We start from the raw sequence: 57,671 nt of genomic DNA, 5'->3' as shown, positions 1-57,671 counted from the left end.
GCGGGCTCCGAGGGCGCCACCGCCTTCGCCGTCGGCGACCTCGACGGCGACGGCGACGACGACCTCGCGCTCGGCTTCTCGACCTGCTCGATCGGGCAGGCGTGCGTCCGCGTCTGGCACAACCAGGGCGACGCGGTCTTCGTCGAGGGCGAGCCCGTGGCGATCGCCGAGGCGCCCGCGCGTCTGTTCATCGCCGACTGGGACCACGACGACGTCCCCGACCTGCTCGCCACCCACGCCGGCGGCTTCGTCAGCCTCGCGCTCCTCGGTGCCGTCGATCCGCCGCTCGAGCTCCCCCAGCTCGGCGACCTGGCCGCCGCGATCGTCGCCCACATCGACGGCGACGAGCTACCCGACCTCGTCATCCCCGACGAGGCCAACCAGCGGATCTACTACGTCCTCGCCAACGGCTTCGGCTTCACCCAGCCCAACACGGTCACCCCCGGGTTCCCGCCGCGCCACGTCGCCGTCGGCGACGTCGACGCGGACGGCGAGGTCGACCTCGCCTACTCGATCAACCTCGGTCCGACCACCGGCTTCTCCGTCAAGCTCGGCTTCGAGGGCGCGGACCTCGGCCCCTTCACCAGCAACGCCAGCAACGCCGGCGCCATCGCTCTCGGCGAGTTCGGGCTCCCCGTGGCCCAACATCGTCTACAGCGATCCGGTCGGCAACACCCTGCAGGTGTTCAACAACAAGGGCGGCGGCCAGTTCGAGAAGTCGAGCGACACCGTCGACGCCGAGCCCGGCATGCTGCGACTGCTGGGCGCGCGCATCAACACCGACGACGTCGACAACATCGTCGCCCTCGCCCCCGCGGCCCTGCAGATCTTCACTTACGCTGACGGCAAGATCGTCTCCGGCCCCTCGCGCAACTTCGCCGGCACCGGCATCGACGTGCAGGTCGGCCGGCTCGGCGGCGACGACCGCGTCGACCTCGCCGTCCTGACCAGCACCGGCGTCTACACCCTCGTCAATCAAGCCGGCGAATGAATCGACGGCGACGAACGAGCGACATCCGCCGCCCCCGCCGCGGAGCCACGACCCGTCCGCCGCCCGCGCCGTGATCCCCCCGCGCGCCCCTGGACATCGCCGACGCCGCGTTGCCGACCCCGCGAGCCGCGTCGATCACCGCGCCGCGACCGCGATCCAGAGCGACCGCCATGCCCGCGTCCCTGTTCGCGCTCCGCCGCCGCCTGTTCGTCGCGCTCGGCCTCGGCGCCTCTACCGGTTGCAGCAGTTCCTCGACCTCCGGCGCTTCGCCGGCCAGCCACGAGGCGTGCGTCTGCGACCACGCCTTCGCCGACGACCACGCGCGCTGCGTCCCCGCCCTCCGCCGCACCGACGACGACTGTCCCGACGGCAGCCGCGGCGCCTCGTCATGGTTCGACGTCCGCGAGCTCGAGTCGTACCTCGCCGGCCGCGGCCTCTCCGACACCTGCCTGCGCGACGGCGACCGCGAGACCGACGAGGACTGCGCCCACGACCCCGACGCGGGCCACCGGCGCTGCCGTTACGAGGCCTGCGCGATCGGCCGCCCGTTCGTCGTCGCCGGCGCCGCGCGCACGGCCCCCGCGGTCACGCGCGCCGACTGGCTGACGGAGATCGACCTGCCGAGCGACCTACCCTCCGAAGTGCAGGCCGCGATCGCCAGTCACTGGGCAGCGGTCGCCGCACTCGAGCACGCCTCGGTCGCCAGCTTCGCCGCGGTCACCCTCGACCTCATGGCGCTCGGTGCCCCGCCCGATCTGCTCGCCGAGGCCCAGCGCGCGGCGCTCGACGAGATCGAGCACGCCCGCTTCGCCTGGTCGCTCGCCAGCCTGTGGTCCGGCCGTCCGCTCGGCCCCGGCCCGCTCGCGCTCGACGGCTTCCCCTTGCGACATGTCCTCGAGGACATCGTAGAGGCCCTCGTGCGCGACGGCTGCGTCGGCGAGACCCTCGGCGCCGCCGAGGCCCAGCTGTGCGCCGAGCTGGCCGCCCACCCGGTCCTCGCCGCCCGCCTCGCCGGCATCGCCGACGACGAGACCCGCCACGCCGCGCTCGCCTGGCGCACCCTCCGTTGGCTGCTCGCCAGCCACGGCCCCGCGGTCCGCCTCGTCGCTCTCGGCGCCGTCGCCGAGCTGCGCGCCGAGCTGGCCACCGACCTCCCGCCCGACGACCCGCGCCCTGCCGCCCCGGGCTGGGGCCTCCTGCGCCCCAGGGCGCGCCGCGCCCACCAACGCGAGACCTTCGCCGCAGTGATCGAACCCGTCCTCCGCACCCTCCTCGGCCCGACCGCCGTCGCCTGAGTAGAGGACATGTCCCCGAGGACATCTCGTCACACTGCGTTCGCGACGGCTTCGCCACGAAGCCCGCAGGCCGAACCTCCCTCGCATCCCGCGCGCCTCCGGATCCGCCGACGCGCCGCCCGGGGATCTTGCAACCGTTCGTCTGCCCCCGACACGTGTCCTGCACGGACGACCTCGTGCGCTGCCTTTCACGCCTCGACCCCGCTCGGATTGCGGCAGAGCCTGGCAGCCGCCCGATGCCTCCGTTCAACAAGCGAACGCGCATCCCGGCGAAGCGTCGCCGTCGGCCCGACATGGATGACGGGAGCACCGGTCGCCTGACAGCGCGTCCGGCAGACCGGCGAGCAAACGTCCACCGCCGTGCTGCCACGCGCGCTCGCGCCCTCACATGTCCCAAAAGACAGCCGGTGTGCAGCCGCCTGCACCGATCGGCCACACCGGTCCGCGCTCGCGAGCGGAGGCGGCGGGTCCGCGACGTGTGAGATTCGCCAGGGGGTCCGTGGACCCGCCCCGCTTGCGGCCGCGCTCCGCGATTTGCCACCATGCGCGCGGAGCTCGGCCAGTCCCCCCATGACAGCATCCCACGGTCCAATCGGCCCCCACACCACCCAGGGCCGCAAGGTCCTCGTCACCGGCGCCGGCGGACAGGTCGGCCTCGATCTCCTGCAGGCGCTGCGGGCTCGCGGCGACCAGGTGTTCGCCAGCGACCTCGCCACGCCGAGCGGCGACGCCGGCCTCGGCCTGCCGTGGTCCAGCCTCGACGTCACCCAGGCCGCCCAGGTCGACGCGCTGTTCGCCGAGCGCGGCCCGACGTCGTCTACCACCTGGCCGCGATCCTCAGCGCCACCGGCGAGCGCGACCCGCTGCGCACCTACGCCGTCAACCAGGACGGCACGCTGCACGTCCTCGAGGCCGCGCGCAAGTTCGGCGTGCGCCAGGTGATCTTCACCAGCACGATCGCCGTGTTCGGGCCCGGCCTGCCGCCGCTCGTCGGCGACGACGTCTCGCTGCGCCCGACCACCATGTACGGCGTCACCAAGGTCGCCGGCGAGCTGCTCGGCGAGTACTACAGCCGCCGCCACGGCCTCGACTTCCGCGGCGTCCGCTTCCCCGGCCTGCTGTCGGCCGTGCTGCCGGGCGGCGGCACCAGCGACTACGCCCCGCTGATGTACTACGAGACGCTGCGCACCGGCGGCTACGAGGCGTTCTGCCGCCCCGACAGCCAGATCCCACTGATGTACATGCCAGACGCCCTGCGCGCCCTCGTCGAGCTGTCGCTGGCCCCGCGCGAGCGCCTCGGCCGCTGCATCTACAACATCGCCGCCTTCTCGCCGACCGCGCAGGAGATCGCGGACGAGGTCGCTCGCGTCGTCCCCGGCGCCCGCATCACTTTCAAGCCCGACCCTGCGCGCCAGGCCATCCTCGACTCGTGGCCGCGCGCGCTCGACGACACCTGCGCCCGCCGCGACTGGGACTGGCGCCCGGCCTGGGACCTGGCCAGGATGAGCGACGACCTCACCCCCAAGCTCGCCGCGCTGGCCGCCCGCGCCGGCAAGTGAACCGCTTCCCGCCTGCCCCGAAGGACCTGTCCTCATGTACAGCAAAGCCCGCGACCACTACGCCGCCATCCTCGCCGAGATCGACGCCGCCGGCCTGACCAAGCACGAGCGCGTGATCGCCTCGCCGCAGGGCGCCGAGATCACGGTGAACGGGCGCACGGTCCTCAACTTCTGCGCCAACAACTACCTCGGCCTGTCGAGCCACCCGGCGGTGATCGCCGCCGCCCGCGAGGCCCTCGACGAGCGCGGCTACGGCATGTCCTCGGTCCGCTTCATCTGCGGCACCCAGGACCGCCACAAGGAGCTCGAGCAGCGCCTCTCCGAGTTCGTCGGCACCGAGGACGCGATCCTCTACTCGTCGTGCTTCGACGCCAACGGCGGCCTGTTCGAGACCCTGCTCGGTCCCGAGGACGCGATCATCTCCGACGCCCTCAACCACGCCTCGATCATCGACGGCATCCGCCTGTGCAAGGCGCAGCGCCACCGCTACGCCAACGACAACCTCGAGGAGCTGGAGACCATCCTCAAAGACACCCAGTCGGCCCGCCTGCGCCTCGTCGCCACCGACGGCGTGTTCAGCATGGACGGCAACATCGCCCGCGTGAACCAGATCTGCGACCTCGCCGAGAAGTACGACGCGATGGTCATGGTCGACGACAGCCACGCCACCGGCTTCGTCGGCCCGACCGGCCGCGGCAGCCACGAGCACGGCGGCGCCTTCGGCCGCGTCGACATCATCACCAGCACCCTCGGCAAGGCCCTCGGCGGCGCTTCGGGCGGGTTCGTCGCGTCCAGCAAGGAGATCGTGGCCCTCCTGCGCAACCGCTCGCGGCCGTACCTGTTCAGCAACTCGCTCGCGCCCTCGATCGTCGCCGCCTCGCTCGCGGTCATGGACCTCTTGACCGGCAGCTCCGAGCTGCGCGACCGCCTGGCCGCCAACACCCGCCGCTTCCGCGCCGGCATGACCGCCGCCGGCTTCGCCATCAAGCCCGGTGTCCACCCGATCGTCCCCGTCATGCTCGGCGACGCCCGCCTGGCCGGCGAGTTTGCGGCCCAGATGCTCGAAGAGGGCATCTACGTGGTCGGCTTCTCCTACCCGGTCGTGCCCAAGGACCAGGCCCGGATCCGCGTCCAGCTGTCGGCCGGCCACCAGCCGGAGCACGTCGAGCGCGCGATCGCGGCCTTCTCGGCCGTCGGCAAGAAGCTGGGCGTCCTGCCCGCTTGAACATGTCCTGAAGCACCTGTCCTCTCGGACATCTGAGGACAGGCGCCCCCGCCTGGGAGCGATCTCCCGCCAGTCGCTGCAATGCGAGCCGTCCGGCGGCGAACTCGCGCGTCCTGCGCAGTGCTCAGCGGCTCTTCACGTTGGCGATCATCATCAACACCAGGCACGCGACGACCGGGATCACATAGGGCACGACCTTGAGCCCCCCGAGCTCGAAGTTCTGCCAGCCGAGCAGGAACTCGCCGCCCGCGATCGATGCAGCCACGAGCAGCGCCCCCAGGCGCTCCGGCCAATCGGTCTCGATCTTCAGCCCGATATAGAAGACGAGCAGCCCGACCGCGCCCGTGATCGCGGGGAACGCCCACGCCGGCAGCCCGGCGATGGCGTCGATGCCCTGGGACGCCATGCGGGTTGCTCAGCGCCAGGTTGGCCAGGACCGCCACCAACACCAGGCCAGTGGCGAAGATCAGGTAGGTCCAGATGCGCCCCTTGTGGGCCCGGTGGCTGTGCTCGTGCGCGTGACCTGTTGCCATGCGTTCCTCCGCCGGCATCGTACCGCGTCCCGACCGTGACACCCGGGTCGTGATGCGACGCGGAACACAGTCAACCAACACGCGCGGTCTCGGTCACCGGCCGGCGGGCCATCCTCTCAATTCCGACGTCCCCCTTGCCGAGTCTGACAGTGTCGGGCAGCATAAAATCGTTCGGCTCGGATCCATCGACGCACTTACTGTTCTTTTTTCGTCACGGTACTCCCATGCAACGCAATGCTCTCCGCTGGCTTTGTAACCTCCCGCTCCTCTCACTGATCGCCGCGCCGCTCATGCTCCCGGCCTGTGGCCTCTCGAAGCTCGATATCGACGGCTACGAGGACGGCGACGAGAAGGGTGAAGGCGGCGAAGAAGGCGGCCAGAACGAGGAAGGCGGCCAGGGCGAGGAAGGCGGCGTCGAAGAAGGCGGCGTCGAGGAAGGCGGCCACGAAGAAGGTGGCAGCGGCCCCGGCGACCCCGGCACTGGCGGCTGGGAGGAAGGCGGCGAGGGCGGCGAGCAGGGCGAGACCGGCCTGCCCGGCGAAGAGGGCGGCGAGGAAGGCCAGGCCGAGTGGGGCGGCGAGGAAGAGGGCGGCGGCGAAGGCCCCAACCCCGGTGAAGAAGGCGGCGGCGAGGAAGGCCAGGCCGAATGGGGCGGCGAGGAAGAGGGCGGCGGCGAAGGCCCCAACCCCGGCGAGGAAGGCGGCGGCGAGGAAGGCCAGGCCGAATGGGGCGGTGAAGAAGGCGGCGGCGAAGGCCCCAACCCCGGCGAGGAAGGCGGCGGTGAGGAAGGCCAGGCCGAGTGGGGCGGTGAAGAAGGCGGCGGCGAAGGCCCCAACCCCGGCGAAGAGGGCGGCGGCGAGGAAGGCCAGTCCGAGTGGGGCGGCGAGGAAGGCGGCGGCGAGGGTCCGATGCCGGGCGAGGAAGGCGGCCAGGAGGGCAACGCCGAGTGGGGCGGTGAGGACGGCGGCAGCGGCGGTGAGACCACCGGCGGCTCCCCGGGCGAGGAAGGCGGCGAGTGGGGCGGCGAAGGCGGCGACCCCAACCAGGGCGGCAACAAGCCCGCCAGCAAGCCCGTCCAGATCATCGAGAAGCAGTTCAACCAGTGCCTCGACTCGGGCAGCGCCTACAACCACTGTGTCGGCCAGCTCGACCTCGCACTGAAGAAGCTCTGAGCTCGCACGCGTCCGCGTGAACGCAGCGCCGAGGTCCGTACGACCTCGGCGTTTCGCGTTAACGATTCATCACGCCCCCGAACTTGCGCGGGCCGCCGATGCGCCGGACACTTCGCGCGGAACGATGCAGATCACCAGCAATTTCGACGGCGGCAACATCCTCGTCCGCGACATCGCCGACCCCGGCAATGCCCACCTCGAGATCCGCCGCGACAACAACTCCGACTTCTACCAGTGGTTCTACTTCCGCGCCTCGGGCGTGCGTGACACCCCGCTCGTCCTTCACATCGACAACGCGGGCACCAGCAGCTACCCGCCGGGCTGGAAGGACTACCGCGCCGTCGCCTCCTACGATCGCGAGCAGTGGTTCCGCGTGCCGACCGACTACGACGGCGAGCGCCTCACGATCCGCCACACCCCCGATCACGACAGCGTCTTTTACGCCTACTTCGCGCCCTACTCGCACGAGCGCCACCAGGACCTCGTCGCCGCCTGCCAGACCTCGCCGCAGTGCCGCCACGAGCTGCTCGGCGCCACCGTCGACGGCCGCGACCTCGACCTCCTCGTGATCGGCGAGCCCGCGGCCGGCAAGCGCGTGTGCTGGATCGTCGCCCGCCAGCACCCCGGCGAGACCATGGCCGAGTGGTTCATGGAGGGCCTGCTCGAGCGCCTGCTCGACGACGAAGACCCGATCGCCCGTCACCTGCTGACGAAGGCTGTCTTCTACTGCGTCCCCAACATGAACCCCGACGGGTCCTTCCGCGGCAACCTGCGCACCAACGCCACCGGCGCCAACCTCAACCGCGAGTGGCTCGAGCCCACGCGCGAGCGCAGCCCCGAGATCTACTACGTCCGCAAGCGGATGGAGCAGACGGGCGTCGACTTCTGCCTCGACGTCCACGGCGACGAGGCCCTGCCCTACAACTTCATCGCCGGCCCCGACGGCGTCGCCTCCGTCACCCGGCGCGTGCTCGACCTGCAGGAGGAGTACGAGCGCCTGCTGATGCGCAGCAGCCCCGACTTCCAGCTCGAGTACGGCTACGACACGGTGCCCCCGGGCGCCGCCAACATGACGATGTGCACCACGTTCATCGCCGACCGCTTCGGCTGCCTGTCGATGACGCTCGAGCAGCCGTTCAAGGACACCGCCGACTCGCCGCACGAGTTGGTCGGCTGGTCGCCCGAGCGCTGCCGCAAGCTCGGCCGCGCCAACCTCGACGCGCTCCACGGCGTCCTCGACCGCCTGCGCTGACGCAGTGGACCTCGCGGGCGCGCCGCGTTCGCCCGCGCGGCCGCGGTCACGACGGCGGCCGCGCTCACCTGCCCCTTCGGACAGGCGTCTGCACGGCCGCCCGCGCGCCTGCCCCTTCGGACAGGCGCGCTCCGGTCAACGCTCCTGCTTGCCTGACCCTTCGGACAGGCGCATCACGAACGCGAACTCGATCTTGCGCCGCTGCACGCTGCTGTCGATCACCTCGACCACCAGGCGGTCGCCGACCGTCAGGGTGAAGCCCGTGCGCTGACCGACCAGCTTGACCCCGGAGGTGTCGAGCTGGAACTGCTCGCCGCGGTCGCGCTCGAGGTTGCCGACGCGCACCAGCCCGTCGACGAACGGCCGGTCGACCTGCACGAACACCCCGGGCGCGCCGATGCCCGACACCGTCGCCTCGAAGCGGTCGCCCACGCGGTCGCGCATGTACAGCGCCGCGAACAGCGACTTGCTGTCGCGCTCGGCGTCGGCGACCGCGCGCTCGCGCAGGCTGCTGCGGACCGACTGCTCGGCCGTCTGCTCCCGCTGCGGCATCGCCGGCACCGGCTCCGGCCCCGGCAGCCCGCCGATCTTCGCCAGGTGGGCCTTGAGCACGCGGTGCACGATCAGGTCCGGGTAGCGCCGGATCGGCGACGTGAAGTGCGCGTAGGCGTCGCTGGCGAGCGCGAAGTGGCCCACGTTGTCGACGCTGTACTGCGCCTGCGCCATCGCCCGCAGCATGAACATGTGCAGCGCGGCGCGGCGCGGGTGGTTCTGGGTGCGGTTCAGGAACTTCTGCGCCCCGCGCGGCGTGGTCAGTTTCTCCGGGTCGGCCTTGGCGCCCAGCGCCTCGGCCACCGTCGCCAGTTGCTCGAGCCGCGCCGGGTCGGGCGGCGCGTGGATCCGGAACACCAGCGGCAGCTTGGCCGCCACCGCCACCCGCCCGACCGCCTCGTTGGCGGCCAGCATCAGCTCCTCGATCAGGTTGTAGGCCCGCGCCAGCTCGGCGCTGGCCCGCGTCGGCACGATGTCGCGGATCCGCTCGGGATCGTCCTGGTCGAGCAGCACCTTGATCTCCGGCACGTTGAGCTCGATCGCCCCGAGCCGCAGCCGGCGCGCGCGCAGCCGGTCGGCCGCGGCCCGCAGCGCCGCGATCCGCGAGCGGACCTCCAGCGGCTGGGTCACCTGCTCACCTGTCTCATCGGCCAGCACCGCCGCGACCTCCTCGTAGGTCAGGCGCTTGCGGCTGTGGATGACCGCCGCGCGCAGCACCAGCTCGTCGATCTCGCCGTCGGTCGCGAGGCGGAAGCTCGCCACCATCGCCAGGCGGTCCTGCTCCGGCACCAGCGAGCACATGTGCGACGACAGGGCCCGCGGCAGCATCGGGATCGACCTGTTGGGCAGGTAGCACGAGAAGCAGCGCCAGGCCGCCTCGCGGTCGATCGCCGTGCCCTCGCGGACGTAGTGCGACACGTCGGCCACGGCCACGTGCACGCGCACCGCCCCGTGCGAGCCCTCGCCGGCGATCGCCTCGACGCACACGGCGTCGTCGAAGTCGCGGGCGTCGACCGGATCGATCGTCATGAACTCGAGCCCGCGCAGGTCGGCGCGGTTCGCCAGGTCCTCCGGCTGCACCGTCTCCGGCACCGCCTCGGCCTCGGCCAGCACGTCGGCCGCGAACTCCGGGTCGATGTTGTACTCGAGCAGGATCTTCGCCTGCTCGGTCGCCAGCGTGTTCGGCGGGCCCAGCAGCCGCTCGATGCGGACCACCCCGCCGTCGCGCGCGTCGTTCGGGTAGCGCGTGATCGCGGCGACCACCACGATGTCCTCGGGGACAGGTGTGTCGTCCTCGACGTCCGGCCGCAGCAGCACGCGCGGGTCGTCGCACTCGAGCACGCGGACGCGGCCGATCCGGCGCACCTGCCCGGTCAGGCGCGTGCGACCGCGTCGCACGATCCGCACGATCTCCCCCTCGAAGCCCTTCTCGGACGGCCAGCTGTGGACCTCCACCTCGTCGCCGTCCAGCGCGCCGCCCAGGCGGCCGCGCGGAATGAAAACAGTACCTTCACCATCGAGGCGCTCGGCGAAGCCGAAGCCTCCGGGTTGACGACCAGCCTCGCGGCCGCGGCCCCCTTGTCTCTTCTTTACTCACGCGCGTGAAGATGCCGACCCATTCCCCCCGCGCAACCCGCGACGAAGCGCGGCAAACGCACGCGCGCGCGAGCACGCCTGGCCGCTTCGGCGCTAACGGAAGGCTCGCAGGTGCCCGTCGTCGCAGCCGACGACGAGCGTGCCGTCGTCCGTGATCGCGACCGACGAGTCGATGTCGGCGCCGAGCTCGAGGGTCCACAGCACCTTGCCGCGCGGCGACACCGCGTAGAGCCGCTCGTCCTGGCTGCCGAAGAAGATGTTGCCGGCGGCGTCGACGACCGGCGTCGCGTGGATCTTGCCGCCGGTCGGCAGCACCCACTTCACGTCGCCGCCCGCGGACAGCGCGTACAGGTTGCCGTCGAACGACGTCGCGTAGACCGCCCCGGCCTCGCCGAGAGCGATCGCCGAGCGGATGTCCTTCTGCGCCACGAAGCTCCAGCGCAGGCTGCCGTCGGTGCGCAGCGCGTGGACGCGGCCGTCGTCGGCGCCGACGTAGATCGCCCCGTTGTCGCCGAGCGCCGGGCCGCCGTCGACGTCGGCGCGGATCGAGTACGTCCACTGCATCGCGCCGTCTGCGCTGAGGGACAGGAACAATCCGTCCTGTCCGCCGACGTAGATCGTGCCGTCGCCTGCCACGAGCGGGGCCGCGAACACGTGCTTGGCCTGGATCGACGCGTCGGCCGGGTAGTGCCAGCGGATCTGTCCTTCGGGACTGATGCGGTAGACCCCGTCGGCGCCGAGGATGAGGTCGCCGTCGGGCGCGATCGTCGGCCCGCCGTCGGCGTCGCAGCGGGCGCCTTCGGGGCCCGGCACGCGCGCGCCGTCGCAGTTGCCGAGCTTGAGGGTCCACGCGATCGCCTGCTTCTCGAGGTCGATCGCGTAGAGCGTGTCGTCGTCGGCGCCGACGTAGGCGCGATTGCCAGCGACCGCGGCCGTGGCCCAGACCATCCCGCCGAGCGTCACGTCGAGCACGATCTCGCCGGCGCGTGAACCGCCCAGCGCCACACCGATGAAGCGGCCCGCGTGCGTCCCGACCAGCGCGGCGCCCTCACCGCCGACCTTGCCGAGCGCGGGCGAGGCGAACACCACCGCCCCGAGATCGCGGTCCCACAGCTCTTTCGGCTCCTGCGTCGGCCCTTGCCCTTCGTCGGTCCGGCGTGGCCGGGGCCGCCGCGGGTCCACTTGCCGGTCGCCGGCGTCGGCGGCCGCGACGTTGCAGATACAGCCGCCTCGGGCGGTCTGGGGGCCACGCAGACCCCGGCCTCGCAGATTCGGTCGCCTTTGCAGTCGGTGTCCTTGGCGCAACCCGCATCCTGGGTATTCGGCGCCTCGGTCGCCTCGGTCCACTGGCACCCGGCGGCGCCCAGCACTCCGGCGACCGTCAGCGCAAGCCCTAGAACATCGTTACTTCGACTTCTGCGCGACACTCCAGGAGTCCTTTGCCGGGCGCGACCAAGTGAGCGAAAACTCTTGCCTTTGCGGCAATCTACCTTCGGCTCGGCTTTGACATCAACATTTTGGGGTGGTACCTGTATCCCGATATTCGCGGGAAAAAACGCCCCCCGGCGCGGGTTCCCGCGCAAGACCGGGCGTCGCCCGGCGCCCCGGGTACCCCCTTTTTTCTCGCGGGCGCGCCTTCAGCGCACACCCCTTCCCGCCCAGTGTTCCCCTCGATTCACCCTCTGACCAGCCCTCGAACGACGTTCTGTCGCATTCGCGGTCTGGCTCGGATTTCTGGCCCTCCGGGCCTTCTTTGCGCCTGAGGAGCACGCATGTCCAGCCAGCCAGCCGCCCAGATCTCTTCCGGGACCGACGAGCCGGTCGAAGAGATCTACTACCGCAAGGGCGACATCGACTTCTGTTTCCTGCTGAACCGCCGGCACCACAACCTCCGCGTGTTCGACTACCGCGTCGGCAACTATCAGCAGAAGCGCGACTTCTTCGACCGGATCGCCCGGGCCGAGGGTCTGCGCAAGGTCTTCACGGTGGTCGAGAAGCAAGACTCGAAGAGCTGGCGCAGCGTCGGCTTCTCGCGCGAGGGTGCGATCCCCGGTTATTTCCGCACCGCCGACGCTTACATCATGAGTCGCGTCTACACCGAGGACGGTGAGCCGATTCAGGGCGGAGCGCCGAAGATGGGCGCGCCGCTGGCGTTGCCGGGCAAGGAGGGCAAGGACAAGGACCTCAAGTCCGTGCCCAAGCCGCGCGGCCTGACCGTCGACTTCATCCGCGACCCCGTGCTGCTGCAGGACATCGTCCGCGGCGTCGGCCAGGACGCGCTCTACGCCCCGTTCCGCCGCGGCGTCTTCAACCCCGACCTGGCGATCCACGCCAAGACCGGCAAAAAAGAGTACTGGGTCGGCGCCGAGACCGACAGCTCCTTCGGCCACGCCAAGGTCGACATGCTCACGCCGCCGATGAAGGACATCGAGCTGCCGGTGCTCGAGTACTGCGTGAAGGCGCTGCTCGACGAGCTGCACAAGCAGGAGACCGCCAGCGTGTTCGCGCTGTGCGCCGCCGACTGGACGCTGAGCAATCAGGTCTACAGCGAGCTCGGCTTCAAGGTCACCGCGCGGCTCACCGACCACATCACGCGCGCCGACGAGTTCGTGGGCGCCCAGCTGTGGCACCGCCGCCTGGCCAACGTCGCCGCGCCCAAGCTGAGCAGCCTGCTCGGCTGATCGATCACCCTTGGCACTTCGCGCGTGCGCCCCTCGGCGCGCACGCGCGATGCGTCATTGGTTCGCCGCGCGCCGCGATCGTGCGCGCCCCTGTCGATGCCCGCCGCCAACCTCGCCGACGCCACTTGACGCACCTGGGGCTGGGTTTACCTTCACGCCCGACGCCGACCCGGTGGCGCCTGCGACGAGTCCGCTGGCGCGCGTGCCGGCGGCCTGCGACAACCCTCCGATTCGTTTTTGCCGAAGGTGCCCCGTGACCACTAGCCGCGAAGAGAAGCACGAGTTCAAGGCCGAAGTCAGCGCGCTGCTCCGCCTCGTCACCAACTCGCTGTACACCAACCGCGAGATCTTCCTCCGCGAACTCGTCTCGAACGCCTCCGACGCGCTCGACAAGGCGCGCTTCCAGGGCCTCACCGACACCAAGCTGCGCGACCGCCACGAGAAGCCGCAGATCAAGGTCACCGCCGATCATGGGCGCGGCGTCCTCACGATCGAGGACACCGGCGTCGGCATGACGCGCGACGAGATCGCGCTGAACCTCGGCACGATCGCCCACTCGGGCACCCTGAAGTTCATGGAACAGGCGCGCGCTCAGCAGGAGAGCGGCCAGAAGCCCGACGTCAACCTCATCGGTCAGTTCGGCGTCGGCTTCTACAGCGCCTTCATGGTCGCCGACCGCATCGACGTCACGAGCCTCAGCGCCGCCGAGGGCGCCGAGCCCGTGCACTGGAGCAGCACCGGCGACGGCACCTTCAGCGTCGGTCCCGGCGAGCGGACCACCCGCGGCACCACCATCGAGCTGCACCTCAAGGCCGAGGCCAAGGAGTTCCTCGATCGCTGGAAGATCGAGGGCATCATCAAGCGCTACAGCAACTACGTCGTCCACCCGATCCTGCTGAAGGTCGTCGACGACAAGGGCAACACCGAGGTCGACGGCAAGCAGGTCAACGACGCCACCGCCTTCTGGATGCGGCCGGCCCGCGAGCTCACCGACGCCGACTACAACGAGTTCTACAAGCACGTCATGGGCGGCTTCGTGCTGCCCGGCGACGAGCCGCTCGGCCACCTGCACCTCCACGCCGACGCGCCGATCCAGTTCGTCGCCCTGCTCTACATCCCGGGCAAGCCGCCGGCCGACCTGTTCCAGGAGGACCGCAAGGCCCTGCAGCTGTACGCCCGCCGCGTCGTGGTGATGGAGAGCTGCGACAAGCTGCTGCCCGGCTACCTCCGCTTCGTCCGCGGCCTCGTCGACTCCGAGGACCTGCCGCTCAACGTCTCGCGCGAGATGCTGCAGGAGCACAGTCGCTCACCTCGATCCGCCGCCAGCTCACCCGCAAGGTGCTCAAGCTGCTCGAGGGCATCGCCAAGGACAAGCCCGAGACCTACGAGAAGATCTGGGACAACTACGGCGCCGTCCTCAAGGAGGGCATCCACACCGACAGCACGCACCACGACGACCTCGTCGAGCTGCTGCGCTACCGCACCTCCGCGGACGACAAGGCCGTCTCGCTGGCGCAGTACGTCGAGGCGATGCCCGAGGGCCAGCCGGCCATCTACTACATCACCGGCGAGTCGCTGGCCGCGGTGGCCCGCAGCCCGCACCTCGAGGCCTGCCGCGCGCGGCTACCAGGTCCTCTACATGGCCGACCCGATCGACGAGTGGGTCGTGCAGGACCTGTCCGAGTACAAGGGCAAGAAGCTCATCAGCGTCACGCAGGGCGACCTCGACATCCCCGAGGACGACCAGCACAAGCACGACGCCGGGGCGATCGCCGCCGCCGTCGACAAGTCGAAGGAGCTGCTGACCGACAAGGTCAAGGACGTGCGCGTGTCGAAGCGCCTGCGCGAGAGCGCCGCCTGCCTGGTCGACGACAGCGGCGGCCTGTCGCGCAACATGGAGCGGATCCTCAAGATGGCCCGGCAGGACGTGCCGACGCGCCAGCGGATCCTCGAGCTCAACCCCGAGCACCCGTTCGTCCAGGCCGTCGACAAGCTGGCGCGCGAGGCCCCGGGCGACGACCGCCTCGGCACCTACGTCGAGCTGCTCTACGATCAGGCCGCCCTCGCCGAGGGTCAGGTCCCCGATCCGGCCGGCCTCCTCAAGCGCTTCAACTCGGTGCTCAGCGGCACCATCAAGATCTGACGCCCCGCCGCACCTGAAGAGCTCCGCGACCCGAGTCGCGGAGCTCTTCGCGTTCTCGGGACATGTCCCCCTGGACATGTCCCCGAGGTCACGCCGCCTGCCGCCGGCGTCGCCCCAGCAGCGCCAGCAGCCCGAGCAGCGCGGCCGAGCCTGTCCCTCCGGACATATCATTGCGACAGCCGCAGCCCTCGCCGCCCGTCTGCCCGCCGGTCTCGCCCGCGGTGTCGCCGGACTCGCCGCTGCTGCCAATGCCGCCCGTCGAGGGGCCCGTGACCTCGCCGCCGCCGGTGGTCGGCGCAGACGTGGCCGTGGTCGTCACCGCGCCGCTGTCGCTCGCGCTGTCGCCGGTGCCGGAAGACTCGGACGTCCCCACGCCGCTGTCGGTCGTCGGATCGACCCCATAGGCCGTCATCGTCGCGTTCGAGTCTGCCACCAGAGTGTTGACGCCGGCGCGGTACTGCAGGCGCGCGCTGTTCTCGTACACCCCGGGCGCGCCGAGCTCCACCGTCACGCTGACCGTCTTGCCCTCGCCCTCGCCGAGGTTGCCGAGCTGCCAGGTCACCACCCCGTCGACGTGGCTGCCGTCGTCGGTCGCCGACACGAACGTCACCCCGGCCGGCAACGTGTCGGTCAGCACCGCGTCGAGCGCGGGCATCACCCCCATGTTGACGAACGTGATGTCGAACGTGACCTCGGGGACATCCGTCGTCGCCGGTGCCGCCTTGGTGACCGAGATCTGCGGCAACCCCTCGGCCGTCGCGCACGGCGCCTCGAACAGCGAATTGAGGAACAGCCGCGTCCCCTGCGTGGTCGGGTTCTCCGAGATCGGCAGGTCGACGTCGTACTCGTGCCCGCCGAGGTAGCTGACCTTGCCCGCAGTCAGGCACGCCGCCGACACCCCCAGCCCGTTTACGAGGCCCGGACAGATGCCGTCGACGAAGCCGGTCATCCACACGTCATTGGTGCCGATCGGCGTGCCCGCCTCGGTGATCATGACGATGTCGCTGCCCTTGTAGCTGTCGCCCTCCGGCAGGCTGTACGCCGGCTCGCTGCCGCCGACCGACTGGAACGGCCCGTCGAGCTGGCCGAACGGCGTGTCGGTCTCGTAATACTCGTACATGTTCGGCTGGTCGCCGATGAGGAACCCGCTCGGCGTCAAGAAGTGCCCGTGCTCGGCCAAGTTCTCGAACGCGTTGACCGCCTGACACTCGGCGAACAGGTGCGTCGGGTGAGTCAGGATTGGCGCATCTCCGCCACCACCTGCGGGTTCTGCTGGGCGTCCTTCACCCCCCAGTGCATCGACATGAACTGGCAGTAGACCGGGTCGCCCTCGGCGTCGAACAGCGCCCCGTCGCGGTGGTTGTCTTCGGTCGGCCCGGAGAGCTCGGACGGATCGAGCATGTCGGGGCTGGTGTCGGGCCAGCCATAGTCGCCGACGGAGTCGGGGATCCCCGCCGCCATCATGTACTTGCGCGCGATCTTCTGGTTGCCGTCGGCCATCATCGCGATCGTCGGCGCCACCACCAGCGTCGTCGCTACGTCGCTGGAGAAGCCCTCGCTCGCCTCGTGGACCGCCACGTCGGGGTTGTCCTGCTGCCAGGCCTCGATGATCGGCAGCGCGCCCGCGGCGTCGACCGCGTCGATCACCCACGGCCCGCCGCGGTAGCCGTGGTCGGCGATCGCCGCGCCGCTGGCCACGTCCGTCGCCGAGGCGGTGAAGTCGGCCTCGGCGGGGCCCTTGCCGGCCTTGATCGCCCAGTGGACCGGCACGCCCTGGCGCAGCAGCTCGTACACGAGCCCGTAGGCGCGCAGCATGCCGAGGTCCTGGTAATCGGTGTCCATCGGGATCACCAGCGAGCCGGCGGCGAAGTCGGCCGCGCTGGCCGGCACCGGCGTGAGCGCGAGCGCCACGGCCACAGCAGAAACACCTGTACGGATCATGAGGTTTTGTCTCCGAACCACCTGGACAGACTCCTCAGGGTCCGCTCCAACTCGCGTGCAAAACCTGTCCCTCGGGACACTCAAGAATTTCGGTGCGCCGATGTCCCACAGCGGCGCCGCGCCCGCAAAGCTGTCTCTTCAGACAGCGAACCGTGCACCCGAGCGACGAGCGCTTGCGAGCCGGCCACCGGCCTCAGCCGAACACGTCGGGGAAGCGGACGTCCGGCGCGACGTCGCCAGCCGTCGCCACCCAGCGCAGGCCGCTCAGCATCAGGTCCTCTTGCACGACCCCGCGCCCGCCGAGGATCGGGTTGGGCGAGAACAACAACACCCGCCCCTTGCCGAACTGCGACGCGGTGATCGCCGGCGTGCCCGGCATCTCTCCGGGACCTGTCCCCTTGGACATGTTGTAAATCTCGCCGACGAACGTCGCCAGCGACACGTAGGGCGCGAGCCCCTCGACGGCGACGGGCGTGAAGATCGGTCCGTTGGCGTAGAACAGCTTGAACGGCTCGCGCCCGGGCGCCGACACGTCGAGGCCGGCGATCCCGCGCTGCCAGAAGTCACCCGTCAGGTTGCGCCCCGCCACGATCCGCAGCTTGTGGAACTGGTCCTCGCCCTGCAGCGCCATGTACGCCCCGGCGCACACGCCGACGTAGCCGCCGCCGCGGGCGACGAAGTCCTTCACCTGCTGCTTGCCGACGTCGCCGAGGTTGCGCCCCTGGGTCGAGCCGCTGCCGCCCATGAACACCACGACGTCCTCGTCGGCGAGCGAGCCGCCGCGGATGTCCTCGGGGACAGTCACGCGCAGACGAAAGCCCTCGCGCCCCTCGAGCAGCTGCTTGGCCGCCGCGAAGGCCGCGGGATGGACCCCGCCGGCCTTGTACAGCGCCACCCGCACCGTCTTTTTCCCCGCGCGCGCCCGCGCCGGCAACATCGCGCCGATCGCCGCCCCGATCGTCGCCCCCAGGATCTCGCGTCGCCGCAGCACCTCCCGAGCGTGCCACAACTCGCCGCGCCGCGCCGCTCTGCCGCCTGGAGACACGGTGTGGCCGCGCGCGCCATGCCTCGCGCGACCGCTCGCCGCGGCTCAGCGCAGGTACTTGCCTTTGAGGATCTCGTCGATCTCTTGCAGCATCCCGAGCATCTGATCGACGCGGTCCTGCAGCCCGCGCACGTCCTGCAGGTTGCCCGTGGCCGCGCGCACCAGCGGCACCAGCGTGCGCTCGACGATCGCCACCTGCTGCGCCAGCAGCTCCTGCACCCCCGGCGGCGGCTCGTTGTGCACGTCGACCTTGAGCGTGGCCTGGTTGAGGCCCTCGAGCGCGCTGGCGATCCGCGCGACGATCGGCCGCGCCCAGTCGAGCCCGCCGGTCGTCGGCGGCGCCAGGTTCGGCATCGGCAAGGTGCTCAGCTTCTTCTCCGGCTCCGGCGCCTTCTGCTGCTGCGCCTGCGCCTGCGCCTGCGCCATCAGCTCGACCAGGCGCGCCTGCTGGGCCATCTGCGCCTGCTGCAGCTCCTTGCCGTTCGCCGCCTCGCGCTCGGCCGCCAGCAGCAGCGAGTCCTTGACCTGCTCGACACGCTCGGCGAGCACCGACAGCTGTCCCGCCACGCGCACCGCAGGGTCGTCGGCCGCGCCGCCGAGGCTGCGCACGCGCTGGAACTCGCGCTTGATCAGCGCCCACCGCTCGGCCCGCTCGCCTTGCAGTCGGCCGCGCATCTCCGCCAGCTTGAGCAGGTTCTGCTCGGCCGCCACCGTGAGCGTCTGGGCCTCGCCGGCGTAGTGGTCGTCGACCAGGCGATCGACCTCGTCGCCCGTCATCGCCGCCGCGACCTTCTCGGCCAGCTTGTTCATGTTGCGGTAGCTGCCCTGCAGCTTGAACGCCGGCTCGGTGCGGAACTTGTCGTCCATCGCCGCCGACGCGATGTACTCCTTGTTCACGCGCAGCAGCACCTCCTGCACGCGGAACAGGTGCTTGATGACGCCGACGATCTCCTGCACCTCGGCGCCGGCGTAGCCGTACGAGAAGTCGGTGGTCGCGACCTCCTCGCCGCGCGCCATCTTGATGAAGCGGTACACGTCGGCCTGCTCGCGGGTGGCCAGCGGCGCCAGCGTGCGGTTGGAGGTCAGCGTGTTCTCGATGTAGCTGAGCGAGAACGCCTCGAGGTTGCCGCCGAGGATGTCGCCGAGGTTGTAGGTGTCGGCGCGGTTGGCCAGCATGTCGGGGATCTTGAACGCCGCGCCCGACTCCGTGTACGGGTTGCCCGCCATCACCACGCAGAACTTCTTGCCGCGCAGGTCGTACGTGCGCGAGCGGCCGCGCCACACGCCCTCGATGCGCCGCTGCGCGTCGCACAGCGAGATGAACTTCTGCAGGAACTCGGGGTTGGTGTGCTGGATGTCGTCGAGATAGAGCATCACGTTGTTGCCCATCTCGAGCGCCAGGTTGACCTTCTCGACCTCCTGCGCCGCGGTCGCGTTGGGCGCCTCGGCCGGGTCGATCGACACCACCTCGTGGCCGAGCGCCGGCCCGTTGATCTTCATGAACACCAGGCCGAGGCGGTTGGCGACGTACTCCATGAGCGTCGTCTTGCCGTAGCCGGGCGGTGAGATGAGCAGCAGCATGCCCATCCGGTCGGTGCGCTTCTGGTCGCCGGCGGCGCCGAGCTGCTTGGCCATGTTGGCGCCGACCAGCGGCAGGTAGACCTCGCTGACCAGCTTGTTGCGCACGAACGAGGTCAGCACCTTCGGCATGAACTCGTCGAGGCGCAGCCGCTTGCGCTCGCGGTCGATGAGCTGCTGGCGCAGGCGACGGAACTCGCGGAAGCCCGGCACGCGCACTCGAGCGAACTCGCCGAGGCGGCCGAGGAACTCGTCGAGCCGCAGCTCGAGCGTGCGCTCGCGGATCCGCGGGTGCTGCCCCAAGAGACCGGTGACCTGGGTGCTCTCGAGCGCGGACTGGACCTCGCGGTCGAGCTTGCGGTCGGTCAGCGCCAGCGCGGCAGCCTCGACCAGCGCCGTCGCGCCCTTGGCCTGCTCCGGCAGCGCCGCCGCGAACGCCTCGAGCCACGCCTTGACCAGCTCGAAGCGCTCGCGCAGCCGGCCCTCGAGCGCCCGCAGGTCGTCGTCGAGCGCCCGCCGCTTGCCGCCGGCCTCGAGCGCGTTCAGCAGCTCCTGCCACAGCGTCTGCGCCGCCGCGCTGGTGACGAAGCGCGGCCGCTCGTCGATCAGCTCCTCGGCGAGATAGGCCCCGGCGGGGTGGAAATCAGCTGTCCCAAAAGACAGCCCCGTCTGCTGCACCCACTCGCCGATCGCACGGGCCAGCTCGCCGGCCAGCGCCTCGGTCGCGGCCCCGTGGCCGAACACCGCGCGCAGCCGCCCGGCGCTCTGGGCCCGGCGGTGCCACACCGCCTTGAGCTCGTTGCGGTCGAAGTACGCCCAGAACAGGCAGGCCAGCGCGCGCGGCCCGGCGACACGCGGAGTAGCCCCGCGGTCGCGTACATCGTCAGCAGCTTGTCGAGGATCAGCGCCGCATCGGCGTCGTGCAGGCCGCGCTCGTAGCCCTCGTCGTAGCGCTCGGCCGCGAACTTGCGGACCAGGTCGACCAGCCCGCCGCCCTCGCGCCCGGCCGCGTGCAGCTTGTCGATCGTCAGCCCCTGCTCGCCGCGCTCGGCCGCGAACAGCACCGAGGCCGCCAGGTACTCGCCGCGGTAGACCTGCTCGATCTCCGACACGATCTGCTGCGCCCAGAATTCCTTCGTCTTGGCGAACTCGGGGTCCTCGACCGTCTCGTAGAAGTCGGTGCCGCCGAGGTGGATCGCCATCGTGCCCTCGCGCGCCACCAGCGTCAGGTCGAGCACCTGCGTGTTGACGGTGAAGCGGAACGTGCCGAACTTGACGACCTGCGCGCCCTCCTCGAACAGCTCGAGGCGGTCTCGCAGGGCCCGCAGCGCGTCCTGGCGGGCCGCGGTGACCTTGGTGGCGATCTCGTCGGCCTTGACCGACGCGCCCAGCCCCATGAGGCGCTCGACCAGCTCCTTGGCCTTGAGCACCATCGCGTCGGCCGCGAAGTAGGCGTTGAGCTCGTCGGCGGTCTTGAACGTCTGCGCGCGCCGGCCGACGCCCTCGAGGATCCGCTCGGCCGCGGCGACGAGGTTCTGCACCCGCGCCTGGCGCTCGTCGAGCAGCGTCTGCTTGCGGGCCTGGAACGCGTCGTGGACCTCTTCCCGCTTGCCGGCGATCTCGCCGAGGAACTCGTCGAACTCGGAGAACCGCCCGGCCAGCTCCTCGAGCTGCACCAGCAGCTTCGCCAGCTGCTCGTCGCACTTCTCCGGCGTGTCGCACAGCGCCAGGCCCGACGACACCGTCTGGGCGAACAGCTTGAACTGGGCCGCGAACTCGGCCTTGCCCTCGGACGTGAGCAGCTGCTTGCGGACGCTCTGGAAGGTCGCCCGCACCCGGCCCTGGTGGGCGAACACCGTCGAGATGTCCTCGAGGATCTTCGTCCGCGCCACCGCGTCGCCGACCTGCAGCCCGCTGACCACCTCGGCCAGCACGTTGAGGCCGTCGCCGATCGCCTGGATGTCCTGCTCGATCGGCTGCAGCTGGGCCGCGTTGTCGACCTTCTCGAGCTTCGCCAGCACCTCGTCGAGCCGCTTGCCGACCGGCAGCAGCGCCTCGCCCTTGACCAGGAACTCGACGCAGGCTCGGCTGACGCGGTCGAACTCCTCGACCAGCTGCTTCTCGAGCACGTCGAGCGCCGGCAGGTCGATCGACCGCACCTCGCGGAGGGTGATGACCGCGCCCCGCTGGTTGCGCAGGGCCGTCAGCGCCTGCATGTACTGCTCGGCGCTCTTCCAGTCGCCCGGGCGCAGCGTCTTGACCAGCGCGGTCTGCTTGGTCTGCGCGTCTTGCAGCGCCTCGCGGGCGCGCTTGCGGATCGCCACGACCTTCTCGAACTCGTCGATGATGAGCTCGCCGGTCTGGCGGATCGTCTTGACGTCGCTGGCGAGGTCACCGACCTCCGCGTTGCCGAGCCAGTAGTAATTGTCGACCAGCCGCTGCGCCTGCGCGATCAGGTCCTCGTAGGTCTCGCGCCGCGGGTCGCTGTTCTCGATCAGGCGCGCGACGCTGAAGGCCTCGCTGATCCCGCGCACCAGCTCGGCGTTGCCGACCTTGGCCAGGTACGAGCCGTCGGTCGGGGCCGCGGCCGCGAACTCCGACGTCATGAACGGCGTCTGCCACACCTGCATCGGGTGCAGCTGGGCCTGCTCCTCGCCCTGCGCGCGGAACACCACCAGCTTGCCGTCGCGGAACAGGCTGTACCCGTTGCACTGGATCGGGTTGGCCATCTCCTTGCGGATCAGGTTGTACGGGAACAGCACGTACCGGCCCTGATCGCGGCGGTAGAACACGTAGAGCACGTCTTCGCCGTTGGGCGCGTCGATGCGGCGCTCGAACTCGAAGGCGCCGGACTCGCCGCCGCCGAACTGCTTGGTGTCGCCCGTCGTCAGGTAGTAACCGCCGGGGAACACCACCCCGTGGCCCTCGGGCAGCTGCATGCAGCTCTGGCCGATCGCGTCGATGCGGGCGACCGACTTGAGCCGCGTGTTGTAGACGAAGAAGCGCGGCTTCTGCTCGCGGTACGGCAGGATCTTCAGCAGCACCAGCGGGCCGACGATCGCATAAAAGAACTTGGCGTCGTCGAGCGCCTGGTTGGTGTCCTCGACCGGCTCGCGGTAGATGCCGAGGCCGTCCTTGGTGTTGTTCTCGACCTTGATCGTCAGATCGCCGCCGACGGTCTCGACGAACACCAGGTCCTTGATCGACACGTGCGGGTGCGGGCCCGCGACCTGATCCTCGCGGGTCGTCGCCGTCCACTCGAAGTCGTGCGAGGCTGGCTTCGGCAGCTCGCGGTCGCCGCGGGTGTCGACGTACCTGACCCCGCCGCGCGGCAGCACGTTCCAGTGCAGCACCTTGACGTCGGTCGTCGCCGCGCCGATCTGGAACACCGCGAACAGCTTGGTGTCCGTCGCCTTGAGCCGCTGCAGCCGCGTGTCCTTGTAGTACTTGTAGATGTCCGTGAAGTCCTTGACGAACTGCTCGCCGTCGAGGAGCCCGGGCACCTTGTCGAGCGTGGCCGGCTGCATCGCCTGGCCCTCGGGGGCGCTGCCGTCGAAGGTCTGGATCGAGAACACGTCCTCGACCGCGACCTCCTTCTTCATGCCGAAGAACACGTTGTAGCCGAGCAGCAGGTGGCCGCCGGTCTGCACGATGTCGGCCGGGACGCAGGCGTGCTCGGTGCGCACGCGCTCGTTGGCGACCACCTGCAGCTCGCTGCCGCCGAACGCCTGCTTGCGCCGCTCGTTGAGCGCGCCGGTCTTCTCGGCCAGGGCCTTGCCCTGCGCGACCAGGCGGGCGCGAATGACCTCGTAACCGCCGCTCTCGAGCGCCTCGCCGCCGTCCTGCGGCTTGTCCTTCGCCTCTGCCATGGCGGCCCCGGCTTACTGGATCCCGAGATCCCTGGCCTTCTCCGCCAGCGCCTGGATCTTCTTCTTCGTCGGGCCGTCGGCGTTGCGCAGCAGGTCGGCCAGGAACGCCGACAGCGTCAACTTCTGCAGGTCGTCGGCCGACACGCCGGACAGCACCTGCTTGAGGTCGTCGGGCAGGCTCTTCTTGCCGTCGAGGTAGTCGCCGAGCAGCTTCTTGAGCGTGTCGCTGTGGTCGATGGTGCCGTCGATCGACTGCGCCGTGCCGACCGCGCGCACGAACTTGTCGAAGAACTGGCCGTCGCCGCCGACGATGTTGATCTTGGCGTGCTCGAGCGCCGTCGCCAGCACGCGGGCCTGGGCCTCGGCGATCGTCTTCTGGGCCGCGATCTGGGCCAGCTGGACGTCGCGGTCGCGCTCGAGCTGGAGGCGGAACTCCTCGTGCGCGCGCGGCTCGCCGGCGAAGTTCTGCATCGCCTTGCCCTTCTCGGCCAGGCCGGTGGCCTCGGCCAGCAGCTTCTCGCGGATCGCCGTCGCCTGGGCCACGCCCTGGCGCTCCTGCGCGACCGCCTGGGCCGCGCCCTGCTTCTCGACCGCCGCCGCGTCGGCCTCCTTGACCTTGACCTGCGCCAGGCCCTTCTGCTCCTCGCCGCTGGCCTCGACCGCGAAGCGCTCGCGCGCGACCGTGTTCTCGGCCATGCCGCGCTTCTCGATCGCGCCGGCCTCGGCCTCCTGCACGCGGACCTTGGCCATCCCGAGCTTCTCGGTGGCGACCGCGTCGGCCTCCTTCACGCGCACGTTGGCGAGGCCCTGCGCGGCCTCCTGGGCCTGAAGGCCCTCGGCCTCGCGGATCTTCGCCTTCGCCTGCTTGTCGGCCGACTCGAGCGCCGCCTCGGCGAGGATGAGCTGCTTCTTGGCCTCGTGCTTGGCCACTTCCTCGGAGGCCTGAGCGTTCTTCACGTCCTTGACCAGGCGCTCCTGGGCCTCGCCCTCGGCCTTGATGACGCGCGACTCCTTGACGCGGTTGGCGTCGGCCAGCACGCGCACGTCCTTGGTGCGCTCCTCCTCCTCGGCCACGCCCTTCTCGACCGACACGCGCTCGCGGACGACGTCGGCGATCGCCTTGCGCTCGATCTCCAGCGCCTTCTCCTTCTCGATGCGCAGCAGCTCGACCGCCCGCTCGCGCGCGATCGCCTCGGTCGCGCGGGCCTTCTCGACCCGCTCCGTCTCGACCTGGACCTCGCGCTCCTTGGCCTTCTCGGCGATGAGGATCGCGCGCTGCTTGTCCTGGTCGGACTTGCCGATCTCGGCCTCGTTGGCCTGCTGGACCAGCGTCGTCTTCTTGTGCTCCTCGCTGGCGACCCGCATCGCCTCGTTCTGCTCGCGGGCCTGCGACATCGCGATCTCTTTGTGCTTCTTCGCCTCGGCGTCGGCGCGCTGCTGCTCGTAGCGGAACACCGCCTCGTCGGAGGCGAGGTTCTGCGAGCCGACGTCCATGCGCTCCTTCTGCCGCAGCTCGTTGGTGCGCACGTTCTGGGCCGCCGTGATCTCGGTGATCTTGCGGATACCCTGGGCGTCGAGGATGTTGTGCGGGTCGAGCGACGACATCGGCGTCTGCTCGAGGAAGTCGATCGCCGCGTCGTCGAGGATGTAGCCGTTGAGGTCGCGGCCGATGACCTCGATCAGCTCGTCCTTGAACTGCTCGCGCTTGGTGTAGAGCTCCTCGAAGTCGAGCCGCTTGCCGACGGTCTTGAGCGCCTCCGAGAACTTGGCCGAGAACAGCTCGTCGAGGGTCGACTGGTCGGACGCGCGGGCGCAGCCGATCGACTGCGCCACCTTCAGCACGTCCTCCGGGGTCTTGTTGACGCGGACGAAGAACGTGACCTTGATGTCGGCGCGGATGTTGTCCTTACAGATCAGGCCTTCCTTGCCGCGGCGGTCGATGTCGATCGTCTTGACCGAGATGTCCATCATCTCGGCGCGGTTGATGATCGGATAGACGACCACGCCGGAGAACGCGACCTGGGCGCCCTTGCCCCACGTATTGATGATGATCGCCTTGCCCTGGTCGACCTGGCGGAGGAATCGCGTGACGACGAACGCGATGATGAGGCCGAAAAAGAGGATCGCCCCGGCGACGATTGCGATCAGGATCAGAGTCGGATTCATGCGATTAGCGTCCCTCTCTCACGCGCCTCGCCGCGTCACGGGCGGGCGATACTGTCCTTCGATTCGAACGGCTCGACCATGTAATAGTGGGCCGCGGCGTCGTAGCTCACCAGCACCACGCGCGTGTGCCTGACCAGCGCGTTGGGGGTGGCGCAGCGGACGTCGACGATCAGGTTGGCGCCGTCCTCGTGCAGGTTGGCCTGGCCGAAGCGCTCGTCGACGCGGCCGGTGGTGATCGTCGCCAGCTTGCCGACCAGCTCGCCGCGGCCGATCGGGCGGTGGCGCTTGAAGGCGTCGCCGAGCGCGCCGGCGATGAGCCCCGTCAGCATGCCGGCGACCACCACGGCGCCGAAGGCGATGCCGACGTGGACGCCCATCGCGGCGACACCGTAGTCCCTGAGCATCAGCGTGGCGAATGTCGACAGCGCCCACGCGAACAGGACGAGCATGCTGATGACGACGGTCGCCGGCGCCTTGCCGAAGCCGATCGCGGCCAGCAAACTCAGGCCCCCCGCGGCGCCCTCGACCTTGCCGCCGACGGCCTCGAGCTTGCCCGTGGCGCCGTCCACCGCCCCGTCGACCTTGCCCGCCATCGCGTCGACGGCCCCGTCGACCTTGCCGGCCATCGCATCGACCGCGCCGTCGATCTTGCCGGCCGCCGCGTCGAGCATGTCGCTGCCCACCCCGCCGAGCAGCGCGAGCAGCCAGTAACCGGCGACGACCAACAGGGCGACCGTGAACACCACGGTGGGGAAGCTGACGATCGCGGCGATGAACTCGTCCATGGGCCAGCCGGGCGGGCGTTGAATGGTGCCACACGGCGCGTCGCTCTGCCAAGCCGACCGTCCGGGTTCGGATCCGCCCGACCCCGGCGCGCTATCTGTCCATCAAGACAGGTGCCCCCGGCCGCTCGTCGGCGCGCGAGCTTTACGTCGATTCGGTCGACCGCTGTCCGCGTGCCAGCGACAGCAACGAACGGGCGATCTGGAGCGCCCCGCGCGCCTTCTTGCCGATCCCGGCGCCGTAGATCGCCCGCACCGCGCCCGTCACCAGCTCGAGCGTGGCAGGCCGTACGGGGTACAGCGCCATCCCTTGTCGCACCGGGAGGCGGTCGGTGACGATCGCCTTCTCGTTGCAGCAGGCGCGCAGGCCCTCGCGGCCGTTGATGCGCCCGAACCCCGAGATCTTGAGGCCGCCGAACGGCAGCGACTGGATCATGTAGGCGAGGCCGAAGTCGTTGACGGTGGTCATGCCGGCCGCGATCGCGCGGGCCAACCGCTCGCCGCGGGCCGGATCGCGCGTGAACACCGACGAGCCGAGGCCGTACGGGCAATCGTTGGCCAGGCGCACCGCCTCGGCCTCCGAGTTGACCTTCAAGATCACCATGACGGGGCCGAACTGCTCCTCGCGGGTGATCCGCATGGTGTGGTCGACGTCGACCAGCACGGTCGGCGGGTAGTAGTTGCCCGGCAGGTCGGTCCGCGGCTTGCCGCCGCACAGGACCCGCGCCCCCTTGGCGACGGCGTCGTCGACCAGCTCCTGGACGATCTGGAGCTGGCGCGGCATCGTCATCGCGCCGACGTCGACCTCGCCCTGCAGCGGCGGACCCTGGCGCAGCGCCTTCGCGCGCGCCACCACCTCGTGCACGAACGCGTCGTAGATGCCGGCGAACACGTACAGCCGCTCGGCGCCGACGCACATCTGCCCGCAGGCGTTGAACACCCCGAAGGTGGCGGTGCTGACGGCCTGCTCGAGATCCGCGTCGTCGCAGATGATCATCGGGTCCTTGCCGCCGAGCTCGAGGACCACCGGCGTGAGCGTCTCGGCGGCCGCGGCCATCACCTTGCGGCCGTTCTGCGGCGAGCCGGTGAAGAAGATCTTGTCGACGCCCGAGGTCACGAGCGCCGAGCCCGTCTCGCCGTAGCCGGTGACGATCTGCACGAGGTCGGGGTTGTGGCCGCGGCGCCGCAGCACCTCGGCGAAGATCTCGACGTAGCGCAGCGAGGACCAGGTCGCCAGCTCGCTGACCTTGACCACCACGGCGTTGCCGGCGAAGAGCGCCGGGATCGTCGGGCAGAAGAAGTTGTGGAACGGGAAGTTCCACGGCGCGATCACGCCGATGACCCCGAGCGGCAGGTATTCGACGCGCGCGGCCTTGTGCGGGAGCAGCCCCGACGGCCGCCGCTCGGCGCGGAGGTCGGCCTCGCCGTGCGCGATCGTGTAGCGGAGCTTCTCGCAGACGGGGAAGATCTCCCCCATCGCCGCGTCCACCATCGTCTTCCCGGAATCGCGCACCGCCAGGCGACAGATCTCCTCCTGGTGCGCGACGACGTGGCGCAAGATGTCCGAAAGGACAGCCCGGCGCTCGGCCCACGACGTCTTCGCCCACGCCGCCTGGGCCGCGCGGGCGCGCTGGACCACGGCCACGACCGCGTCCCTGTCCATCACCGTCGCCTCGCCGAAGCGTTCGCCGGTGGCCGGGTCGCTGCACGGCAAAACGGTGGGCGGCGGAGGGGGTTCGGGGGGACGGTGCGCAGCGTGGTCGCCATGGCGCGGCACCTTAGCGGCTTTGCCGGCGACCCGGCTTGAGCCGGATCACGTCGTCTGCAAACATCGGCGGGTCGTCGGGCCTCGCATGCTCCTGGCCATTTGCCGCGCAGATCGTCGCCGCCGCGTCCGACTCGCGCCGCCGGGCTTCGGGTCGACCTCGACGATCCGCGTGGCCCCGCCGGCTGCGCGCGAGCTCACGGCCGACCGAGGCGACCTGCGGGTCGCCGGCCCGCGCCGCGACCGACGACGCCCGTCTTACATGTTCTTTCGGACAGGTCGACATTAACCTTCGGACAGCCCCCATGCCGCACTCGCTCGTCGCTCTCCTGTCGTTCGCTCTCCAGCAACCGGCCGCGCCCGTGCCCGTGCCGACGCCGCCGGCGCCTGCGTCCCAGCCCGCCCCGGCGACGCCCGCTCCTGTCGCGACAGAAGCGTCCTCGCCTGCCGCGCCCGCGCCCGCGCCTGCGCCTGTCCCCGCCCCTGCGCCCGCGCAGCCGGCTCCGCCGCAGCCGGCCCAGCCCTACCCGGCCCCTCAACCGTACGGCGGCACGTCGACCCCGAGTTACCCGCCGCCCGCCGCGACGCCGACCATCGCCGCCGAGGGGCCTGCGAAGGCCCCGGAGTCGGTCACGCACCGCAAGCTCGTGTTCGCCAACCTCTACGGCCTGAGCTTCAACATCTTCTCGCCGATCCCCTCCGGCGACTTCACCTTCTTCCTCGGCACCAACCTGCGCCCGCGCAAGAACTTGGCGCGCACCTTCGACTGGAACACCGCGCTCGGCTATCAGCTCACGCTCTCGGTCGGCTACGCGGACATGCCGACCTTCGGCCTCTCGCCCCTCGACTACGACGGCATCTTCGTCCACCGCCACCACTTCACCGCCATGGGCTACGGCGGGCAGAAGCAGCGGCTGTTCTACTCGATGGGCGGCGGCGTCATGTTCGCCCGGACCGAGGTCGCCGGCGTCGAGGGCGAGGGTCGCCTCGGCTACGTGTTCACCGACCCGGCGAAGCGGGTCAAGGGCGTGATCGGCGGCCAGGCCCGCCTGACCGCCGCGTTCGGCGGCGTCCCGCTGCTGCAGCTCGGACCGTTCGTCGGCTTCATGGTCTTCTGACCGAACGGGCAGGTCCCGAGAGACATGCGCGTTCAAACCTGTCCCCGCGGGCATGCTCCTCGAGGCATGCTCCCGCGCCCCCGCTCAGCGGTGGAAGCGGACGTGGAAGTGGTCGCGGTGGCCCTTCCAGTGGCGGATGATGCCGTAACCCCGGCCCTTGCCGCGCGGGTACTGGAACAGCTCGTCGAGCTTGGCCTCGGACACGCCCTTCTTCTTGGCGTGCTCGTAGAGGACCTTCTGCAGCCCGTAGTCGAGGAAGATCGCGCGGACCTCCTTGGTGTCGACGAAGGACTTGATGAGCGCCCAGGTGCGCCCGACGTCGAGGTTGTCCGCGTTGCCCGAGAGGAACCGGACCTCGCCGGCGTCGGCCCCCTTGAGCACCAGGCCGACGTCGACGTCGACGCCCTTCTGGTGCGACTTGTGGCCCTTGAGCGGCCCCCCGCCGCGCGCGCTGATGTCGCCGACGTGGACCTGCGGCCCGCCCTTGATGCCCTTGAGCATCGCGTACTTCGAGATCGCGGCCTTGATCGCCTTGATCGTCGCGCCTGTCCCGAAGGCCAGGTGCGGGCGCTTGATGTAATAGTGCTTGCCCGGATCCAGCGGGATGCCGATGCGCAGCACGCCGCGGTCTTCGTCCTGCGTGGGCGCGAACGCGGCGATGATGCCGCGGTCGATCATGATCGTCAGCTCGTCGCCGGGCCGCAGGTCGGACTTGTTGGCGTCGAGCCGCTTGCGCAGCGAGCCCTTCTGCAGCGCGATCAGCTCCGCGACCTTCATGTGGTGCTTCTCGGCGATCTCGCTCAGCGAGTCGCCCTTCTTCACCGTGTAGCTGCCCTCCTCTTCGAGGTGCGGCGGCACCTCGGGGTCGGGGCAGACCAGCACGATCTGGCCGATCGACAGCTTGTCCGGGTTCTTCTTCAGCTTCGGATTGAGCCTGGTGATGTCGCTCATCCGCACGCCGTACTGGCCGGCGATGCGTCCGAGGTTGTCGCCGGACTTGACCTTGTGCTCCCAGATCGGCGTCTTGCCGCCGCAGCGCGGGTCGCCCTTGGGCTTCTTCACCGAAGTCGATTTCGTCGGCTTCTTGCCCGTCTTCGTCGACTTCGACTTGGCCGCGGCCGGCGGCTCCGGCGAAGGCGCCGGCTCGGGCGCGATGACCGCTGGGGAGTCTTCCTCTTCTTCCTCCTCGGGGGTTCCCGCCTCGGGCGGGTCGAGAAGGACCGGGGAGGCCGCCGCGGTGGGGACCGTCACGAGCCCCATCCACAGGGCGAGCGGTCAGCGCCCGCGGAAGGCGCCCGTGAGGAAGAAGTTGGCTGGTTCGCATTCAGCGCTCCTGTGCTCGAACAGGCCCGGGGCCCGCGCCGGCGGCCTTAGACCGCGGCGGGGGCGCCAGATTCACCACCCAGGGCCCTTCAGGGACAAAAGTCTCACGCGGGGCGCCGGAGCGCCACAAACTCGCGAGGTCCTCGCGGGGCCGGCCCGACGCCTGATATACCGGCACGCACGATGGAGAGCGTCGTCATCCAGGGCGTCGAACTGCGCCTCACCCCGCCCGACGAGATGCGCTGGCAGTGGGTCGGCCGGCAAGAGTTGAAGCGCCAGCTGCTGGCCGCGTGGGCCGTGTTGGACGAACAAGATCACGCGCTGTCGCCACGTTTAGTCGGCAAGCCCGGCGTTGGCAAGACGACTTTGGCGTCGGCCGCCGCGCGCGCCCTCGACATCCCGCTCTACGTGTTCCAGGCGACCATGGACACACGGCCCGAGGACCTGCTGGTCACGCCGGTCATCACCGACGGCCAGAAGCTGCGCTACACCGCCAGCCCGCTGGTCAGCGCGATGATCAAGGGCGGCGTGTGCGTGCTCGACGAGGGCAACCGCATGAGCGAGCGCAACGGGCCTCGCTCGCGCCGCTGCTCGATCGGCGGCGCTACGTCGAGTCCGTGGTCGCCGGCGTCAAGATCCACGCGCACCGCAACTTCCGCTTCTGCGCGACGATGAACGACGACGCCAGCACGTTCGACATCCCCGAGTACATCCAGAGCCGACTGCAGCCGCAGATCGTCATCGACTTCCCCGAGCGCGACGAGGAGACCGCGATCCTGCAGGCCAACCTGCCGTTCGCCAGCCCGCGGATCCTCCACTACCTCGCGGTGTTCCTCCAGCGCGCGCACGAGGACGACCAACCGTTCACGGTCCGCGACGGCATCAACATCGCCCGCTACGCGCTCAAGCTCGGCGCCAGCGACCGCGGCGGCCTCGACGTGAAGAAGCACGTGCGCCAGGCCACCGCCATGATCCTCGGCGACGACGCGCTCGAGTACCTCCCGGGCGAGGTCCCGATCGAGCAGCCCTGACCTGAACTTTCGGCCATGTTCGACGACGCCGCCGCGACCTACCGCCCGGCCTGGCCGGACCCGCTCAGCCTCTCGCGCGACGAGCTGGCCGAGCTCGACATGATCCTGCCCGGCGTCGTCGTCCTGCCGGTGCTGCACGGCCGGCTCGAGTGCGCGCAGATGGTCCGCCGCGCGATCGAGAAGTTCAGCCCGGCCGCGATCGCGGTCAAGCTGCCGGCGGGCATCGGCGAGCCGCTCGCCCGCGCGATCGCTCGCCTGCCGCTGCTCAGCGCGCTCGAGGTCCCGAACGAGGCCCAGCACGGGCGCCCGCAGTACCTGGTGGTCGAGCCCGCGGATCCGCTGATCGAGGCGGTGCGGCGCGCGACCGAGCTCGGGATCCCGTTCCACCTCGTCGATCGCGAGGTCGCCGACTATCCTTCGGCCCGCGATCACTTGCCCGACGTCGCCAGCGCCGAGTCGGTCGGCGCCGCCGCCTGGCTGCGCGCCGCCCTCGCCGCGGCTTCGTGCAGCCCGCGCGCCGCCGCCGACGACCCGCGTGAGGACTTCATGGCCGGCTCGGTCGCCGCCCTCGCGCTGCGCCAGAACCTGCCCGACGCCGCCGTCCTGGTCGTCTGCGGCCTGCACCACGCGCGCGGCCTGGTCGCCCGCCTCGGCCCGCTGCTGGCCGAGGGCGCCGCCCCGCCGGCGCCGCTGCGTCGGCTCACCAGGCGCGAAGGACATGTCGCTTGGCACCTGTCCGAACAGTCCAGCGCCGAAGTGCTCGGCGAGCCGGCCTTCCTCCAGGCCGCGTACGAGCGCAGCCGCGGCAGCGCTCCGCCATCGGCGCTGAGCCCGGCGAGCGCCGGCGCGGTGCTCGACCTGTTCACGCGGGCGCGCCAGGCCCCGATCCAGGACCCGTTCCGCACGCCCTCGCCCCCGATCCGCACGACGATCGGCCGCGGGTCACCGGTCGCACCGGCCTGCTGCTGGCGATCTGCCAGCAGGCGCGGACGCGCTACCGCGAGCGCACCGGCGGTGATCTCCGGCCCGGCGCGATCCTCCGCCTGCTGCGCTACGCCCACGCCTACGCGCTCGAGGAGGGGCGATCGCGCCCGACCTCTACCAGCTCGTGGTCGCCGCGCGCGGCTTCGTCGACGACACCTACGCCCAGGAGGTCTGGGAGGTCGCGACGGCCTATCCGTGGCAGGCGGTGCGGCCCGAGCTGCCGCCGCTCGACCTCTCGCTGCGCGACCTCCACGACCGCGTGCGCACGATCCACTTCCACCCGAAGCTCATGCAGCGGCGGCGTCGGCTGATGAAGATCGTGCGGCCGCGGGAGAAGGAGCGGCGCAAGGGCGAGTGGGCCGAACGTTTCACCGGCGACAGCATCTGCTCCTATCCGCCGGAGGACCTCGCGCTCGAGCACTACGGCGCGTTCCTGCGCAAGCGCACCGAGCGCGTGCTGTCCGACGCGCACACCCAGGTGGCGCCGTTCTCGACCAGCCTGTTCGACGGCGTCGACGTCCGCGAGACCGTGCGGAACTGGCACCAGGGCAAGATCTACGTCCGCATCGAGCAGCTCGTGCGCGGCAAGCCGGGCGCGGTCGTGGTGATCTTCGACGACGAGCCGCTGGTGCCCGAGGACGACGACGAGGCCGAGCCGAAGTTCGGCTGGCACATGACCTGGCAGGGCGAGCACGAGGACGAGGGCGACATGGCGCTGTACGCCAGCGACCCGTTCGCGCAGGTCGTCGGCCCCGGCATCGGCCGCGCGCTCTACGGCGGGTTCCTCCTCAATCGCCCGCCCGGGCAGATGTTCGGGGTGTGGGAAGACCCGCACTTCGGCGAGGCCCGCACCAAGGCCGAGGTGTTGTTGCGAGCCGCGCTCGACTACTCGGCCGAGCGCCTGGTCGTCTACGTGGCGGCCGCCCCGCCGCGCCCGGCGTTGCGCCAGCTCGCGCAGCGCATGGACAAGAAGATCGTCTACGTCCCGCTGGGGCAGCTGTCGCCGGTGGCGCTCAAGCGTCTCCGGGTGTTTCACGTCTTGAGCGATCGTAACGTGCGGGCGGTCGCGCACCGCTACATCCGCGACTAGGCGCACGCGCGGCGGCCTTCGCCCCGCGGGCGCGGACGGATTTGTTGTCACGCCGGCGTGGGTCGGTACCATGCCGCGGGTGGGGCGAGCCGGCCGTGAACACAGGTCGGTCGGCCGGCGTCCCTGCGCCCACGCTCGTACCCTGAGAACCTTCCCATGCGCACTCGTCTCCTCGTCAGCACCCTCGCCCTCACCGCCCTCGTCGCAGCGCCCGCCTGTGGGGGCGACGACCCGCCCGGCTCTCTCATCGTCCCGTTCAAGATCGGCGCGAACGTCGACTGCAGCGTCCTCGCCGTCACCGACGTCACCGTCGAGCTCTACAAGTACTCCGCCAGCGGCGCCGCGGGCGACCTGATCGATCAGGAGGTCGTCGACTGCGAGGACGGCCAGGCCGAGTTCATGGGCCTCGTCGCCGGCCGCTACAACGTCAAGGTCAGCGGCGTCGACGCCGAGAAGGTGATCGTCACCGACAACTTCGACAACGACCCGGCCGACATCGCCGAGGTCACCTCCGGCGCCCAGAACACCGCCGACGTCGTGACGATGTCGCCGACCCCGGCCAAGATCCTGGTGCGCTGGCTGCTCAACGGCGGCTTCGGCATGTGCAGCGACGTCCCGGTCACCAACTTCCGCGTCGCCACCTACGAGAAGGAAGGCCTGAGCGAGCTGCTCACCTACGACTTCGACTGCGACCCCGAGGAGCCGTCGGTCATGGGCTACAACGCCATCCTCGACCCCGACCGCCAGATCGCCGGCGACGACCTCGACCGCGTCTACATCGACGCCCTCGACCAGAAGGGCACCAGCCTCGTCACCGCGCCGCTCGAGTTCGTGATGGAGCCGCCGGGCCACGGCCGCACCGTCAAGCTCACCGCCGCCGTCGACTGCACGAACGACCCGTGCACGATCTCCTGCGCCGCCGGCAAGGGCGCCGATCCGATGGAGCCCACGCTCTGCCTGGCCGACTGACGGCCCGGCGCTCGGCGGCCCTCGCGCCGCCGCTCCAGTCCTGAAGGACATGCTCCGAAGAGCATGTCCTTTTGCACATTCTCTTTCGGACATGCTCTCGGGAGCATGTCCGATGAACGGCGCTACAGCCCGCGGGCCCACTCGGGGCGCAGGGTCACCTCGCCCGCGATCGCGCTGTCGATGGTCGCCAGGATCGCCGCGCGGTCGCGCGGCAGGCGGCCGCCGATGGCCAGGTAGTTCGACGCGTGGTTGGTGCGGAACAGCGCGTCGGTGGGGCGGGCCTCGTCGACGATGATCCGCAGCTCACGGAGCATCTCGACCACGGACGGCAGCGCGAAGCGGCCGCGGGTGTGCAGCGTGTGCAGCGGCGTCTTCGGCACCACCGTGGTCGTCAGCGCCGACGCGAACGCCGGGTCCATCGCCGTGATCAGGCGGGCGGTCGCGGACGCGTGCTCGCGGGCGCGTTCGGTGCCGGCGATCCCGAGCAGCACGATCACGCTGAGCTCGATCCCCGCCGCGCGCGCGCTCGGCCGCGGCCACGTGCTCGGCGAAGGTCGAGCCCTTGGCGATCCGCTTCAGCGTCGCGTCGTCGCCCGACTCGGGCCCGATGTAGATCCGCGACAAACCGGCCGCGCGCAGCGCCGCCAGCTCGTCGGGCGTCTTCTTGAGGATGTTGATCGCGGTCGCGTAGCACGACACCCGGCGCAGGCGCGGGAACCCGGCGTCGGCGGCCTTGAGGATCGCTAGCCAGCGATCGGTCGGCATCCCGAGCGCGTCGCCGTCGCCGACGAACACCTTGTCGACGCGGTTCTTGGCGATCGCCGCGGCGGTGCGCAGGTCCTCGAGGCACGCGTCGGTCTCGCGCTCGCGGTAGACCTTGTCGCTGTACATGTCGCAGTAGGTGCAGCGGTTCCACGAGCACCCGATCGTCGCCTGCAGGATGTACGCATCGGCCTCGGACGGCGGGCGGAAGATCTTGCCTTCGTAGCGCATGCGGCCTTCGTCTCTGGGGCGAACGATAGCCACACCCGCGGCGTCGGGTTTCGCGCCGCCGGCACGAGCGTCCTCACGCGCACCTGTCCGCGGCCACGTGGCGGTGCGAGCGCTTTTGCGCCCCGGAGTGCGACGCGTCGGGCTCTGCGGCCGGCGGCCGTGTATGCTCTCCCGGCCCTCGCATGACGATCGCCGACACGCAAGCGCACCTCGAAGCCCTGCAGCACCGCCTTGCCGACCTCCTGCGCGAGGTCCAGACCGTCATCGTCGGCCAGGACGACGTGCTCCGGGGCATCGTCACCTGCCTCCTCGCCGGCGGACACGGCCTCCTCGAAGGCGTCCCGGGTCTGGGCAAGACGTTGATGATCCGGACCCTCGCGGCCGCGGTCGACCTGTCCTTCGCCCGCATCCAGTTCACCCCGGATCTCATGCCCGCCGACATCGTCGGCACCTCGGTGCTGGTCGACCGGCCGGGCGGCGGCCGCGAGCTGGCCTTCCAGCCGGGGCCGATCTTCAACCACATCGTCCTCGCCGACGAGATCAACCGCGCCACCCCGAAGACCCAGTCGGCGCTGCTCGAGGCGATGGCGGAGGGCCAGGTCACCGCCGCCGGCAAGACGCGCCCGCTGCCCGAACCGTTCCTCGTCCTCGCCACCCAGAACCCGCTCGAGATGGAGGGCACCTACCCGCTGCCCGAGGCCCAGCTCGACCGCTTCCTCTTCAAGATCGACGTCCCCTTCCCCGGCGAGCGCGAGCTGCTGGCGATCCTCGACCGCACCACCGGCACCAAGACCGCCGCCGCGCGGCCGGTGCTCGACGGCCCCACGCTGCTCGAGATGCGCCGCTTCGTGCGCGCCGTCCCGGTCGTCCCCAGCGTCGCCGAGTACGTCGTGCGCGTGCTGCGGGCCACCCACCCCGACGACGCCCGCGCCACCGATCTCGTCAAGCGCTACGTCCGCTTCGGCGGCAGCCCGCGCGGCGCCCAGGCGGTGCTGCTGGCCGCCCGGATCCGCTGCGTCATGGACGGCCGCAAGTCGCCGTCGATCGACGACGTGCGGGCCGTCGCGTCCTCGGCCCTGCGTCACCGCGTCATCCTCAACTTCGAGGGCGAGGCCGAGGGCATCGCCGTCGACAAGGTCATCGGCCAGGTGCTCACCAGCGTCCCCGCGGACGCCGACCGCTCGCGGAGCTGATCGCTTGGCCTTCTGGAAGCGCAGCGAGAGCCCGCAGCCCGAGCGGCCCGCGCCCGCCGCCGCCGCCGACGACGAGCTGTTCGGCGAGGCCTTCCTGGCCAAGCTCGAGCTGCTGCAGGTGATCGCGCGCCGGCTGTTCCGCGGCAAGCAGCGCGCCGAACGCAAGACGCGCAAGGTCGGCAGCGGCCTCGAATTCGCCGACCACCGCGAGTACAGCCCCGGCGACGACATCCGCAACCTCGACTGGGGCGTGCTCATGCGCCTCGAGCAGACCCTGGTCCGCCTTTATGAAGAGGACGAGGACCTGCCGATCCGGATCGCCGTCGACATCAGCGACTCGATGTCGACCTCCGGCGGCAGCAAGCTGCGCTACGCCCAGCAGGTCGCGGCCGCGCTGGCCTACGTCGGCCTCGCCAACCTCGACCGCGTCGGCCTCACGTGCATGAGCCGCAAGCTGCACACCACTTTGCCGGCGGTGCGCGGCAAGGGGCGGATCTTCCGCGTCTTCGACTTCCTGCGCACGGCCCCGCGCGGCGGCCCGACCGACATGCGCGCCGCCTGCGGACGGCTCGCCGCCGGAGCACGCAGCCCGGCCTCACCGTCGTCCTCAGCGACTTCTACGACCTCCAGGGCGCCTTCGACGGCCTCAACCTGCTGCGCTTCCGCAAGCACGAGCCGGTGGCGATCCAGGTCATCGACCCGCGCGAGGCCCACCCCGAGCTCAGCGGCCTGCGCGGCGACGTCACCCTCGTCGACGTCGAGGGCGGCGACGCCCGCGAGGTCACCCTCAGCCCCGCGGCCCTGCGCGCCTACGGCGACGCCCACGAGAAGTTCTGCCAGGCCCTCGCCGCCAGCTGCCGCAGCCGCGGGATCCCCTACTTCCGCGCCGAGACCAGCGTCCCGTTCGACGAGCTCGTCCTGCGCATGTTCCGGGTCGGGGGCCTGCTCCGATGACCCTGTCCGGATGGACATGGCCCGAGATACTCCCGGTGTTCGCCGCCGGGGCCGCCGCGATCACTGCGCTGTACCTGCTGCGCATGCGCCGGCGCCAGGTCGTGGTCCCGTTCGCCGCCCTGTGGCAGCAGGTCACGCGCGAGAGCGACACGCGGCGGCTGTGGAAGAAGCTGCGGCGGCTGCTGAGCTGGCTGCTGCAGCTCGTCCTGCTCGCGCTCCTGTGCGCCGCGCTCGGCGACCCGCGGCCCGAGAGCTGGCTGCGCGACCCGCAGACCGTCGCCATCGTCATCGATCGCTCGGCCAGCGTCGCCGCGCCGGCCGCGGGCGAGCCGGGGCTCACGCGCCTCGACGTCCTGCTCCGCCGCGCCCGCGCCGAGATCGCCGGCCTCGGGCCCACCGATCGCGCCCTCGTCATCGCCGCCGGCGCCGAGGTCGAGGTCCCGGGCCCGCTCGGCCGCGACGCCGCCCCGCTGCTGCGCGCCCTCGAGGGCATCGTCCCCGGCCCCGGCGAGGCCGACCTCGGCCGCGCCCTCGCGCTCGCCCGCGCCGCATTGGCCGGTCAGGCCGGCGGGCGGATCCTCGTCCTCACCGACGGCGCCCTCGACGAGGCCGCCGGCGACGCCCTCGCTGTCTGTATCTCGGGACATGTCTCTCCCGACAGCCACGAGGTCGCTGCGATCCCGTGCCAGGTCGCGCGCGCCGGCGGCCCGGCCGACAACCTCGCGCTGGTCGCCTTCGCCGCGCGCCGCTACCCCGGCGACCGCGAGCGCATCGAGGTCCTCGCCGAGGTCCACAACCTCGGCGACGGCCCGGCCAACGCCGTGCTCGAGGTCCAGGCCGACGGCCTCGTGGTCGGGCGCCAGGCCGTGCAGCTCGGCCCCGGCGAGCGGCGGCGCGAGGTCCTGCGCGAGCTCGACGCCGCGCGCACCCGGCTCGTCGCCGACCTGTCCCCGGGGCCAGGCGCAGATCCGCAGCTGCTCGGCCCGCCCGACGACGACCGCGCCTACGCCGTGGTCCCGCCGCTGCCGCCGTTCAAGGTCGTGCTCGTCACCGACGGCAGCGACCTGTTCCTCGAGGCCGCCCTGCTCACCTTGCAGGAGCACATCCAGCTCACCGGCATCGGCCCCTCCGAGGCCACCTCGCACCCGTCGCTGGCCGAGGCCGACCTCGTCATCATCGACGTCGGCGATCGCCCGCTGCCCGACCCGCTGCCGCCCGGCGACCTCGTGATCTTCGACCCCGCGCGGGTCGCCCCCGACGCCGCGCCGATCCACGGCGCCGGCGAGCTCGCGCGCCCCTTCCTCACCGAGCAGCACCGCGAGCACCCGCTGCTCGACGGCGTCGTCCTCAAGGACGTGAACCTCCGCCGCGGCACCCGCTTCGCCACCGAGCCGGGCGACACGGTCCTGGTGCGCAGCCTCGGCGAGCCGCTGGTGGTCCTGCGCCACGAGCTCGGCGGCGACGGTCGGCGGCCGCGAGCAGTGCTCGCGCTCGGCTTCGATCCGCGCCAGACCGACCTGCCCCTGCGGACAGCCTTCCCGATCCTCGTCGCCAACATCATCAGCTACTTCGAGCAGGCCCGCCCCGGCTTCGTCGCCAGCGTGCCCGTCGGCCCCAGCCGCCCCGTCGCCGCCGCCGAGATCGGCCTCGGCGCGCAGGATCTGACCCAGGTCGAGGTCCGCGGCCCCGAGCCCGCCGAAGTCCCGACCAGCGTGCCCGTCGACGCCACCGGCGTGTTCCGCCTGCGCGCCATGCAGCCCGGCATCTACCGCGTGCGCGCTGTCGATGGCGCGGCCGCCGGGGCCGAGGTATTGGTGGCGGTCAATCAGGCCAGCGTCGCCGCCTCCGACCTTCACGATCGCCTCGGCGAGCTGCCGTCCGGCGCCCTCGCCGGCGACGCGGCCGCCCCCGTGCCCGTGCGCGACGAGCCGCTGTGGGCCTTGCTGCTGCTCGCCGCGGTCCTGCTGATCGCGCTCGAGTGGGCGGCCTACCACCGCCGCGTCACGGTCTAGCGCGGTCGCGTCACGCGTCCGCGTGCGCCAGCTTCTTGCCGAAGTCGGTGTCGCGGGCGAAGCGGAGCTGATTGAGGAAGAACGCCTCGACCTCCGGCGCCGCGATGTCGGTGCCCTCCAGGGCCGCGCGCGTGCGCGACGTGTCGAACCACAGCTGCAGCGACAGGTACGGCGTGTAGACCCGCCCGCTGGTCAGGATCCGCTTCAGGCGCCCGAACGTGAACCGGTCGACGAACGGCCGCGCGCGCACGAACAGGCCGGGCTTCACGAACACCGCCGGCTTGCAGCCGAAGAACTGGCTCGCGGCCGTGCTCAGCTGCTCGAGCGTGGCCGCGCGCTCGGGGCCGGCGCACAGGTGATACGCCTGTCCCGAAGGACCTGTCTGCTTGCGCAGGTGGCACACCGCCTGGACCACGAAGTCGGACGGCACCACGTCCATCACCGCGTCGGGCCGGCCGGGCGCCCAGCGGAAGCCGCGGGCGAAGATCTTGAGCGGCCAGTAGAGCACCTTGAAGCTCGACGTCCGGCCCGTGCGCGAGTCGCCGACGATGATGCTCGGGCGATAGATCGTCACCCGTTGCTCGCCGGCGCGCGCGCGCACCAGCTTCTCCGACTCGAGCTTGGTCTGCTCGTAGGTGTTGTGGAACGGCTGGCCTATGTCGAGCTCCGTCTCGAGCGCCGTGCCGCTGCGGTCGCCCGCGACGTAGGCGGTGCCGATGTAGTCGAACGAGCACTCGGCCGCCCTCGCCAGGTCGAGCATGCGGTTCGTGCCCTCGACGTTGATCGCCCGCGCCTGCTCGAGCGGCAGCGAGAAGCTGACCGACGCTGCCCCGTGGATCACGCCCGTCGCGCGGCCGGCCAGCCCGGCGTAGGTCGCGGGGTCGAGGCCGAGGTTGTCGCGCTCGAGGTCGGCCCGCACGATCTCGACCCGCCGCGCGGCCGCGGCCAGCGCCTCGCCCGACAGCCGGTCGCGCAGCACCTCGGCGCCGCGCGCCTTCGCCTGCGCCTCGTCGCGACCGCGCACGAGCAGCGCCAGGCGCGTCGTCGGCTCCGTGGCGAGCAGGTGATGGACGAGCTCTCGCCCGAGGAAACCTGTGGCGCCGGTGACGACGATGACGGGATCCGACATGCGCGCACGATCGCCCTCGATTCGCCGGCGGGTCAAGCGGCGCCCGCGCGCACGGCCGCTCTCGCCCCGGAGCGGCCCTCTTCCGCCATGCGGCCCCACCGGGATCTCGGCGTTCCCACCGCGGCGCGCCCTGCAGGTCCTCTTCCGCCGGCGCGGAACGGGGTCTGAAACCCTTGAAAGACCGCCCCGGGCGGGCCGGTTCGGGCATACTCGGACCGCAGGAGATCCGTGAACGACGCCGACGATCCCCTCGCGCTCAACGACGAGATCGCCGCCCTCCGCTACTACGTCGGAGAGTTCACCGAGCGCGAAGAAACCCCCGCCGCGCTCGCGGCCCTCGAGCGGGTCGAGGCGCGGCTCCACGCCGCCTTGCGCACGCGCACCGCGATCCTCTCCGATCTCGGGCACGAGCTGCGCACCCCGCTCAACGCCATCCTCGGGTTCTCGCATTTGCTCCGCGAGGACGTGCTGCTGAGCGCCGAGCAGCGGGCCCACATCGAGGTCATCCACCGCAGCGGCGAGCAGCTGCTCGCGCTGATCGACGAGCTCACCGGCGGCACCGACGAGGGCGCCGGGCAGGTCGGCTTCGACCTGCACTACTTGCTGGATGACCTCGCGGACATGTTGTGTCTACGAGCCGCCGGCGCCGAGGTCGCCCTGCGCATCGATCGCGCGGCCGATCTCCCGCGACGCGTCCGCACCGACCAGGTCCGCCTGCGTCACTTGCTCCTGCTCCTCCTCGGCAACGTGCTAGAGGTCCCGCGCCGCGACCTCATCGTCGTCCGCGTGCGCATGGAGCCGGGGGCCGCGCCGGGCGCCGGCGTGCTGCGCTTCGACATCCGCGCCCCCGGCATCGACCTCGCCGACCTGCGCCTGCGCTCGTTCGTCCGCACCGACGCCGGTTTGCAGACCGACGAGCCCGGCCGCGGCCCCGAGCTGGCGGTCGCCATCGCCAACCAGCTCGGCGGCGAGTACCACGTCGCGCCAGACCAGCTCACCCTCACCTTGCCGGTGGGTCTCGGGCGCGGCGCCGACGACCCGCGGCGGTCGGCGCGCAAGATCCTCGGCCTCGCCACCGGCCAGGAGGCGCCGCGGATCCTCGTCGCCGAGGATCGCTGGCAGAGCCGGCAATTGCTGGTGCAGGCGCTCTCGCGGGTGGGATTCGAAGTCCGCGAGGCCGCCGACGGGCGCGAGGCCATCCACTTGTGCGAGACTTGGCGTCCGCACCTCGTGTGGATGGACATGCGCATGCCCGGAGTCAGCGGCATCGAGGCCACGCAGCAGATCAAGCAGAGCCCATGGGGCGCCGAGACGGTGGTCGTCGCTCTGACGGCCAGCGCCTTCGAGGCCGACGAGGCGACCGCGCGCGCGGCCGGCTGCGACGACTTCCTGCGCAAGCCGTTGCAGCTGCATCAAGTGTTCGACAAGCTCGGCGAGCGGCTCGGCGTCTCCTATGTCTACGACGACGCCCCGCCGGTCGCCCGCGTCGACGCCACCGCGCTGCACGGGCTGCCGCCGCCGTGGCTGTCGGCGCTCGAGCAGGCGTGCCTGCAGGCCGACGTGTTCACCATCGCGCGCATGATCGACTTCGTCCGCGCCCAGGCGCCGCAGGCCGCCACTGTCCTTTCGGACATGCTCGAACAGTACAACTACGCCGCGATTATCGACCTGACCCGGCACGCGTTACAAGCCGCCGGAGGTGGCCCATGAGCGAGAAGTCCTATCAGCCCGTGCGCGGCGACATCCTGGTCGTCGACGACACCCTCGTCAACCTCCGGATCTTGACCGAGATGCTGGCCGCCCAGGGGTACAAGGTGCGGCCGGTGACCTCGGGCCTGCAGGCGCTGCAGGCCGCGGCCGCGGCCGCGCCGGACCTCGTGCTCCTCGATATCAACATGCCGGGTATGACCGGCTACGAGGTCTGCCAGCAGCTCAAGGCCCAGGCCGACACCCGCGACGTGCCGGTCATCTTCATGAGCGCCCGCGACGAGGTGCTCGACAAGATCCGCGCCTTCGAGGTCGGCGGCGTCGACTACGTCACCAAGCCGTTCCACCTCGAGGAGCTGCTCGCCCGCGTCGCCACCCACGTCTCGCTGCGCGCCCTGCAGCGCCAGCTGGAGGACGCGCGCCTTTTGGCCGAGGCGCCGCCGCGGCGCTCGCCGACGAGAAGCGGCGCAGCGACGACCTGCTCTACAGCATGCTGCCGCAGAGCGTCGCCAACACCCTCCGCGAGGGCCGCAGCGTCGTCGGCGACCACTATCCGCAGGTCACGGTGCTGTTCTGCGACATCGTCGACTACACGCGGGCGGCCAGCGACCACTCGCCGCTCGAGGTGTTCGAGCTGCTCGGCCGGCTCTACACCCGCTTCGACGCGCTGATCGAGCGCCACCCCGTCTACAAGATCGAGACCGTGGGCGACTGCTACGTCATCGCCGGCGGCGTGCCCGACCCCAACCCGCGCCACGCCGACGCGATCTGCGACGTCGCCCTCGACATGCTCGAGGCCGTCGATGGCATGGCCCTGCCGACCGGCGCGCCGCTGCAGATCCGGATCGGCGTCAACTCGGGCCCGGTGGTCGCCGGCGTGGTCGGCACCAAGATGCCGCGGTTTTGCCTGTACGGCGACACGGTCAACATCGCCAGCCGGATGGAGACCACCAGCCAGCCGATGCACGTGCAGATCAGCCAGTCGACGCACGCGCTGATCGACCCGACCCGCTACGAGATCGAGGAGCGCGGCGAGGTCGCGCTCAAGGGGCGCGGCAACATGCGCACCTACTTCGTGCGCCGCCGCTGAAGTCGTCCGCCCGCGCGCCCCCGCGAGCCCATGCTCGCGCCCCCGCGCGCCCGCGAGCGCCCGTCCGTCGCCACGCCGCGCAGGGCCGCGTGGTAGGCTCGGCGGGCCGCCCGCGGGACTTCCGCTCGACTTCCGAATTCGGCATCTGGAGCTGCGCTAAGCAGTCGAGCACTCCTTCCCCGGGCGGCTTACCTGTCCCGATGACCATGTCCGCCGAGACCCGCCACGCCGCCGCCGCGCGGGTCACCTGCGAGGACCTGGTCGTGTTCCTCAACGCCTGCTTCTGCTGCACCGGCCAGCGCGAGTTCTACAGCGACGGCCGCGCGCAGACCGTCTCGATCGAGTTCCTCCACGACTACATCCGCGGCAACTACCGCCGGCTCTACGCCCGCACCCTCGCCGCCGGCGTCAACCACTTCAACCGCGCGCGGATCGTCACCGAGCTGCTGGCCAGCTCGCGCCACCTCGAGGCAGGCGAGCGGCGCGACGAGGGCCGCCTGGTGATCGCCGCCCTGCGCTCCCTGCCGGCCCCGCGGGCCTACCGGGCGCTCCTGGCCGTGCGCGCCCGCGGCGTCAACAACCGCCGGCTGCGCGCCATCGTCCGCGACTTCCTGTCCTCGCGGCCAGATCTACAATTCGACGCCATCAAGTACAGGGGCAAGCTGCGCGACCTGATCTTGCACACCCACCTGCGCCTGCCCGGCGAGCTCGGCGGGTTCCTGTTCAAGGGCTGGAAGCAGCGCCGCTACGCCACCCCGCTGCTCGAGACCTTCCGCCAGGCCCACTTCAGCGACGAGGCGATGTACGAGCTGCCGTTCACCGTCGCCGAGGGCATGGCGGCCCGCCGCAACATCGACCGGGCCGTGTTCCTGCGGAAGATCGCCCCGCGCCTGACCGCGCTCGAGAAGCTGCGCCTGCAGAACGCCGCCGCGCGCGAGGGCGTGAAGGAGCTGGCGATCGACCTCGCGCGCGCCGGCCTCACGCGCGTGGCGATCTACCTGCTCTCGCTTCCCTCCGCCGAGCGACGCGAGCGACGGTCCGAGCTGCAGGCCGCCCTCGACGGCGCCGCGCGTCGCTGTCTGCGCGAGGCCCCGCTCGCGCTCGGCCGCGTCGTCGCCGTCCTCGACCGCTCCCACTCCACCACCGGCTCGCCGGACAAGCCGCGCCGCTCGCTGGCCGTCGCGCTCGGGGTCGACGCCCTGCTGCGGGCCGCGAGCGCCGAGTACATGTCCTTTTGGACACCTGCCGAAGGCGACCCATTGCTGGCCGGCCCGCGCGGCCAGACCGACCTCACCGGCCCCTTGCTCGACGCGCTCGAAACCCGGCCCGACCTCGTCGTCGTCGTCTCCGACGGCTTCGACAACGACCCCACCGGCGGCGCCGGCGAGATCTGCCGGGTGTTCAAGGCCCGCCTCGACCCCGAGGGCCGCACCACCATCGTCCACATCAACCCCGTGTTCGACGCCCCCGAGCTGGGCCCGCGGCGCCTCGGCCCCGGCGTCCCGACCCTCGGCCTGCGCGACGCCGAGGATCTGCCGACCGCGCTGGCGTTCGCCCGCTTCGCCGCGGGCGACCTCTCGCTGGCCGAGCTCGAGGACTACCTGGCCCGCCGCGTCGACGTGTTCCTGCGCCGGGCCGACGTCGCGCCGCTGGAGGAGGGCGCGTGAAGTTCGACGACACCAGCGAGGGCCTCGGCCTGCGCGGCCTGCAGGTCGCCCCGGCGCAGGCGTTCGGCGCGGTGCGCCTCGTCCCCTTGCTCAAAGAACATGTCCGTGAGGACCTGCGCCTCGGGACACTCGATTTCAAGGACCGGCGGCCCCACGCCGTCGGCCTGCGCGGCCAGGCCGACGCCCCGACGGTCGCCTATTGCTCGTACATCCCGCACGCCTACGTCCTGCGCTGGGCGAGCGACGGCACCGCCGTGGCCGCCCGCGGCGCGGCCTTGACCGACAAGCAGCTCGGCCTGCGCGAGGTCGGCGGTGTGCGCGTGCTCCACCGCATGGTCCGCCAGGAAGAACCCGGCGCGCTGCGGTTCTTGCCGCTGCACCTGGCGATGGAGGGCTTCTTGTCGCTGCACTTCGGCGGCCCCGACGTCGCCTGGAGCGAGTACAGCCGGCAGGCGCTGAGCCACGGCCTGTCGCCCCGGCGCGAGCGCGCGGTGCTCGGCAGCTACGTCCACGGCCTCGAGGACGCCGTGCGGATGTTCGAGATCCACGAGCGCCAGGTCGGCGCCCTCGTGTTCGTCGCCGACGCCCTCGCGGCGATGGTCGTGTTCCCCCACCCCGACGACTACCGCGCGCTGCACCGCAGCCTCGTGCGCGACTTCTTCGGCGAGCTCGTCTATCAGTACGCGATCCTCTACGACGACGTCCCGGCCCACCGCGTCGCCGTGCGCGAGGCCGAGATCTCCGACCTCGCCGACCTGCGCGCCGCCGTCGCCCGCGCCCGCGCCGACTGGACCGCCTTCACCGCCGACATGGCCGCGGGCGTGCTGCGCGAGACCCTGCGCTGGAAGACGGTCCACCGGACCGGCCCGTTCCGCCTGCGCCGCTTCATGTCGGCGCTGCGGCCCGACGAGGACAACCACATCGGCGAGGCGATCGTGCGCGACAGCGGCGAGCTCGAGTACTGCAAGACCTTCCGCCTGTCGGCGGCCCAGGTCCGGCGGGCCTACCTGCTCGAGAAGCTGGCGCAGCACCACTGGGACCTCGCGGCCACGGCCGAGGCCCTCGGGGTCGAGGTCCCGGCGCTGCTGGTCCGCCTACGCAACGCCGGCTTCGGCTACTTGCTCAAAGAACATGTCCTGAAGAACCTGCCCTCCGGGACTGTTTAGCCCTCCAGCGCCGCCTTGAGCTCGCGCGCCGGCTTGAACCGGACCGTCTCGCTGCGGGGGATCTCGATCGCCTCCCCCGTCTTCGGGTTGCGCCCTGGCCGCGCTTGGGTCACGTGGACCGAGAACGAACCGAAATTCGGGTGAACGTAGCGCCCCTCCCGCCGCAGGCTCTCGGCCACCGCGGCGAACACCGCGTCGACCACCTTGCCCGTCGCCCCCACGGACAGCTCCGGACCGCCGCTCTCGTCGAGCTGGCGGCGGATCGTCTCGATCAACTCCTTGCGCGTCATGGCCTGAGGCTAGCAGGCCCGACCTGCGTGAAGGGCGCACTCCGGCGGTGTGGCCGGCCGGCCTCGCTCTGCCCGCCGCGCGATCTCTCGCGGCCGCGGCGGTGGAATTCGCCGTCGTTGCAGATGCATCGACCGCCGCCCGCGCTGGGCCTCGCCCGCGAAACAACGTCTGTCTGCGCAACCAGGGACGTGCGCCAGGCCCCGGGCGGCGCCCGCGTCGACGCATGAGGCCGCCCAATCGGGGGGTCCTACGGTATTGTTCGCTGCATTCGGGCCCGTCAGCGAAAATGGCACAACTGCCGTGATTGTATCGAGCCTCACAAATGTTTCTCGGACGAGCCCTGGTCGCCCGCCGGGGGCCCGCGATCGGCCGCGATCCATGCTTGTACAATCAATCTTGACCCGCCACTATACATCTGAGCATGATTGCAACTCGCTACCGCGAGCGTTAGCGTCGACGTTGCTCTAGGGTCATTGAAGCGTGGGCGGCCCAACTCCGGTGCATCGAGACCGGTCGCGTCATCCGTAGCCCTTACGGGCCGCTGGCCCTCCGGGCCGATCCCCTTCATGCCCTCACCAGGCACACCACGGACCAGATACCCCGTCGGCACCCATGACCAGCACCGCCAAATTCGCCTTGGGTTTCTCCCTTAGCCTGGCTCTCGGCACCGGCGTGTTGTCGCAGCCCGTCGAGCCCTCGGCCGGCTGGTTCGGCAACTGCCTCATCTGCAAGTGGGATCCCTGGGGCGGCCCGGCGTTCTGCGCCACGACCACCAGCAAGGGTTGGTGGGGCTGCTACGCCACCGGTTACAAGTGTCTCAATGGCGGCCAGCCGTGCGGCAAGAAAGCCCCCACGCCGGCCGCCACCGGCGAGGTCGGTTTGACCCCCTGATCCCGAACGACGAGCACGGAAGCGGCGGTTCGGAATGTCCACAAGGAAGCTGGTCTTCACCCTCGCCGGCCTCGCCGCCGTCTGTGCCCTGCTCTCCTACGCGGCGAGCGAGCGCCTCGGCGGTCTCCGCGGCGGGGCGACGGCCTCGGCGGCCACCCGCTCGCCCGGGCCCGGTTACGGCTCCTATCTGCAGATCGCCGGCGTCCAGCCGCGGGACTACGACGCCGCCAACACGGGCGCCCGACGCGACGGTGACGCCTGGGTCCTCGGCGACGTCGACCTCGAGGCCGTCCGCGCCGCCGCCGCCGCGCCCGAAGACCTCGACCGCCTGGCCGAGGCCGACCCCGAGTGGATCCCGACCCAGACGTGGAAGATGCGCCACGGCGGCGCCAGCCCGTTCGCGATGGCCAAGGAGCACTGCAGCGCCCGCCACCTCGCGCAGATGGAGGCCATGTGCAAGGCCGACATCAGCGTCGTCGTCGAGCGCCAGAGCGCCGGCGACGGCCACGTGGTCTACGCCCGGCCCACCTCGGCGACGAGGCCACCGACGACTGCCACGCCTACGCCGACTGCATCGCCCGCAACGCCTGGCTCGACCGGCCCACGCCGCTGCCCGACGGCCGCACCCGCTATCACGCGTTCCAGGCCGGCGACATCCGCCTGCCGATGCACGGCACCAAGGACGAGTGGCAGACGAGCCTGCGCTCGGAGATCGAGCTCGTCACGGACAACCTCACCGCGCTGCGCCGGCTCGACCCGGCGGACCCGCAGATCCGCCAGAGCCTGGATCTGCAGCAAGATCTGCTCGAGCAGCTCGAGTGGATGGCCGCATTGTGAATTCGTTGCGCCGCCATCGCCCTCTCCTCGCCGGCCTGGCCGCCGGCCTCCTCGTCGCGGTAGCGACCGCCTGGCTGCTCGACCCGGCCCGCTGGCTGCGCCCGGGCGTCGGTCGCGTCTTCGTCATCGGCACCTGTTCTTACAGCAAGGTCGCGCTCGACATCCTGCGCGCCGACCCCGACGCCCCGTTCATCCCGCTGGTCCTGCCCGCCGACGTCCCGGAGTTCGAGGCCGACGCCTGCGACGTCGCCCGCGCCCGCCTGCAGCGCGGCGGCGCCTTCTGGCTGGCCGTCCTCCCGCGCGACTACGTGTGCCGGCGCCTGCGCGACCTGGCCGCGGCCCGCTTCGTCGACGAGACCACCGGCGAGGGCTACCCCGCGTGGGTCAGCGCCCAGGGCGATCTCGTCGGCCTCGGCGTCGACCCGCGCCAGATCGCCGCGCTCGGCCTGACCCCGCCGCCCGCCGTGGTCCGCTTCTGGGTCGAGGGCGGCTACGACCGCGCCCTCGTCGAATCGCTGGGCTTCACCGTCCCCGAAGGCACCGTCCAGGGCCCGCGCCAGCCGCCGCCGATGGCCTCTGCCGTCGAGTGACGCCTGGACTCTCGGGACATGCTCATCGGGACATGTCACGAAGGACATATTCTCGAAGACATGTCCTCCGTGACATGTCCTCTTCGACATGTCCCCTCGTCCCTCCGCCCGCGGACGAGCTCGTCGCCGCAGGACGCTGCTGGTGAGGCCGTCGCCGCCGGTACCGCGCGCTCTGACGGACACGTCCTCGTCGCCGCCCCGACGCCGCGGTGAAGCCATCGCCGCCTGCAGCGCATCGCAACGACGGACCCGTCCTCGTCGCCGTCCGGGTGCGGAGCGATCGCCGGCCGCTTCCCGCGGCTCGCCGCGCCATCTTCACTCGCGCTCCAGCGCCTCGGCGGCCTGCAGCGCCACGAAGCTCCACGCGAACAGGCCGAGCGCCACCAGCACGGCGAGGCGCAGCCCGGTCGCGATCGCGTAACAGACATGGAGCCCGGCGCAAGCGGCGAACAGGCGCCAGCGCGCGTGAGGGTCGTCGCGCCAGCACAGCGGCCGCGGCCGCCGCGGCCGCCGCGAAGTACCCGATCCACAGCCAGCCCGAGGCCGGCACGCCCGGCAGGGCGCCAGCCTGGAGCCCGGCGGCGATCTGCTCGATCACGCTGTGCTGTTCGCACTGGTCGAGCACTGGCAGGGCCGCGCAGGCGAGCCCGAACAGCACCGCCGCGCGACGCACGGCCTCGCGCCGCCAGCGTTCGGCGATGTCTTCCTGCCCCCGGCTCACGTCACCACCCTACTGCGCCGCGCCGGCGAACGCACGCGCGCGCGCAATTCGCCCGCGCCGCCGACGATCGCCCCGGCTATCATCATCGGGATGGCCGAGGCTCACGGAGACGGAGACGACGACAAGCGGAGCCGCGCGACCCGCATCCTGGCCGCGCCGGTCGAGCCGCGGACCTCGTTCGCCGCGACCTTCAAGGCGATGTTCCGCGAGCTCCTCCCGATCTACGCCGCCTTCGACAAGGACGGCCTGCTCTGCGTCGCCGCCCGCGAGGACGGCAAGATCGCCGCCTACGTCCACCTGCCGATCCTCAGCGAGCAGGGCGCCTTCGGCGTCATCGGTCGCCACGAGTGTTGCGCCCTCACCCTCCACGACGAGGACGTCTCGCTGCGGCACGCGCTCGTGCGCGTCAGCCAGCAGGGCCTCGGCGAGGCGCGCGTGCGCCTCATCGACCTCGACTCGTCGAACACCTTCCGCACCGAGGACGGCCAGGTGTGCAAGTCGGTCCTCGCCGAGGGCCCGCTGTTCGTCCACTTGCTCGGCTACCAGCTGTTCCTGTTCCCGACCGGCACCCTGGCCCCGAGCCGCTGGGAGAGCAGCGCCGACGCCACCTGGCAGTCCTTCCCCGAGCGCGTCTACCTCGATCACCGGATCCCCGAGCGCGCCAATCGCGAGCAGCGGCGCCCGCAGCCCGCGGGTCGAGCGAGGCGGCACACGTACATGACGCTGCTCCCGGCCGCCCAGCACCTGCGCGCCAAGCCCGGCGCCGGCGGGCGGATCGTCGGCACCATCCTGCTGTCGGCCGAGAACACCCAGATCGCCCACCGCGTCTCCGCCGAGGATCTCGAGCGCGGCATGCTGATCGGCCGCTACGAGCGCTGCCAGCTCGCCGGCGCCAGCCACAGCCTGTCGCGCGTCCACCTCGTGCTGCTGCTCGACGAGAGCGACATCTGGGCCGTCGACACCGCCAGCCTCAACGGCACGATCGTCGACGGCCAGAAGATCAGCGCGATCGTGCTCGACCGCGAGCTCGAGCTCAAGCTCCCGGCGGGCATGGGCATGCGCTGGGTGCCCGAGCACATCCCGCCGTCCTGAGCGACGCGCACGGACTCGCGGCCCCTTCGTCGTCTCGCCGCGCGAGCGCGCGACCGCGTCGCTCGACGGCCGGGCGCCACGCGACGGCGCTCGTTGTTCGCGCCGCACGTGCCGCGGCGACGCGAGCGAGCCGGCGCCCGCCCGCCTGCGACGCCGCATCCGCGGCTCAAGGCTGCACGCGCGTCGCGGCCTGGTAAGCTTCGCCGCGTCCGAGGAGCCCGCGTGACCGCCGAGCCCAACCTGTCCTCTTCGCCATCTGGTTCCGTCCCCGTCCGGCCGAGCGGCCTCGAATTCGACGTCGTCGTCCTCGGCTCCGGCCCCGGCGGCGAGGGGGCCGCCATGCTCGCCGCCAAGGCCGGCCGGCGCGTCGCCCTCGTCGAGCGCCACCGCGCCGTGGGCGGCGCCTGCACCCACCTCGGCACGATCCCCAGCAAGGCCCTGCGCGAGGCCGTGCGGACGCTGAAGAGCGTGCGCCAGAACCCGCTGTTCGCCGACCTCGTCGCCGGCCACGTCGTCACCTTCCCCCAGCTCCTCACCGGCGCGCGGCGCATCATCGACAGCCAGGTCGAGCTGCGGCGCAGCTTCTACCACCGCAACCACGTCGAGGTCTTCACCGGCCAGGCGCGCTTCGTCGACCCGCACACGATCGAGGTCGAGGAGCCCGGCGGCGCGCGCCCGCGCCTGCGCGCCGGCGGCATCGTCATCGCCACCGGCTCGCGCCCCTACCGGCCGCCGGACGTCGACTTCTCGCACCCGCGGATCTTCGACAGCGACACCATCCTCGGCCTCGGCCACCACGGCCGCGAGCGCGCCCCGCAGTCGATCACCATCTACGGCGCCGGCGTCGTCGGCTGCGAGTACGCCTCGATCTTCCGCGGCCTCGAGATGAAGGTCAACCTCGTCAACAACCGCGACAAGCTGCTCGCCTTCCTCGACGACGAGATCATCGACGCCCTGTCGTACCACCTGCGCGATCAGGGGGTGCTGATCCGCCACAACGAGATCTACGAGCGCATCGAGCCCCAGCCCGACGGCGTCGTCGTCCACCTCAAGTCGGGCAAGAAGCTGCGCTCCGACATCCTGCTGTGGGCCAACGGGCGCACCGGCAACACCCAGGACATGGGCCTCGAGGCGATCGGCATCCAGCCCAACAGCCGCGGCCAGATCGAGGTCGACGACGTCTACCGCACGCGCGTCCACTCGCACATCTACGCCGTCGGCGACGTCGTCGGCGTCCCGAGCCTCGCCTCCGCCGCCTACGATCAGGGCCGCTTCGCCATGACCCACCTGCTCCACGGCGAGTGCGACGCCCGCCTCGTCAAGGACATCCCGACCGGCATCTACACCGACCCCGAGATCAGCTCGGTCGGCCGCACCGAGCGCGAGCTGACGCAAGAGGGCGTGCCCTACGAGGTCGGCCACGCCCTGTTCCGCAACCTCGCCCGCGCCCAGATCACCGGCATCCGCGTCGGCGTGCTCAAGCTGCTGTTCCACCGCGAGACCCTGCAGATCCTCGGCGTCCACTGCTTCGGCGATCAGGCCGCCGAGATCATCCACATCGGCCAGGCGATCATGGCCCAGAGCGGCGAGGCCAACAACCTGCGCTACTTCATCAACACCACCTTCAACTATCCGACCATGGCCGAGGCCTACCGGGTCGCCGCGCTCAACGGCTATAACCGCGTGTTCTAGCGCCCGGCGCACTCGCGGCGCCGGGTCGGCAAAGAACGACTCGGCGCCTCACTTGCCGAGCTTGTACGCCTTCGCCTTCGACTGCTTGCCGTAGATCTTGGCCTGCTCCGCGCTCTGCCTGGCCATATCGAGCCCCGACTCGGCCTCCTTGAGCTCCTCGATCTGCTTGGCCAGCTTCGGGCTCGGCGTCGCCTTCTGCTGCTGCTCCAGCGCCACCACGCTGTCCTTCAGCACCTTGCGCGCCTTGTCGTAGTCGCCGCTGTCGACCGCGACCGCGGCCGCCTGCATCTGCGCCGCGCTCTCGACCTCGGCCACGCGGACGGTCACCTCGGTGCGCTCCGACCGTCGGACCTCCTCGGCGTCGGCGCTGGTCGGGGCCGACAGCGCCAGCTTGCCGTCGACCGGCCGCCCCTGCTGGGTCTGGTCCTTGGCCCTGAGATCGATCGTCCCGAGCGCGAGCTGTCCCGTCGCACCTGTCCCGAAGTTCACCTGCAGCTTGACCACGATCTCGCGCACCTGCTGGGCCGCCAGCGAGCCGACCAGGATCGACGCGCCCTGCGGCGTCTCCTGCCAGGAGTAGCCGTGGACCTGGCGCACCTGCACCCCCGGCGCCATCTGCATGGTCACCTCGATCCCCGAGGCCACCGTCGCCACCAGCCCGGCGAACTCGTCCGACAGCACCCGCGAGATCGCGTCGGTCCCCTGGATGAAGTGATAGCGCCCGCCGCCCTGGTCGGCGAGCCGCGTCATCAGCTCCTCGTTGTAGTCGAGCCCCACCCCGAGCGTCGACACGCTGACCCCCTGGCCGAAGTTCTCGCGCGCGCGCTGCCCGAGCACCAGCGGGTCCTTCTCGCCCTCGTTGGCCTGGCCGTCGGACAGCAGCATCAGGTGGCGCAGCTCGCTCTCCTTGCGCGTCTTCGGGTCGAACACCTCGAACCCGCGGAACAGCGCCGGACCGAGGGCGGTGCCGCCTCGGTCGGTGATCGCCAGCACCGCCTTGCGCGCGGCCGCGAGGCCCGCCTCGTCGGCGACCACGCGCTCGGTCAACACCTCGACCTCGCTGTCGTACGCGATCAGCGTCAATCGATCGCGCGGCTTCAACTCCTTCAGCAGATCGAGCGTCGCCTGCTTGACCGCCAGCAGCTTCTCGCCGGCCATGCTGCCCGAGCGATCGAGCACCACCGCGAGGTCGAGCGGCGGCCGCTCGCCGACGACCTCGCCCTCGCCACGCAAGCGCAAGAGCAGATGGACGTCGAGCGTGCCGCTGCGCCGATCGAGCACCTCGAATTGCGGCAACACCTCGAGCTTCACCGACCCCGAGGTCATCACCCAACCCAGACCCCCGGGCACCGGCGCCTCCGCCCTCGCCTCCGCCTTCGCCTCGGCCTTCGCCGGCTCGCTCGACGCCTCGCGCCTGGGCTCGCCCTTGCCGGTACATCCGCTCGTGACGAGCAACGCGGACATCGTGAACACGAACGGGACCTGCGAGGACGGGCGCGGCTTGGACATCGCCGCCTGCAACGCCGTCGCGGTCCGGTGGTTCTGATCGCACGAACACTGCATCTCGATCGCGGCTGCGAACCTCGTCCTCGACGATCTCGCACCGCGAACGCGGTCGCTCGAATTCGCGCATCGCAGCCTGTTCGGCGAGGCTGTCTTTTCGGACATCTGATTCCAACCACGCTACTGTCCCCGCGTGTCGGTCCGCCTCGTCGCCCTCCTCGCCCTGCTGGTCCTCGGATGCGCCCACAGCCCGCCGCCGCCGGCAGGACCGCGCGTGCTGGCCGGCAGCGCGCAGATCCAGCGAGCCGAGGCGACGGTCGAGCTGACCCTCCGTTACGAGGTCCGCGAGGGATCGGCGCTCGAGATCTCGGCCGAGTTGCGCGGCGGCGGCAGCGGCAGCGTCGGCGCCGTCGCCGTCGAGCTGCGCCCCGACGGTTTCGAGCTCGCGGGTCCCGCCGCCTGGACCGCCGAGGTCGCTGCAGGTGAGACCGCGAGCAACACCTGGAAGCTGCGCCCCAAGGCCGAGGGCATCGCGCGGGTCGAGGTCCGCCACGGCCTCGCCGGCAGCGACCTCGACGGCATCACCACGGCAGCCTTCCGCGTCGGCGCCGACGCGATCCGCCTGTGCGCCACCGCCGACTGCGCCGGCGAGGCGCCATGACCCGGTCGCCGCGCCAGTTTTGCGAAGCGAGATCGCGCAGGGAGTTTTCCCGGGGCCGGTCTGTTATCCTGTCGGAGTCGGGGACCCCAGAGTCATGACTGAACAACGCGAGTACGCCACCCGCACCAACCTTCACGCGTTTTATTCTCACAGTCAGCTCTTGATCGTCGCCGAGGGCGAGCTGCCTTCGACCGAATACGAGATCGACATCGGCCACCAGGCCGGCGAGGCCGTCCCGACCTTCGCGCTCACGCATCGCGCCCGGCCCACCGCCGCCGACGCCCCGCCCAAGGCCACGCCGTTCCGCTACGGCGAGATCTTCAGCATCGGCCGCCCGCCCGACGTCATCCGCGTGCGCCACAAAGAGGGCCTCGACGACGTCAATGTCGAGTTCACGCGCGACGACCTCGTCGACATCGTCCTCAGCCTCAGCGGCGGCGACGTCGAGGTCACCCTGCCCGACAGCGACGGCGACACCAACGCCCCGATCCCACCGCCCCCGCCGTCGGGCTTCGACACCAACCCTGCGCCGCAGGAGAACTCGGCCCCCGTCGAGACGCGGCCGCTGACCGCCAGCGAGAAGGCGGGGATCCTCGGCGACATCGCCGTCCGCTACCGCGAGGCGATCGGCTACTCGAACAAGCTCTCGTTCGACGAGGCGTTCGCCGACGCGCTCAAGAAGCTCCCGCCGCCGTCGGTCAAGTTCCCCGACATGCTCGAGACCGTCGAGGTCGTGCAGATCGGCGCGAGCTTCGGCGGCATCGCCGGCTTCCGCCGCCTCGAGGTCCGGATCCGCGCCTACCCGGATTGACCTGATTGCATGTGCACGGGCCGCGCGAAAAGGGGTCCTTCCCAAGCCCCGCGGCCCTGTGGTAGGAACCAGTTCGTGCATCGCGGTCCAGTCACAGGAGGACAGGTCTAGCTCGCTGCTCTGCAGCGGGGCGGCGTTGCGCCGCCCGAGCGTCTTCCCCACCATCCATCACAAGGAAGGCTATTCCAGAACGTCGCTGATCGTCCGTAGCCCATACGGGCCGCGACGGGCTGGTTCAACCTCGCAGATCGTGGTTCCGTGCGCGGCCCGTATGGGCTACGGACGGCGAGTTCAGTGAGCCTTCCATGTCCCAGGTCTTGAGGTAGATCCTCCCCGACAGGTCAACGATGCACGGACGGCCGAGGCGCGAACAGCTCCTCGGCCGTCGCTTTTTCTGGTATCGTCCTCTTCGTGCTGCGCGTGTGCGAAGGAGGTCAGGTCTAGCTCGGTGCTCTGCACCGGGGCGGCGTTGCGCCGCCCGAGCGTTCTGCACGTCATTCGTCACAAGGAAGGCTGTTCCAGGATTCACTGATCGCCGAAGTACCGGACGCATCGCGACGGGCTGGTACAACCTCGACGATCGAAGTTCCGTGCGCGATGCGTCCGGTACTTCGGCGGTGAATCCAGTGAGCCTTCCATGTCCCAGGTCATGAGGTAGAACTTCTCGCCGCGCACGGCACGTGCGGCCCCGACGACCTCCCCGCCGCGCGCGGGACGGCCCTCGGGGCCGCGGCTTTGGTCGCTGTGCGCGCCTCTACCCGCGTTCGCTTGACATCGCGGCGCTTCGGCCCGATGCCAGATCCATGGGTACCCACACCCACTCGCGGCCCCCGCGGGAACGCGCCCGACGCGCTCTGCGCGTCGCTCTCGCCCTCAACCTCGCGTTCCTCGGGCTCGAGACGGTCATCGCGTTCATCAGCGGCTCGCTGGCCCTCCTCTCCGACGCTGCGCACATGGTCAGCGACGTCGCCGCCCTGGCGCTCGCCCTGCTCGCCTCCGAGTTCGCCCTGCGCCCGGCGGTGCAGGGCCGCACCTACGGCTTCGCCCGCGCCGAGGCGCTCGGCGCCTTCGCCAACGCCCTGTTCCTCGCGTTCGCCTGCGCCCTCATCGTCCACAGCGCGATCGGTCGCCTCAGCACCGGCGACACCCACTTCGAGCCCGAGCCCGTGTTCGTGGTCGGCGTCGCCGGCCTCGTCGTCAACCTCGCCTCGGCCTGGTACCTCGCGCGCAGCGGCGGCGACAACCTCAACATCCGCGGCGCGCTCATCCACATGTTGGCCGACGCTCTCGGCTCGCTCGGGGCCATCGTCGCCGCCGTGCTCGCCTCCACCTGGGCGATCCACTCCGCCGACTCGATCCTCAGCCTCGGCATCGCCGTCCTCGTCCTCTTCAGCGCCTGGGGCGTCCTGCGCGACGCCACCCGCGCCCTCCTCGACTTCGCCCCGACCCATCTCCCGCAGGAGCGCGTCGAGGCCGAGCTGCGCGGCCTCGCCGGGTTGTCGGAGATCCACGAGCTCCACCTGTGGAGCGTCGGCGGCGCGCCGGTGCTCACCGCTCACCTGGTCCCGGAGCCAGGTGTGGCCCCCGGCGACCTGCTGGCCCGCGCCGAGCACCTCCTGCGCGAGCACCTCGGCGTCGTCCACACCACCCTGCAGATCGACGACCCCGGCCCGTGCGCGCAGCAGCGCTGCCCGCTGTTCGACGAGCAGCTCGCGCAGCTGCGCCCGCACGGCCACGGCCACGGCCACTCGCACGGCCACGGCCACGCGCACTGACGCGGTCGCTAGCCGCCTGTCCCGCGAGACAGGTCGCCGTCGAACTCACATGTCCTTCAAGACATACAGCGAAGCGACATGGATTACGAATCGGCCCGCCTGTCCGTCAGGACAGGCGAGCTGCCCGTCCGCCTAGAACCCGATCTCCTTGCACGTGCAGCCGGGCACGCCCGGGCCGCACTGCGTCGGCGGGGCCGGGTTGTCCGCGCTGACCGACAGCGGGATGTAGCGGTCGG

The 57,671-nt window shown here is 71.0% G+C and carries 45 protein-coding genes and 4 pseudogenes (2 of these 49 running past the window's edge); 30 read left to right on the top strand and 19 right to left on the bottom strand.

The annotated features are described in order from the left end of the window. The 5 genes from OV079_RS04135 to kbl all read left to right on the top strand — a co-directional run. Nucleotides 1–843, top strand: the 3' portion of a protein-coding gene (locus OV079_RS04135; protein ID WP_267766368.1) for an FG-GAP-like repeat-containing protein. Its footprint begins 342 nt before the window's first position; 843 of the gene's 1,185 nt are visible here — the last part of the coding sequence; its start codon lies off the left edge, out of view; its stop codon occupies nucleotides 841–843. Further along, entirely contained in the window at nucleotides 749–991 is a 243-nt protein-coding gene (locus tag OV079_RS04130) for a hypothetical protein (RefSeq protein WP_267766366.1), read from the top strand. The genes OV079_RS04135 and OV079_RS04130 overlap by 95 nt, the downstream gene beginning before the upstream one ends. A 170-nt stretch (nucleotides 992–1,161) precedes the next feature. Continuing rightward, entirely contained in the window at nucleotides 1,162–2,286 is a 1,125-nt protein-coding gene (locus OV079_RS04125; RefSeq protein WP_267766364.1) for a ferritin-like domain-containing protein, read from the top strand. Between the two features lie 746 nt (nucleotides 2,287–3,032). Beyond that, entirely contained in the window at nucleotides 3,033–3,845 is an 813-nt protein-coding gene (locus tag OV079_RS04115) for an NAD-dependent epimerase/dehydratase family protein (protein ID WP_338088866.1), read from the top strand. Between the two features lie 34 nt (nucleotides 3,846–3,879). Next, on the top strand, nucleotides 3,880–5,070 hold the full coding sequence (gene kbl / locus OV079_RS04110) for a glycine C-acetyltransferase (RefSeq protein WP_267766361.1): 1,191 nt from the start codon (nucleotides 3,880–3,882) through the stop codon (nucleotides 5,068–5,070). 124 nt (nucleotides 5,071–5,194) lie between these two features. Here kbl and OV079_RS04105 read toward each other — a convergent pair whose 3' ends face one another. Continuing rightward, nucleotides 5,195–5,476 carry a hypothetical protein gene (locus OV079_RS04105; protein ID WP_267766360.1) on the bottom strand — a complete coding sequence of 94 codons (282 nt, stop codon included), beginning with the start codon at nucleotides 5,474–5,476 and terminating at the stop codon, nucleotides 5,195–5,197. A 276-nt stretch (nucleotides 5,477–5,752) separates the two neighbouring features. On the opposite strand from OV079_RS04105, the gene OV079_RS04100 reads away from it, so the two are divergent. Both OV079_RS04100 and OV079_RS04095 read left to right on the top strand, forming a co-directional pair. Next, nucleotides 5,753–6,775 (top strand): hypothetical protein, encoded by a 1,023-nt coding sequence (locus OV079_RS04100; RefSeq protein ID WP_267766359.1) that lies wholly within the window; start codon nucleotides 5,753–5,755, stop codon nucleotides 6,773–6,775. A gap of 124 nt (nucleotides 6,776–6,899) precedes the next feature. Then, complete coding sequence (locus OV079_RS04095) at nucleotides 6,900–8,027, top strand: M14 family metallopeptidase (protein WP_267766357.1); 1,128 nt, start codon at nucleotides 6,900–6,902, stop codon at nucleotides 8,025–8,027. Between the two features lie 135 nt (nucleotides 8,028–8,162). On the opposite strand, the gene OV079_RS04090 is transcribed toward OV079_RS04095, so the two are convergent. Continuing rightward, the gene (locus OV079_RS04090) at nucleotides 8,163–10,076 is read right to left on the bottom strand and encodes a ribonuclease R family protein (RefSeq protein WP_267778454.1); all 1,914 of its coding nucleotides are present in this window, start codon (nucleotides 10,074–10,076) and stop codon (nucleotides 8,163–8,165) included. On the opposite strand from OV079_RS04090, the gene OV079_RS04085 reads away from it, so the two are divergent. Then, nucleotides 10,023–10,184 (top strand): hypothetical protein, encoded by a 162-nt coding sequence (locus OV079_RS04085; protein ID WP_267766355.1) that lies wholly within the window; start codon nucleotides 10,023–10,025, stop codon nucleotides 10,182–10,184. The genes OV079_RS04090 and OV079_RS04085 overlap by 54 nt on opposite strands. 84 nt (nucleotides 10,185–10,268) lie before the next feature. On the opposite strand, the gene OV079_RS04080 is transcribed toward OV079_RS04085, so the two are convergent. Continuing rightward, on the bottom strand, nucleotides 10,269–11,357 hold the full coding sequence (locus OV079_RS04080) for an outer membrane protein assembly factor BamB family protein (protein WP_267766354.1): 1,089 nt from the start codon (nucleotides 11,355–11,357) through the stop codon (nucleotides 10,269–10,271). 590 nt (nucleotides 11,358–11,947) lie between these two features. Between OV079_RS04080 and OV079_RS04075 the strand changes: the two genes are divergently transcribed. Both OV079_RS04075 and htpG read left to right on the top strand, forming a co-directional pair. Next, nucleotides 11,948–12,856, top strand: a complete 909-nt coding sequence (locus OV079_RS04075; RefSeq protein WP_267766353.1) for a hypothetical protein — start codon at nucleotides 11,948–11,950, stop codon at nucleotides 12,854–12,856. A gap of 49 nt (nucleotides 12,857–12,905) precedes the next feature. After that, nucleotides 12,906–14,999 (top strand): annotated as a pseudogene (gene htpG, locus OV079_RS04070) (molecular chaperone HtpG). 88 nt (nucleotides 15,000–15,087) lie between these two features. Here the strand turns inward: htpG and OV079_RS04065 are convergent. From OV079_RS04065 to OV079_RS04030, 8 genes are all read right to left on the bottom strand, one after another. Next, complete coding sequence (locus OV079_RS04065; protein WP_267766349.1) at nucleotides 15,088–16,179, bottom strand: DUF11 domain-containing protein; 1,092 nt, start codon at nucleotides 16,177–16,179, stop codon at nucleotides 15,088–15,090. A gap of 53 nt (nucleotides 16,180–16,232) precedes the next feature. After that, nucleotides 16,233–16,910, bottom strand: coding sequence for a hypothetical protein (locus OV079_RS04060; RefSeq protein ID WP_267766347.1), 678 nt, complete (start codon nucleotides 16,908–16,910; stop codon nucleotides 16,233–16,235). 223 nt (nucleotides 16,911–17,133) lie between these two features. Then, complete coding sequence (locus OV079_RS04055; protein WP_267766346.1) at nucleotides 17,134–17,931, bottom strand: BPL-N domain-containing protein; 798 nt, start codon at nucleotides 17,929–17,931, stop codon at nucleotides 17,134–17,136. Nucleotides 17,932–18,030: 99 nt separating this feature from the next. Then, entirely contained in the window at nucleotides 18,031–19,521 is a 1,491-nt protein-coding gene (locus OV079_RS04050; RefSeq protein WP_420829499.1) for a hypothetical protein, read from the bottom strand. A 647-nt stretch (nucleotides 19,522–20,168) separates the two neighbouring features. Then, complete coding sequence (locus tag OV079_RS04045; protein ID WP_267766344.1) at nucleotides 20,169–23,432, bottom strand: DNA repair ATPase; 3,264 nt, start codon at nucleotides 23,430–23,432, stop codon at nucleotides 20,169–20,171. A 12-nt stretch (nucleotides 23,433–23,444) separates the two neighbouring features. Further along, nucleotides 23,445–25,598 carry a flotillin family protein gene (locus OV079_RS04040; RefSeq protein WP_267766343.1) on the bottom strand — a complete coding sequence of 718 codons (2,154 nt, stop codon included), beginning with the start codon at nucleotides 25,596–25,598 and terminating at the stop codon, nucleotides 23,445–23,447. 35 nt (nucleotides 25,599–25,633) lie between these two features. After that, a complete protein-coding gene (locus tag OV079_RS04035; RefSeq protein ID WP_267766340.1) occupies nucleotides 25,634–26,383 on the bottom strand; it encodes a hypothetical protein in 750 nt (249 codons plus the stop codon). Nucleotides 26,384–26,525: 142 nt separating this feature from the next. Continuing rightward, nucleotides 26,526–28,094, bottom strand: a complete 1,569-nt coding sequence (locus OV079_RS04030) for an aldehyde dehydrogenase family protein (RefSeq protein ID WP_267766338.1) — start codon at nucleotides 28,092–28,094, stop codon at nucleotides 26,526–26,528. 698 nt (nucleotides 28,095–28,792) lie between these two features. On the opposite strand from OV079_RS04030, the gene OV079_RS04025 reads away from it, so the two are divergent. Beyond that, on the top strand, nucleotides 28,793–29,263 hold the full coding sequence (locus OV079_RS04025) for a hypothetical protein (protein ID WP_267766337.1): 471 nt from the start codon (nucleotides 28,793–28,795) through the stop codon (nucleotides 29,261–29,263). An 84-nt stretch (nucleotides 29,264–29,347) separates the two neighbouring features. On the opposite strand, the gene OV079_RS04020 is transcribed toward OV079_RS04025, so the two are convergent. Further along, nucleotides 29,348–30,514, bottom strand: a complete 1,167-nt coding sequence (locus OV079_RS04020; RefSeq protein WP_267766336.1) for a penicillin-insensitive murein endopeptidase — start codon at nucleotides 30,512–30,514, stop codon at nucleotides 29,348–29,350. A gap of 255 nt (nucleotides 30,515–30,769) precedes the next feature. On the opposite strand from OV079_RS04020, the pseudogene OV079_RS57225 reads away from it, so the two are divergent. Continuing rightward, nucleotides 30,770–31,617: pseudogene (locus OV079_RS57225) on the top strand (AAA family ATPase). Nucleotides 31,618–32,045: 428 nt separating this feature from the next. On the opposite strand, the gene OV079_RS04005 reads toward OV079_RS57225, so the two are convergent. Continuing rightward, entirely contained in the window at nucleotides 32,046–32,678 is a 633-nt protein-coding gene (locus tag OV079_RS04005) for a hypothetical protein (RefSeq protein ID WP_267766333.1), read from the bottom strand. Between the two features lie 47 nt (nucleotides 32,679–32,725). On the opposite strand from OV079_RS04005, the gene OV079_RS04000 reads away from it, so the two are divergent. Together OV079_RS04000 and OV079_RS03995 are read left to right on the top strand one after the other, a co-directional pair. After that, nucleotides 32,726–33,691 carry a hypothetical protein gene (locus OV079_RS04000; RefSeq protein WP_267766331.1) on the top strand — a complete coding sequence of 322 codons (966 nt, stop codon included), beginning with the start codon at nucleotides 32,726–32,728 and terminating at the stop codon, nucleotides 33,689–33,691. A 156-nt stretch (nucleotides 33,692–33,847) separates the two neighbouring features. Beyond that, on the top strand, nucleotides 33,848–34,660 hold the full coding sequence (locus OV079_RS03995; RefSeq protein WP_267766330.1) for a hypothetical protein: 813 nt from the start codon (nucleotides 33,848–33,850) through the stop codon (nucleotides 34,658–34,660). Between the two features lie 122 nt (nucleotides 34,661–34,782). Here the strand turns inward: OV079_RS03995 and OV079_RS03990 are convergent, their stop codons facing one another. Further along, nucleotides 34,783–34,983: a hypothetical protein gene (locus tag OV079_RS03990; RefSeq protein ID WP_267766329.1), complete on the bottom strand. Its 201-nt coding sequence runs from the start codon at nucleotides 34,981–34,983 to the stop codon at nucleotides 34,783–34,785. After that, entirely contained in the window at nucleotides 34,964–35,653 is a 690-nt protein-coding gene (locus OV079_RS03985) for a radical SAM protein (RefSeq protein WP_267766328.1), read from the bottom strand. Before OV079_RS03985 ends, OV079_RS03990 begins: the two co-directional genes overlap by 20 nt. A gap of 182 nt (nucleotides 35,654–35,835) precedes the next feature. Between OV079_RS03985 and OV079_RS03980 the strand changes: the two genes are divergently transcribed. From OV079_RS03980 to OV079_RS03965, 3 genes and pseudogenes are all read left to right on the top strand, one after another. Further along, on the top strand, nucleotides 35,836–36,846 hold the full coding sequence (locus tag OV079_RS03980; RefSeq protein WP_267766326.1) for an AAA family ATPase: 1,011 nt from the start codon (nucleotides 35,836–35,838) through the stop codon (nucleotides 36,844–36,846). 256 nt (nucleotides 36,847–37,102) lie between these two features. Beyond that, nucleotides 37,103–37,800: pseudogene (locus OV079_RS03970) on the top strand (DUF58 domain-containing protein). Then, a complete protein-coding gene (locus OV079_RS03965) occupies nucleotides 37,797–39,812 on the top strand; it encodes a vWA domain-containing protein (RefSeq protein ID WP_267766323.1) in 2,016 nt (671 codons plus the stop codon). The pseudogene OV079_RS03970 and the gene OV079_RS03965 overlap by 4 nt, the downstream one beginning before the upstream one ends. A 10-nt stretch (nucleotides 39,813–39,822) precedes the next feature. Here the strand turns inward: OV079_RS03965 and OV079_RS03960 are convergent, their stop codons facing one another. Beyond that, entirely contained in the window at nucleotides 39,823–40,941 is a 1,119-nt protein-coding gene (locus OV079_RS03960) for an SDR family oxidoreductase (protein ID WP_267766322.1), read from the bottom strand. A 228-nt stretch (nucleotides 40,942–41,169) separates the two neighbouring features. On the opposite strand from OV079_RS03960, the gene OV079_RS03955 reads away from it, so the two are divergent. The 5 genes and pseudogenes from OV079_RS03955 to OV079_RS03935 all read left to right on the top strand — a co-directional run bounded on the left by OV079_RS03955 (nucleotide 41,170) and on the right by OV079_RS03935 (nucleotide 46,571). Further along, entirely contained in the window at nucleotides 41,170–42,651 is a 1,482-nt protein-coding gene (locus OV079_RS03955) for a response regulator (protein WP_267766321.1), read from the top strand. Continuing rightward, nucleotides 42,648–43,007 (top strand): annotated as a pseudogene (locus tag OV079_RS57215) (response regulator); the annotation flags it as partial. The gene OV079_RS03955 and the pseudogene OV079_RS57215, both read left to right, overlap by 4 nt. Nucleotides 43,008–43,213: 206 nt before the next feature. Continuing rightward, a complete protein-coding gene (locus OV079_RS03945) occupies nucleotides 43,214–43,738 on the top strand; it encodes an adenylate/guanylate cyclase domain-containing protein (RefSeq protein ID WP_267766319.1) in 525 nt (174 codons plus the stop codon). Nucleotides 43,739–43,944: 206 nt separating this feature from the next. Then, nucleotides 43,945–45,405 carry a hypothetical protein gene (locus OV079_RS03940; protein ID WP_267766318.1) on the top strand — a complete coding sequence of 487 codons (1,461 nt, stop codon included), beginning with the start codon at nucleotides 43,945–43,947 and terminating at the stop codon, nucleotides 45,403–45,405. Beyond that, nucleotides 45,402–46,571 carry an ARPP-2 domain-containing protein gene (locus tag OV079_RS03935; protein ID WP_267766317.1) on the top strand — a complete coding sequence of 390 codons (1,170 nt, stop codon included), beginning with the start codon at nucleotides 45,402–45,404 and terminating at the stop codon, nucleotides 46,569–46,571. Before OV079_RS03940 ends, OV079_RS03935 begins: the two co-directional genes overlap by 4 nt. Here the strand turns inward: OV079_RS03935 and OV079_RS03930 are convergent. After that, nucleotides 46,568–46,861 (bottom strand): HU family DNA-binding protein, encoded by a 294-nt coding sequence (locus OV079_RS03930; RefSeq protein WP_267766316.1) that lies wholly within the window; start codon nucleotides 46,859–46,861, stop codon nucleotides 46,568–46,570. The genes OV079_RS03935 and OV079_RS03930 overlap by 4 nt on opposite strands. 673 nt (nucleotides 46,862–47,534) lie before the next feature. Here OV079_RS03930 and OV079_RS03925 point away from each other — a divergent pair. The 5 genes from OV079_RS03925 to sthA all read left to right on the top strand — a co-directional run bounded on the left by OV079_RS03925 (nucleotide 47,535) and on the right by sthA (nucleotide 52,685). Beyond that, the gene (locus tag OV079_RS03925; protein ID WP_267766314.1) at nucleotides 47,535–47,753 is read left to right on the top strand and encodes a hypothetical protein; all 219 of its coding nucleotides are present in this window, start codon (nucleotides 47,535–47,537) and stop codon (nucleotides 47,751–47,753) included. Between the two features lie 453 nt (nucleotides 47,754–48,206). Then, nucleotides 48,207–48,590 (top strand): hypothetical protein, encoded by a 384-nt coding sequence (locus tag OV079_RS03920; protein WP_267766313.1) that lies wholly within the window; start codon nucleotides 48,207–48,209, stop codon nucleotides 48,588–48,590. Beyond that, nucleotides 48,587–49,180 (top strand): hypothetical protein, encoded by a 594-nt coding sequence (locus OV079_RS03915; RefSeq protein ID WP_267766312.1) that lies wholly within the window; start codon nucleotides 48,587–48,589, stop codon nucleotides 49,178–49,180. The genes OV079_RS03920 and OV079_RS03915 overlap by 4 nt, the downstream gene beginning before the upstream one ends. Nucleotides 49,181–49,781: 601 nt before the next feature. Then, nucleotides 49,782–50,993 (top strand): FHA domain-containing protein, encoded by a 1,212-nt coding sequence (locus OV079_RS03910; RefSeq protein WP_267766310.1) that lies wholly within the window; start codon nucleotides 49,782–49,784, stop codon nucleotides 50,991–50,993. Nucleotides 50,994–51,233: 240 nt separating this feature from the next. Then, complete coding sequence (sthA, locus tag OV079_RS03905; protein WP_420829498.1) at nucleotides 51,234–52,685, top strand: Si-specific NAD(P)(+) transhydrogenase; 1,452 nt, start codon at nucleotides 51,234–51,236, stop codon at nucleotides 52,683–52,685. Between the two features lie 48 nt (nucleotides 52,686–52,733). Here the strand turns inward: sthA and OV079_RS03900 are convergent, their stop codons facing one another. Beyond that, a complete protein-coding gene (locus OV079_RS03900; protein ID WP_267766307.1) occupies nucleotides 52,734–54,194 on the bottom strand; it encodes a vWA domain-containing protein in 1,461 nt (486 codons plus the stop codon). Between the two features lie 187 nt (nucleotides 54,195–54,381). On the opposite strand from OV079_RS03900, the gene OV079_RS03895 reads away from it, so the two are divergent. The 3 genes from OV079_RS03895 (at nucleotide 54,382) to OV079_RS03885 (ending at nucleotide 57,435) form a co-directional block, all read left to right on the top strand. Next, complete coding sequence (locus OV079_RS03895; RefSeq protein ID WP_267766306.1) at nucleotides 54,382–54,849, top strand: hypothetical protein; 468 nt, start codon at nucleotides 54,382–54,384, stop codon at nucleotides 54,847–54,849. Between the two features lie 94 nt (nucleotides 54,850–54,943). Then, nucleotides 54,944–55,660, top strand: coding sequence for a hypothetical protein (locus tag OV079_RS03890; protein ID WP_267766305.1), 717 nt, complete (start codon nucleotides 54,944–54,946; stop codon nucleotides 55,658–55,660). A gap of 803 nt (nucleotides 55,661–56,463) precedes the next feature. Further along, nucleotides 56,464–57,435, top strand: coding sequence for a cation diffusion facilitator family transporter (locus tag OV079_RS03885; protein WP_267766304.1), 972 nt, complete (start codon nucleotides 56,464–56,466; stop codon nucleotides 57,433–57,435). Between the two features lie 132 nt (nucleotides 57,436–57,567). Here the strand turns inward: OV079_RS03885 and OV079_RS03880 are convergent, their stop codons facing one another. After that, on the bottom strand, nucleotides 57,568–57,671 hold the end of the coding sequence (locus OV079_RS03880) for a hypothetical protein (RefSeq protein WP_267766303.1). The gene runs 769 nt beyond the window's last position; only the last 104 of its 873 coding nucleotides appear in the window; its start codon lies off the right edge, out of view; it ends in the stop codon at nucleotides 57,568–57,570.

Origin of the sequence: Nannocystis pusilla, from assembly GCF_026626665.1 — a bacterium.
In the GTDB taxonomy this organism is placed as follows: domain Bacteria; phylum Myxococcota_A; class Polyangia; order Nannocystales; family Nannocystaceae; genus Nannocystis; species Nannocystis pusilla.
This window is presented reverse-complemented; position numbering and strand designations above follow the sequence as displayed.

Bases quoted from the DNA above. Each gene is read 5' to 3' on its own strand.
- OV079_RS04130 (WP_267766366.1), top strand. From the start codon at position 749: ATGCTGCGACTGCTGGGCGCGCGCATCAACACCGACGACGTCGACAAC.
- OV079_RS04125 (WP_267766364.1), top strand. From the start codon at position 1,162: ATGCCCGCGTCCCTGTTCGCGCTCCGCCGCCGCCTGTTCGTCGCGCTC.
- kbl (WP_267766361.1), top strand. From the start codon at position 3,880: ATGTACAGCAAAGCCCGCGACCACTACGCCGCCATCCTCGCCGAGATC.
- OV079_RS04105 (WP_267766360.1), bottom strand. From the start codon at position 5,476: ATGGCGTCCCAGGGCATCGACGCCATCGCCGGGCTGCCGGCGTGGGCG.
- OV079_RS04095 (WP_267766357.1), top strand. From the start codon at position 6,900: ATGCAGATCACCAGCAATTTCGACGGCGGCAACATCCTCGTCCGCGAC.
- OV079_RS04075 (WP_267766353.1), top strand. From the start codon at position 11,948: ATGTCCAGCCAGCCAGCCGCCCAGATCTCTTCCGGGACCGACGAGCCG.
- OV079_RS04050 (WP_420829499.1), bottom strand. From the start codon at position 19,521: ATGGAGTACGTCGCCAACCGCCTCGGCCTGGTGTTCATGAAGATCAAC.
- OV079_RS04045 (WP_267766344.1), bottom strand. From the start codon at position 23,432: ATGGCAGAGGCGAAGGACAAGCCGCAGGACGGCGGCGAGGCGCTCGAG.
- OV079_RS04040 (WP_267766343.1), bottom strand. From the start codon at position 25,598: ATGAATCCGACTCTGATCCTGATCGCAATCGTCGCCGGGGCGATCCTC.
- OV079_RS04035 (WP_267766340.1), bottom strand. From the start codon at position 26,383: ATGGACGAGTTCATCGCCGCGATCGTCAGCTTCCCCACCGTGGTGTTC.
- OV079_RS03995 (WP_267766330.1), top strand. From the start codon at position 33,848: ATGCGCACTCGTCTCCTCGTCAGCACCCTCGCCCTCACCGCCCTCGTC.
- OV079_RS03985 (WP_267766328.1), bottom strand. From the start codon at position 35,653: ATGCGCTACGAAGGCAAGATCTTCCGCCCGCCGTCCGAGGCCGATGCG.
- OV079_RS03980 (WP_267766326.1), top strand. From the start codon at position 35,836: ATGACGATCGCCGACACGCAAGCGCACCTCGAAGCCCTGCAGCACCGC.
- OV079_RS03965 (WP_267766323.1), top strand. From the start codon at position 37,797: ATGACCCTGTCCGGATGGACATGGCCCGAGATACTCCCGGTGTTCGCC.
- OV079_RS03960 (WP_267766322.1), bottom strand. From the start codon at position 40,941: ATGTCGGATCCCGTCATCGTCGTCACCGGCGCCACAGGTTTCCTCGGG.
- OV079_RS03940 (WP_267766318.1), top strand. From the start codon at position 43,945: ATGTCCGCCGAGACCCGCCACGCCGCCGCCGCGCGGGTCACCTGCGAG.
- OV079_RS03930 (WP_267766316.1), bottom strand. From the start codon at position 46,861: ATGACGCGCAAGGAGTTGATCGAGACGATCCGCCGCCAGCTCGACGAG.
- OV079_RS03900 (WP_267766307.1), bottom strand. From the start codon at position 54,194: ATGTCCAAGCCGCGCCCGTCCTCGCAGGTCCCGTTCGTGTTCACGATG.
- OV079_RS03890 (WP_267766305.1), top strand. From the start codon at position 54,944: ATGACTGAACAACGCGAGTACGCCACCCGCACCAACCTTCACGCGTTT.
- OV079_RS03885 (WP_267766304.1), top strand. From the start codon at position 56,464: ATGGGTACCCACACCCACTCGCGGCCCCCGCGGGAACGCGCCCGACGC.